Origin of the sequence: Nocardiopsis sp. NPDC006198, from assembly GCF_040613895.1 — a bacterium.
Lineage (GTDB): Bacteria > Actinomycetota > Actinomycetes > Streptosporangiales > Streptosporangiaceae > Nocardiopsis > Nocardiopsis tropica.
Genome location: NZ_JBEXSY010000034.1, coordinates 1 through 56,821, shown reverse-complemented (window position 1 = coordinate 56,821; position 56,821 = coordinate 1). Strand labels below are relative to the sequence as shown.

Genomic DNA, 56,821 nt, shown 5'->3' with positions numbered 1-56,821 from the left:
CGCACTCCTCCCAGAGCACGCGCGTGCGGCCGTCCACGCCGTCCAGGGCGGAGACGACGAACAGGGCGGCGTCCGCGCCGCGCAGCCCCGCGCGCATCGCCCCGATGAAGTCCGCGTACCCGGGGGTGTCCAGCAGGTTCACCTTGACCCCGTCGACCGTCACCGGGTTGAGCGTCAGGTGGACCGACCTCTTCTGCCGGACCTCGACGCCGTCGTGGTCGCTCGCCGTCGTCCCCTCCTCCACGCTGCCGGGGCGGCCGATCTCCCCCGCGGCGACGAGCAGCGCCTCGACCAGGCTCGTCTTCCCGGCGCCGGGCGGACCGACCAGCGCGATGTTGCGGATGTCCTGGGGCCTGTCGGCCTCCGGCGCGTGTACGGCTCGGTCTGCCATCCCTGCTGCCCAGCCCTTCGGGATCCGTGGGGCGGTGGTCACGGCGGGCCGGACGTCACCGTCCGCAAGGTGACCTGTGACACTTCTACCGTCACTCTTCCCGGGCTCAACGGCAAGGGGGCGGCGGCTTCGGAATCCGGCATGTGCACTATGACGTGTTTCGGACCCCTACTATTGCCCCGTGCCATGGTCGGAGACTCTTCCTCACTTCAGTTTCGCCGGGACCGTCCTCACGGTCCTGCTGCTCCTCTTCGCGGCGGTCGGCGAGCCCCTCCTCGGCAGGAAGGCCTTCACGTGGCTTTCCGGCAGGCGGGGCGGTGACGTACGCGCGCTGACACAGGTGCACGCCGTCACCATGGCGGTCCACGTCCTGTGGGGCCTGGTCGTCCTCCTCGTCCTGCTGCTCTCGCCGGACCTGCTCCCCTCGGACCTCGGGCTGAGGCTGCCCGACGCCTGGGGACCGGTCGTCGGCGGCGCGGTCGGGGGCCTGGTCGCCCTCGCCGCGATGTGGGTCCTGGTCAACGGGCTGCCCGTGAACCTGTCGGGGACGGCCGGACGCTCCTCGCGCAAGGGCGGGGGCCGACGGGCCGCGGGCGGCCGGCGGGGGCGCGGGAACGGACGCGCGGACCTGCCCGGAGCCCGGGAAGGGGCCTCTCCGGGAGACCCGGAGGGGCCTGAGGACGCGGAGCGGACCGGGCCCGGCGCGGACACCGGGAACCCGGCCGCGGGCCGACGGGCCACCGGGCACCGGGGGCGCAGGGCCGCCGCGGCCCCGATGACCCTCCCCGAGCCGGAGCGCGGGCGCGGGCTCCTCGTGCCGCGTACCACCGCGGAGCGGGCGATGGCGGGCGGAGTCGCCGTCACCGGGGGCGTGTTCGGGGAACTGCTGTACCGGGGCCTGTTCATCGCCCTCGTCGCGGGCCTGGGGGCGCCGCTGTGGATGGCGGCCGTGCTGTCGGTCGCCCTCTTCTCCGTCGCGCACCTCTACCAGGGCTGGTGGGGCCTGGTCAGCGCCGGCACGTCGGGAACCCTCTTCACGGTCCTGTACCTGGGCACGGGCAGCATCTGGGTGCCGGTCGTCGTGCACGTGGCGCTCGACCTGCGCTCGCTGGTCTTCCCGCCCCCCGCCGTCCGGGAGGAGGGCGAGCGCCTCCACGAGGACTACGGAGACGACTACGAGGACGACTACGGCGACGACTACGAGGACGGGTACGGGGACGCCGGCTACGAGGACGGGTACGACGAGTACGGGGACGGGCCCGCCTCCGGCGACACCGGGGCGGTGCCCCCGGTCGGCGACGAGCTCCCGGCCCCGTCGGAGCACCACCACCGGACCGCGCCCGGCGGGCACGGAGGCACCCCGCCGCACGGCGCCCGCGCCTTCGGGGCGCCCCCCGCGCAGGGCCACCGGGCGGACGGCTCCGCGCAGGGCTGGCCGGGCCCCGGCGTCCCGCCGCCCCCCGGAGCGGCGAAAGGCGCCGGTGGGACCGCACTGAACGGTGGGCCGTACGGTGACGCGTCGGGCGGGTGGGAGGGTCCGGCTGTCGGCGGGACCCCCGCGCACGGCGCCCCGTCCTGGGACGGTCCGGTCCGGGGCGGGCCGCGGCACGGCGGCGACCCGGCCGGACAGGGGTGGAGCGGGCCGTACGGCGGCGGGCCAGCGCACGGAACCCCCGCATGGGGCGGGCCCGCGCCGATCGGTGACGCCGCGCACGGCGCCCCGTCCTGGGGCGAGGCGTCCGGACACGGCGGACACGGTCCGTCCGCCGCGGACCCCTACCGCCGGGACCCCGGCCCCCACGGCGGGCCGGGCGGTGCGCCCGGCCGCGCCCCGGAGGCCCCGGAGCACGGCGGACGACACCTGTACCCCGACGAGTGGATCGAGCACAGGTACGGCGACGGGGGCCACAACCAGGGGCCGGACGCCGGCCCCCGGACGTGATCGGGCACGATGGAGGGGTGTCCGATGCCATTGACGCCCCCGTCGACCGTCCCCGCGAGAGCCGGTTCCGGCTGACCACGGCGGACGGGGTCGGGATCGACGCCGTGCTCCTGCACGGCACCGGGTCCCGCACCGCGGCGGTGGTCCTCGCCAACGGGTTCACCGGTACCCACCGGAGCCCGTACACGCGCGCCATCGCGGAGGCGTTCCTCCCCGTCGGCGACGTGATGACCTTCGACTTCCGCGGCCACCACGGCTCCGGCGGGCGCAGCACCGTCGGCAACGAGGAGATCCACGACCTGGAGGCGGTCGTCGCCCGCCTGCGGGAGCTCGGCTACACGTCCGTCGCGGCCGTCGGGTTCTCCATGGGCGCCGCCGTCGTGGTACGCCATGCCGCCATCTACGGCGGGATCGCCGCCGCGGTCTCGGTCAGCGGCCCCAGCCGCTGGTACTACCGGGGCACGCGCAGGATGCGCCTGCTCCACCTCGGGATCGGGCGCGCCGCGGGCCGCTTCTTCCTGCGCAGCTTCCGCAAGGTGAGGGTCATCGACCGGGACTGGGACCCCAAGCCCGCCGAACCCCGCCAGCTCGCCGGGGAGGTCTCCCCGACACCGCTCCTGGTCGTGCACGGCGAGGCCGACAGCTACTTCCCCGTCTCCCACGCCACCGCCATCCACGACGCGGCCCGCGAGCCCCGCGAGCTGTGGCTCGTCCCGGGGATGGGGCACGCCGAGCGCGCCGTCACCCCCGAACTGGCCGTACGCCTCAGGGACTGGATCGGCGAGCGGATCGCCCCCGGGGACTGACCCCGCGGCCCCGGCGCGGGCCGCGCCGACCGGTCGGCGGCGGCATCGACAGGCGTCTGCCCGTGCACTACAAAGGACGGATGATCCGATCTGTTTCGTCCTCCTCCGGGAACGGGTCGACACCCGCCGAGTTCACCACCGCCGACCTGCCCGGCCTCCGGGGCAGGGGTTTCGCGCTGCTCATCGCGGCCACGGCCTTCGCCCTCTGCGGGTTCGCGGCGGTCCTTCCCCTGGTGCCCCTGTGGGCCACGCGCGGGGGAGCGGGCGAGTTCGGGGCCGGGAGCACCACCGGCGCCTTCATGCTGACGACGGTGCTCACGCAGCTCGCCATGCCCTGGTTGCTGGAACGGGGCGGCTACCGCTGGGCGTTCCCCGTGGGGGCCCTGGTCATGGGCCTGCCGACCCCGCTGTTCGCGCTGACCGCGGACCTGGGCCCGCTCATCGCCGTCTCGGCGGTGCGCGGCATCGGCTTCGGCATGGTCAGCGTCGCGGGCACCGCGCTCGCCGCGCGGCTGGTCCCGCACAGCCAGGTCGGGCGGGCCACCGGCTACTACGGGCTCGCGGTCGGCCTGCCGCAGGTGCTCATCCTGCCGGGCGGTGTGGCCCTCGCCCTCAACGCCGGCTTCGCCGCCGCGTTCTGGATCACCGGCCTGTGCTCGGTGGTGGGGGCCCTGCTGGCCTGGGGCGTCTGGTTCGCCGACGGCGGCCGGAACCGGGCGGCGCTGCGGAGCCCCGCGCGGGCCGCCGCGGCCACGGCGGACGCGCCCTCGGGGCTGCCGCTTCTGCTGGCGCTCGCCGCCCCGCTGGTCCTGATGCTGCTGACCGCCTCCGCGGCCAGTGCGGTCATCACCTTCCTGGCGATCCCGTTCGAGCAGGCCGCGTGGCTGGTCGGCGGGGCCCTGGCCGCCTACGCCCTGGCGGTCGTCGCGGGCCGGTGGACCGCCGGGATGCTGCACGACCTTCACCGGCGCACCCTCCTGCTGCTGCCGGGCACCGCGGGCGCGGCCCTCGGCATGGCCCTGGTCACCGCGGCGCTGTGGTCGCACGGCGTCGGAGGGGGAGGGCTGGGCGCCGGGACGGTCCTGCTGGTGCTCCTGGGAGCCATGGTGTTCGGTCTCGGTTTCGGTGCCGTCCAGAACGAGACCGTCACCCTCATGCTGAACCGCGCCGGCCCCTCGGGCTACGGCCGGGCCAGCGCGGTGTGGAACATCGGCTACGACGCGGGCTCGGGAGCGGGGGCGATGCTCCTGGGGCTGCTGATCCAGCTGTTCGGCTACGTCCCCGCGTTCGCGCTGACGGCGGTGGCGCTCCTGGCGGCCGTCCCGTTCGCGTTCACGCGCCGCGGTCCGCGACCCGCCGCCCAACGGGACTCGCCGGGTCCGAGGGGCTCGGCGCCGTAGCCGACGGCGGGTGGGCGCTGTCGCCGCCGGAACCGCTGAGTTCCGGGTTCGGGCCGTGCCCCGCCGGTCGGCCGGGAGGCCGGCCCGCCACTAGTACGACGAGATGTGCACGTGGTCGTAGTGGTTCTGGGTGTTGTCGCCCCGGTCGCTCATCCAGGTCCACGAACCGGCCTGCCAGATCTGCTGCTCCCAGATGATGTACTTGACGCCCAGCCTGTCGGCGTTGTCGATCGCGTACTGGGAGATCTGGGTGCCGAGCGCCTGGTTCTCCGCCGAGGGGATCGCGCCCCCGGAGCTCATCATGAAGTCGCAGGCCTGGCCCACGCCGTGGTCGTCCGCGCTGGAGCGCAGGCAGCCCACCGGGTAGGGGGCTCCGAACCGCATGACGATCTCGTCGCGGATGGCGGCCATGCGCGGGGTCGCCCCGCTCCAGCCCCAGCCCATCGCACTGTCGGGGATGCTGCCGGTGCCCGGGGTCTCGGGAACCTGCTCCTCCTCGTACTCGGCGATGCGCTCCTCGACGTCCTCGCGCTGCGCCTCCAGGTCCTCGATGAGCTCCTCGGCGTCCGCCATCTCCGTCCGCAGGCCCTCGGCGACCTCCGCCGCCTCGTCGCGGGTGTCGATCAGCTCGGAGATCTGCTCCGACTGGCTCTGCCCCAGGTAGGACAGGGTCGCGGCGTCGCTGAACATCTCCTCCGGGTCGCTGGAGAACATGGCGTGGAGCGCGGGGTCGAGGCCGGTCTCGTTCTTGTACTGGGCGGAGGCGATGGTCGACACACCCGCCCGCGACGCGTCCAGGCGGGACTCGACCTCCTCCAGGTCCTCCTCGGCCTGCTCGACGCGCCCCTTGATCTCGGTGAACTGGATCAGTTCCCCGTCGTAGCTCTCCTCCAGCTCCTCGGCCCGCTGGGTCAGCTCGTCGATGTCCACCTCGTCGTCGCCGGGCTCGGCCTGCGCGGTGCCGGGCAGGCCGATGAGGAGCGCCGTCGTGACGGCGGCGAGGGACATGGCGGCACGGGTGCCGCGCGGGTTGCGGGGAGGAGTGGTCGTCATGTGTGCTCCGAGGGCGGTCCGGGTGCGTCCGGTGGGCCTGCGGCGCGGTGCGGGGGCGCCGCGGGGTGCCGGATGCTCAGCAGACCTTACGAGATCGTGGCGTGACGTGCCTAGTGCGTTGACTCACGTGACTGCGGGGGGTAGGGGGATGTGTCCGAAGATACCCGGAGCGGGGGACCGGACCGGCACCCCCTGCCGGTCCGGACCGCAGAGCAGGGCGGCGGCCTCAGCCCGCTCCGCCGAAGGCGCTGGGGAGCCGGAGGCCGACGGGCGCCGGGGGAGCGTCCGGGGAGGCGGGCATGAACCAGTCGGAGCGGCGGATGTCACGCATCGCGCGCTTGCGGGTGTCGGGGTCGAGGCGCTCGACGTAGACCATGCCGTCGAGGTGGTCGGTCTCGTGCTGGAGGCAGCGGGCCATCAGCCCGGTGCCCTCCACGGTGACCGGCTCGTTGCGCAGGTCCACCCCGGTGACGACGGCGCGCTCGGCCCGCCTGGTCGGGTACCAGAGCCGGGGGACGGACAGGCAGCCCTCCTCGCCGTCCTGGACCTCCTCCGAGAGCTCCGCGATCTCGGGGTTGATCACGTAGCCGATCCGGTCCTCCACGTTGTAGCTGAAGACGCGGAGCCCCACCCCGATCTGGGTGGCGGCCAGGCCGGCCCGGCCGGGGGCCTCGACCGTTTCGAGGAGGTCCCGGACCAGTGCCTCGGTGTGCTGGTCGAACCGGGTGACGGGGGTGGTCGGAGTGACGAGGACGGGGTCGCCGAAGCGGACGATGGGGCGCATGGTCATGAATCCCAGATTAGTCGGGCGAGCCGGAAACGGGCCCACCGTCCCCCGGGACCGGTGCGAGCGGGGGAGCGGAGCGCTCAGGCGGCCAGGCCGGGGCGCAGGGAGTCGTCCAGGACCATCTCGATGTAGTCCAGGGCGGCCCGCCGGCGGGCGAGCGCGCTCTCGTACAGCGAGGGCGCGCCGGCGTTGCGGCGCACGCGCAGGCACTCGTTGACGATGTGCTGCCACTTCTCCGGGAAGGCGTGCAGGGCGTAGGCGCCCGCGCCCGACTTGGAGGTGATCTCCCCGGTCTTCAGGGTGAAGTGCAGGCGGCTGACGCTCAGCACGCTCCAGGAGGGCGCCAGGGAACCGAGGACGGCCAGGCCGCGCGGGGTGACCAGGCGGCCGGCCTTCTCGCGCCAGCGGCGCCACTGCTCGTCCAGGGACCCCAGGGACCAGGCGCGCATGCTCTCGGGCTCGTCCCACACGTCCAGTTCGACCGGGTGGGGGCCCCGCATGGTCACGCCGTGCTCGGCGAGGATGTGCCAGGTCACGGGGTTGACGTCGGCGCTCGCGCGCGAACGGAACCGGCCGCCGATGACGGAGGGGACCGCTCCGCAGGCGGCGGGGTCGCGGGTCAGGTCGTCCCAGGTGACGTGGATGCCGTTGAACTGGGGGCGGGGGACGGCCGCGCGCGTGCGCGCGTGCGCGCCGCGCAGCAGCTCCAGCTCGTCGCCGTCCGGCGTGCTCCTCGTGACGATGACGAAGTCGACGTCGCTCGCGTGCGGGCGGAAGTCGCCGAGGGCGACCGAACCGGTCAGGTAGAGGCCTTCGACCAGGCCGGGGGCCTCCTGGTCCGCGTGGGCGAGGAAGGTCTGGGCCAGCGTCTGCACCCGAGGGTGGACGGCCATGCTCACTCCAGTCTGCACGGTGCGGTGTGGGTCGCGGGCCCGCTGCCGGTGGTGGATCCGGCGGGCGGTTGCCCGTGAACGGTCCCGGGGCGCGTGGGCCTGCCGGGATATGGTCCGCTCGGTTCCAAGTGTGGGCGGGCCCGTGGCCCATGGCAAGTGATCGCGCCGGACCGGCATCCTGTCCCCCCACGTCAGGTGGTGTGCGGCTATGACGCGGTAGGGGAGTGCGCACCCTTGACACGCGAGGGTCGCATGTGGCAGGAGTCGTCGTTTTCGCGATTTCCGGGGCCCCGGAACGCGGAACCGCGGAAACGACGGCGAAAACGGCCCCGCGTCAGGCTGCGCCCCTCGGGGCACATTCCTCGGCACGTGCATCCGCACCGGGCGAATGCATAGGAAATTTTTTGCCGGGTATATCTCTACAGAACTTCGGGGTGAAATCGGTTTTCCCCCGGAGTGGCTATGGGGGTGTGGTGTCGGACATGTCCGACAGGTCGGAGGGTTCCGGCCCTGTCATGGCTGTCCGGCCGTCGGTCCTGGTGGGGGATGTCCTACCCGCGGTTCCGCCCGCCGACCCCTCTGTCGGGTGGTCGCACTGAGGCGCACGCCACTCCCCGGAAAAGTGGACACATCACAGTTTTTCCGAGATTGTTATGGTTCACCAAGACTTGTTCAGGCGATAACCATCATAGCCATTGTCTGCTGTTCTCCTCCATGTAACACGAGAGCACTCCCCTGAAACGGTGCCCCTTTACTCTCGGCGGACAACGGTAGATCTCACCGCGATTCAAGGAGCCTTTCATGGTCCCGACGATGGTCCTCGTGGCCGACGACTCACGTGACGCCCACCGGCGTGAGGCCCTGTGCGGCCTGGCCGAGGCGGTGGCCGGACGGGGAGAGGCTCCGGTCGTCCCCGCCTTCGGCAGCCCGGCCGAGGTCACCGCCGCCATCCGCGCCGTCAGGGGCCCCAAGGTGGTGGTCCCCGCGTTCGTCGCTGGAGGTGACGTCGCCAGCGCCCACCTGCTCTCCAGGCTCGACCTCGGCCGTCTGGGGAACGCCTGGCACACACCGCCCCTCGGCGCCGTCCCGTCCATCGTCGCCGACCTCGCGGGCCGCCTCGTCGACTCGGGCCACAGGCCCGGCGACGGCGTGGTGCTGGCCGCCGACGGCACGACCGGGACGGAGGAGCGCCAGGTCGTCATGGACGTGGCCCGCATGCTCAGCCGCCGCCTCGGCTCCCCGGTCCAGGTCGGCTACCTTCGCACCTGGGCGCCCTCGGTGTTCGACGCCGTCGACCGGCTGCGCCGGGACGGCCGCGACAACGTCGCCGTCGCGGCGTGGAGGCTCGTCGACGGGCCCGACTTCGAGCTGCTGCGCGGGCTCGACGTCACGGCCCTCACCACCCCGCTGTGGCCCTCGGAGCTGGTCGTGGACACGCTCCTGGCCCAGCACCGGGCGGCCAAGGGGCGGCTGGCCTGACCCGGGCCGGGGTCTCCGGAAGCCGGGAAGCGTACCCACGGGGGGTGACATGGCGACACCGTTCGGTAACGAAGGGGGCTCGGGGTGCGGCTGTTCCGTTACCGGGGCCACCGGGACGGGTAGGGGTCGGAAGGGCGGGAACTCCCCGCACCCACAACGCGGTACCCGTACCCGACCGCACCGGAGCGGCGCGGAACGGCCCGGACCCGGCCCCTCAGGAGCCGCGCACTCCCCGCCCGCGAGGCGGACTCCCGCGACCGGCCCGGTCCCGACCGGCGCCCGCGCGGTGCGGAGCGGACGGCCGCCGAGCCGCGACGGGGCTCGACCCCGACAGGCATCGTCGTGAGCGAACCTAAGGTGGATCTATGAACCACGGCACAGCGCAGTTCGTCGACAGCCGACAGCGCCGCCGTCTGGAACGGCGCTTCGGCAGCCACGTGGGCGAGTGGCTGGCCGAGCTCCCCGGGATCGTCGAGAAGCTCGCCGCCGAGTGGCGGCTGACGGTCGAGGGCCCCGCACCGCGCGGCCGTACGTCCGTGGTGATCCACGTGCGCGGCGCCGACGGGTCCGCGGGGGTGCTCAAGCTGTCACCGGACAGCGGTCTCGCCGTCTCCGAGGCCCGGCTGCTGCGCATGTGGGGGGACTCCGGCCGCGTGCCGCTCGTGTGGGGTCTCGACGCCGAACGGGGGGCCGTCCTGATGGAGCGGGTCGACGGCATCACGGTCGCCGACAGCGGGACGGTGCCGCGGATGGAGACCGTGGGCGCGCTCATCGCCCAGCTCCACGCCACGGCCGTGCCCCGCGCGGAGCTCGACGAGCTCCGCCCGCTGACGTCGCGGGTGCAGTTCGTCTTCGACCTCTGGAACCGCGAGCGCGCCGACGGCCCCGCCGCCGAGGTGGTGCCCGTCTCCGCCATGCACCAGGGCTTCTGCCGGGCGCGGGACCTGGCCAACGGGAACGTCCACGTGGTGCCGGTGCACGGAGACCTGCACCCGGGCAACGTCATCGACGGGGGTGGGCGGGGCCTCGTCGCCCTCGACCCGCGCGCCTGCCTCGGCGACGGCGCGGTCGACGCCGTCGACTGGGCGCTGTGGAGGACCACCGGAGTGGCGGAGGTGGAGCGCCGTGTGGGCGTGCTCTCCGAGGCCATGGGCGTGGACGCCGACCGGCTGTTCGAGTGGGTGCGCGCCTTCGCCCCCTGCCGGGCGGTGGCCGAGGCCAACCGGGGACATGTCGGCACCGAGGAGTTCGACGCGCTCATGGAGCTGGCCGAGGGGGCCGCCGTCACCCGCTGACCCCGGCGGGGCGGGCGGCGGGGTCAGCCCGCCCCCTCGAAGCGGTAGCCCCGGCCCGCCTCCGTGATCAGGAACCGGGGACGGGCGGGGTCCGGCTCCAGCTTGCGGCGCAGCTGCGCCATGTACACCCGCAGGTAGTTCGTCTCGCTCTGGTAGGCGGGCCCCCACACGTCGTGGAGCAGCTGGCGCTGGCTCACCAGCTGTCCGGCGTGGCGTGCGAGGATCTCCAGGATGTGCCACTCCGTCGGGGTCAGCCGCACCTCCCCGCCGTCGCGCAGGACGCGTTTGGCGCCCAGGTCCACGGTGAAGCACTGCGTGCGCACGACCGGCGCCTCCTCCGCGCGAACCGACCGGCGCTCGGCGGCCCGCATCCGGGCGAGCAGCTCGTCCATGCCGAACGGCTTGGTGACGTAGTCGTCGGCGCCCGAGTCCAGGCAGCGCACCTTCTCCCCGGCCGAGTGCCGTGCGGACAGCACGATGATCGGCACCTGGGACCAGCCGCGCAGGCGCCGTATGACCTCCAGGCCCTCCATGTCGGGCAGCCCCAGGTCGAGGAGGACCACGTCCGGGTGGTTCCCGGCGGCCAGCCGCAGGGCCGTGGCCCCGTCGGCGGCCGTGTCCACGTCGTGCCCGCGCGCACGGAGGTTGATCCGCATGGCCCGGATGATCTGCATGTCGTCGTCAACGACCAGGACCCGCATGGGACCCCCTCTCGCCATCGATGTCCGTCATATCGGGTTCTGTCGCCCTCAGGGTGAAGACCATGGTCAGCCCGCCTCCAGGGGTGTCCTCGGGGTCGAGTCTGCCGTGCATCGCCTCAACGAAACCACGGGCGACGGCGAGCCCGAGCCCCACCCCCGTGCCCTGGGGGGCGTCGCCCAGGCGCTGGAAGGCCTCGAACATGCGCTGCTTGCCCTCGTCCGAGACACCCGGCCCCCGGTCCGCCACGCGCAGCTGCACGCTGTCGCCGTGCGCGCTCGCGGCGACCAGGACGGGCAGGCGCGGATCGGGGTTGTACCGCACCGCGTTGGCGACCACGTTCGCCACCGCCCGCTCCAGGAGTCCGGCGTCGGCCAGGACCCGGGGCAGGCCGTCGGGGACGTCGACGGTGACGGCCTCGTGGGGCAGGCCGAGGAGGGTGATCGGGACGACCTCCTCCAGGCCCACCGCGCGGAGTTTGGGGCGCACGTTGTCGGTGTGCACGCGGCTCATGTCCAACAGGTTGTCGATCAGGCGGTTGAGCCGGTCGGTGGACTCCTCCGCGGTCTCCAGGAGGTCCTCCCGGTCCTCCGGGGTGAGCGTGATGTCGGTGGCGCGCAGGCTGGCCAGGCTCGCCTTGATCGACGTCAGCGGGGTGCGCAGGTCGTGCGACACCGCGGCCAGCAGTGCGGTGCGGATGCGGTTGCCGGCCGCCTGGCTCCTCGCCTCGGCCGCGTCCCACTCCAGCCTCTGGTGCTCCAGGGCGATGCCGATGTGCGCCGCGAACGCGCGCAGCACGCCCCGGTCGGCGGCGGGCAGCACCCGGCCGCGCAGGGCCAGCGCCAGGTTGTCGGAGACCGACACCAGCACGTCCGACTCGTCGGGGGAGTCGCAGGCCGGGGCGCCGACGCTGTGGGCGGGCCGCCACCGGCCGTCGTCCAACCGCTCCAGGAGCGTCGCCGACCGCTGCCCGAACGTCTCCCTGATGCGCCGGAGCAGCGCCTGGAGGGGCTCTTTGCCCGACAGGATGCTTCCCGCCAGGAGGGTCACCGCGTCGGCCTCGGCGCGGGCCCGCGCGGCCTGCGCCGAGCGCCGGGCCGCCATCTCCACCACGATCGCGACCAGCGTTCCCACCAGCGTGAACGCGGTCAGCGCCACCACGTTGTCCAGCGACACCGACGGTCGCCCGTGCAGCGGTGACACCAGGACGGTGAGCAGGATCGCGCTCCACAGCGCCGACACCAGCGCGGGGCGCAGCCCGCCCACGGCCGCGGTGGCGACGGTGATCAGCAGGAGGAGCATGGTGTCCGAGGCCGGGCCCACGTCCGAGAACAGCGGCAGGGCCAGGAACAGCGAGACGAGGGTGGGCGCCAGCAGCGCCAGGGTCCACCCGGCCGCACGGCGGTGCTCGCCCAGCCCCCGGCCCGGGGGCGGCAGGGGCCACCGGCCGCTGCCCACCCTCTCGTGGGTGACGATGTGCACGTCGATGTCGCCGGAGTCGCGGGCCACGATCGCGCCGACCCCGGGACCGAACACGTACTGCCAGGTCCGGCGGCGTGACGAGCCCAGCACGATCTGGGTGGCGTGCACGCCCCGGGCGAACTCCAGCAGGCCTGTCGGGACGTCGTTGCCGACCACCTGGTGGTAGGTCCCGCCCAGCTCGGCGAGGAGGCGCCGCTGCCGCAGGAGGTCCTCCGGCGGCGTCTGCGAGATCCCCTGCGGCGGCACGACGTGCACGGCCAGGAGGTGGCTCGGCTGGGGGTGCCCGCCCCGCGACCGGGCGGCGACGCGGGCGGCCCGGCGGATCAGCGTCTCGCCCTCGGGGCCGCCGGTGAGCGCCACGACGACCCGCTCGCGGGCCTCCCAGGTGCGCTGGATCTCGTGCTCGCCCCGGTAGCGGGACAGGCCCTCCTCCACGCGGTCGGCGGTCCACAGCAGCGCCAGCTCGCGCAGCGCCGCCAGGTTGCCCTCCCTGTAGTAGTCGGCCAGGGCGGCGTCGACCCGCTCGGCGGGGTGGATGTCGCCGTGCGCCATGCGGCGGCGCAGCTCCTGCGGGGTGATGTCGACGAGTTCGACCTCGGCCGCGCGGCGCACCACGTGGTCGGGGACCGTCTGCTGGGGGCGTACCCCGGTGATCTGGTGGACGACGTCGTTGAGCGACTCCAGGTGGTGGATGCCCACGGTCGACAGGACGTCGATCCCCGCCTCCAGCAGCTCCTCCACGTCCTGCCAGCGGGTCGGATTGGGAGCCCCCGGCGGGTTGGACCGGGCGAGGTCGTCGACCAGGGCCGTGCCGGGCGCCCGGGAGATCACCGCCGCGGTGTCCACCGAGCCGGACGGGTGCGGCGGCACGCACTCCAACCCCTCCAGGAGGGCGGACGTGCGCTCCCTCCGGTGCGTGTGGACGGCGGCGACCACCACGTCGGTGCCGTGCGAGGCCCGTCGTCGGGCCTCGACCAGCACGTTGTGCGTGGTGCCGACCCCGGGGGCCGAACCCAGGTAGATGCGGAGCTTTCCTCGTGCCACGGCATCCATTGTCGGGGCACGCGGGGGCGCCCGGGGCGGTTTCGCGCCGTGGGAAGGGTCGCGTCCGGTTCCGGTCCCGGGTCTGGCGCGGAAGCCGCGGTTGGCGATACTTGGTGTGGCGTCCCGGCGCGCGCACGGTGCGCACGCCGGCCCGGGCCGTTCCGTGCGACACGAGACCACCTGTGAGGAGGCGCGGCGACCACCCGCCCCGGGCCGGGTGCGCCCCCAGCCGCGAGACCGATGACCCATCCCCCCGACGACGCTTCGTTCCCCGGTCCCCCCGGAGGTCGGCCGTTCCCCGGCGGACCCCACCGGGGGCGGCCGCCCCGCCCCCACCCCGGACGGCAGCCCCCGCCCGGGCCCCACGGACCGCCCGGAGCGCCCCACGGCGGGTCTCCGGGACAGCGGTACGTCCCGCCCGTCCGGCCGGGCCACGGCGCTCCCGGGGGAGTCCCGCCCGGACAGCCGCCCGTACCGGGCCGCCCCGGAGGCCCGGCACGGCGCGGACCGGCCGTGCTGGTCGGGGTGGCCGCCGCCTCCCTGGCGGTGGTCGCCTCCCTCGGCGTCGTGGTGTGGGAGGCGGCGGGAGGCCGCCCCTACGCCGACCTGCCCGGCTGCCGTCAGCTGCTGTCCGAGGACGTGGTCGCCGGCATCCCCGGGGCCGACAGCCCGCTGGCCGAGGGCGACTACTACTCGGCGGAGGAGGCGGGTTACGCGGAGGACGGCCAGATCGGCTACCTCGCCTGCTCCGTCAACGACTCCTACGTCTTCCTCCTCGACGTCTTCGTCTCCCTGTACGAGTTCGAGGACGGCGGTGAGACCCTCGCCGACCTGCGCGAGGACATGGCGGACGCCCGGGAGGACCTGGAGGGGGACAGGGCGCCAGAGGGCATGCAGGGGGAGGTCCTCGACTGGCGGTCCGTGCGGGCCGGGGACGGCGGTTTCGCGGTCCTGTACCGCGACGGGGAGTACTCCGACGCGGTCGTCGCGACGGCCTCCTTCACCAGCGTGAACGTGGCGGTCATGATCAGCCTGCCGGTGGAGGACGGCGGTATCGGGGAGGGCGAGGCTCTGGACCTTCTCGAGGACATGGCGGGGCAGGTCGAGCGCAGCCTCTCCCGCGAGGCGGAGAGGGCGTGAGGACGGGCACGCCCGGGCCCGCGGCGCCGCCGGAGCCGACCCGGCCGCGCCGCGGGCGGTCCGCTAGTCCGCGTCGGGGATGAGCTTGCCCGGGTTGAGCACGCCCTCGGGGTCCAGCGCCGCCTTGACCGCGCGCAGCACGTCGCCGCCCAGGGGACCGATCTCCGCAGCCATCCACGGCCGGTGGTCCGACCCGACCGCGTGGTGGTGGGTGATCGTCCCGCCGTTGGCGACGATCGCGTCCGACGCGGCGCGCTTGGCCCGGCCCCAGCGCGCCACCGGGTCCGGCCCGGCCGCCGTCGCCACCGTGAAGTACAGGGACGCGCCGGTCGGGTAGGTGTGCGACACGTGGCACATCACCACTGCGCCGCCCTCGTCGCCCTCCAGCGCCCCCGTGAGCGCCTCGGACACGGCCGTGTACAGCGGCAGCAGGCCGGTCCACGACGCGGCGGTCTCCAGCGTCTCGGCGAGGATCCCCGCCGACAGCAGGGTGTCGCGCAGGTAGGGCGAGGAGAACCGGTTCTCGCGCCAGTGCGCCACCGGCTCCGGGCCGAGCGGGGTGCCGCCGGCCTCCGCCATGGCCTCCCGCACCGCGGCGGCGCGGGCCTCCACCTCCGCGGGGGCCCCCTCGAAGCCCAGCACGGCCTGGCACCCGGGGACGGCTTCGCGCCCGCCCATCGCCGCGCCCACGAACGTCTCCGACTCGTCGAGCACGCGCGCCATGGTCGGCCGGGCGTCCGACTGCGCCAGGACGCGCAGGGCGTCCGCGCCCGAGGCGAAGTCGGGGAACGACCACGCCTCGTCCAGCACGCGCTCGGGCGCCCTCCGCACGCGCACGCCCACCTCGGTGATGACGCCCAGCGTGCCCTCCGAGCCCAGCAGCAGGCGCCGCAGGTCCGGGCCGGCGGCCGACGCGGGCGGACCGCCCGCCTCCAGGGTGCCGCGCGGGGTCGCCACCCGCAGCGACACGACCATGTCCTCGAACCGGCCGTACCCGGAGGAGGCCTGTCCGCTGGAACGGGTGGCCGCGTAGCCGCCGATCGTCGCGTACTCGTGGCTCTGGGGGAGGTGCCCCAGGGTGAGCCCGTGCTCCGCCAGCATCGCCTCCGCGTGCGGACCGCGCACGCCCGCGCCCAGGACGGCCGTCGACGACAGGGGGTCCACGGACACCAGGCGGTCCAGGCGGCGCAGGTCCAGGGAGACCACGGCGTGGAAGCCCCCGCGCAGCGGGGTGACGCCGCCGACCACGCTGGTGCCCCCGCCGAAGGGCACGACGGCGACCCGCTCCTCCGAGCACACCGCGAGGAGCCGCTCCACCTCGCCGTGGTCGGCCGGGTAGAGGACGGCGTCCGGAGCCGGGTCCGCCCGGCCCGCGCGGCGCAGCAGCAGGTCGGGCGTGCTCTTGCCGCCGCAGTGGCGCAGGCGGACGGGGTCCTCCGTGCTCACGTGCCCGGGGCCGACCACCCCGGCGAACAACTCGCGCAGCCGGGGGCCGAGCCTGCTGGGCGGCAGTTCCACCAGCTCCTCCGGGACCGGGGGCATGTCCTGGAGGCGGGCCCGGAGCACCTGCGCGACGAGGTCGCGCAGACCGGGGTCCAGCTCCCGCCTCCTGGCGGGGTCGCCCCAGGCGAACCAGCTCATGTCGGGTGCGGTGTCCGTGCCCGGGGTGGGGCCTGTGCCCGCACCGGGGCCGTTCCCGTCGCCGGGCGGTGTCTTCTCGTGAGCCATGCCCTACAGTTTTACATATGGCGTCAAAACGTAACGTAGAGGATCGGATCCTGGACGCGGCCCGCGCCTGCGTCGAGGCCTTCGGGGTGCGCCGCACCACGCTGACCGACGTCGCGCGCCGCGCCGGGGTCAGCAGGCCCACCGTGTACCGCCGCTGGCCCGACGCGACCGCGCTCGTCGCGGACCTGCTCACGCGCGAGCTGCGGCAGATCCTCGCCGAGGCCGGCGCGGCCTCCGCCGACGACCCGGAGGGGGAGGGCGTGCGCCCGCGCCTGGTCCGCCACGCCGCCCGGGTCGCCCGCGCGATGCTGGCCCACCCGCTGTTCACCCGGATCGTGGACACCGAGCCCGAACTCCTGGCGACCTACACCTTCCACCGGCTGGGGACCAGCCACCGGGCCGCCCTCGACCTGGTGGAGCCCGTCGTCGCCGAGGGGCAGCGCGACGGCTCCGTGCGCAAGGGCGACCCCGAGGCCCTGGCCCGCCTCGTCCTGGTGACCGTGCAGGGCACGGTCACCTCGCGCCGCCTGTTCGCCGACGTCCTCGACGAGGACCGGCTCGTCGGGGAACTCGCCGTCCTCCTCGACGGCTACCTCGCACCCTGAAGCGCCGCGGCCCCGACGGGCCGGGCGGGGCCGCGCGCCGGCCCATCCGCCGCACCGTCCCCCGGAAAGGACCGCTCACATGAGCACTGCCAGTCCCGCGTCCCCCTCGCTGAACGCCGCCCGGAGAGCCGCCGACCTGGCCGGGCTGGAGGCCCGGCCCGAGGTGGACGTCCTGGTCGTCGGGGGCGGCGTGACGGGGGCGGGAGCCGCGCTCGACGCCGCTTCGCGCGGACTCTCCACCGTGCTGGTCGAACGCCACGACCTGGCCTTCGGCACCAGCCGGTGGAGCTCCAAGCTCGTCCACGGGGGCCTGCGCTACCTGGCCCGGGGGCAGTTCGGCATCGCCTACGAGAGCGCCCGCGAACGCGACCTCCTCATGCGGGTGACCGCGCCCCACCTGGTCCGCCCCATGCCGATGGTCGTGCCCGTGTACAGGGGGAGCGGCCTGGCCAGGGCGCTGTCCGTGCGCGCGGGCATGGGCATGGGCGACCTCCTGCGCGTGATGGCGGGGACCCCGGGGAGCGTGCTGCCCCGCCCGCGGCTGCTCGACGCCCGCCAGACCCTGCGCCTGCTGCCCGGCGCCGCCAGGCGGGACCTGCTCGGCGGCATCCTGTCCTTCGACGGGCAGCTCGTGGACGACGCCCGGCTCGTCGTCGCTCTGGCGCGCACCGCCGCGCGCGAGGGGGCCAGGGTCATCACCCGCTGCTCGGCCGAGAGCGTGACCGCCGACGGCGCGGTGCTGAGGGACGCGGCCACCGGCAGGATCGTCCCCGTGCGCCCGCGCGCCGTCGTCAACGCCACCGGTGTGCACGCGGGGCTCCTGGACCCCCGCGTGCGGCTCCGGCCCAGCAGGGGCAGCCACCTCGTGCTCGACGGCGCGGCCCTAGGACACCCCCGGGCCGCGCTCACCGTGCCCGTCGGCGGGAGTGTCAGCCGCTTCGTCTTCGCCCTGCCCCAGACGGACGGGCGCGTGTTCGCCGGGCTCACCGACGAACCCGTGGACGGCCCCGCGCCGCACGTCCCCGACGTGCCCGAGGGCGACGTGGACTTCCTGCTCGACCGGTTCAACGGGGCGCTGGAGAACCGGATCGGGCGCGATGACGTCATCGGCGCGTTCGCCGGACTGCGCCCGCTGCTGGAGGGCGTCGGCGACAGCGCCGACCTGCCGCGCGAGCACTCCGTCTCCGTCGCGCCCAACGGGACGGTCACCGTGGTCGGCGGGAAGCTCACCACCTACCGGGCGATGGCGGAGGAGGCCGTGGACGCCGCCGTGCGCGCCCGCCGGCTGCCCGCCGGACCGTGCCGGACGCGCTCCCTGGCCCTGGTGGGCGCCGCCTCCCGCGAGGAGCTGGACGCGGTGGAGGCCCCACGCCGCCTGGTCGAGCGGTACGGGACCGAGGCCGTCGACGTCCTGGACGGGGCCGGCGGCGCCCCCGCCCTGCTGGAGCCGGTCGTGCGCGGTGTCACGGGCGCCGAGTTCCGGTTCGGCGTGCGCCACGAGGGGGCCATGGACGCGGACGACCTGCTGGACCGCCGGACCCGGATCGGGCTGGTCCCGGCGGAGCGGGCCGAGGCGCTGGCCGCGGCGGAGGACGCGGTCGCCGCGGCGGTCTGAGGCGCGGAGGGGAGGCGGACCGGGGGAGGGGGCGGGGCAAGGGCGATCGGGACGGGCATCCGGGTTCTCGCCACACCCGCGTCCCCTGTCCCGCAGGGGCCTGATCGCGTAAGGTCGTAGCCGTTCCGCGCCGGACCTCCCCCGAACGGCCGCCGGACGCTCCCGCAGCCGCCCCCTCCCGCGGTCCGCCCGTCCACGAACCGCCCCGCCGAAGGAGTCACCCATGCCCACGCTCGTTTCCGTGCCCGCCCTGGCCAAGGAGGAGGACTCCTTCCTCGCGGGTGTCCCGGACGAGTACCGGCACTACTTCAACGGCCGGCCTCCGGTCCCCTTCGCCAAGCGCCACTGGGAGTTCGCCGGGGAGCCCGCCAGCATCCCCCTGGCCCGCGCCTTCCTGGACACCTGCGCGGCGACCAGGGACTCCGAGTTCCGGTACGTGTTCGCGCTGCTGGGGACCGAGCTGGCGACCAACGCCATCCGGCACAGCCGTTCGGGGGAGGACGGCCAGACGTTCGTGCTCAAGGTGACCCGGGGGCCCAACGGCCTGACCCTGGCCTGCCGCGACAACGGCAGGCCGACCAGCTCCCCCTCGGGGGAGGACGGCCCGCTCAGCGCCGGACCGCTGGCGGGCGACCGGCTCACCGCCGAGAACGGCCGCGGGCTGGCCCTGGTCGACAGCTTCGCCACCGCGTGGGGCGACAACGGGCACCCGAGCATCCGCAAGGTGTGGTTCCACCTGGCCTACGACCTCACCGGCAGTTCCTGGCCCGCGGCCTGACCACGGCCCGGGGGCGGGGCCGCGCCGGGCCCCGCCCCCGGAACCCGTGTCCGGGCCCCGCCCGGGGGCCTTGCCAGGGCCGCCGCGGGCGTGCCAACATACCGACGAGTAGCGATGGTGGCGCAGATCACGGGACGGCGCGATCCCGGTCCGCCCGGGCCTTCCCGCCCGGAACACCCCAGGCGAGCTCACGTCGGCACCGACACCGAACGCGGTCCACGACGGCCGGCGTCCCGCGCCGGCCGGTGCCCCCCGACCGCCGAGCCGCCTCCCCCGCGCGGCCCGATCCCGAGGTGTCCCCATGGATTCCGCCATCGCCACGATCGCGCTCCCGGCCGCGCTCGCCGTCATCATGCTGGGCCTCGGACTGAGCCTGACCGTCGCAGACTTCGTCCGCCTCGCCGCACTGCCCGGCACGGTCGCGCTCGTCCTGGGCTGCCAGATCCTCCTCCTGCCCCTGTTCGCCCTCGGCCTGGTCCTGCTCTTCCAGCCGCCCCCGGCCCTGGCGGTCGGCATGATGCTGTTGGCGGCCTCCCCCGGAGGCACCACGGCCAGCCTGTACAGCTACCTGTTCCGCGGCAACGTCGCGCTCAACATCTCCCTCACGGCGCTCAACTCCGTCACGGCGATGGTGAGCCTCCCGCTGATCACCAACCTGTCGATCGCCCACTTCATGGGCGACGGGGACACGCTCGGGCTCCAGGCCGACAAGGTTCTCCAGGTCTTCGCGATCATCCTGGTCCCGGTCGCCGCGGGCATGCTCGTCCGGGCCCGCGCCGCGTCCTTCGCCCGGCGCATGGAGCGGCCGGTCAAGGCGGCGTCGGTCCTGGTGCTGTTCGGCGTCATCGCCGTCGCGGTCTTCCAGGAGCGCGCCGACCTCGTCGACTACCTGGTCGCCGTGGGCCCGATGGTGCTGCTGTTCAACGTCGCCGGCCTCGTCGTCGGCTACTGGGCGCCGCGCGCCATCGGGACGGGACGGCCCGAGGCGATCGCCTCGTGCATGGAGATCGGCCTGCACAACACCACGCTCTCCCTGGCCATCGCGCTCAGCCCCGCGCTGCTCGACAGCACGGAGATGGCGATCCCCTCGGCCGTGTACGGCGTGCTCATGTTCTTCACCGCCGCCGCCACCGGCATCCTGCTCAACCGGCGGGGCGTCCGCCAGGACGCACGGGCCGCCGGGGGCTGAGGCGCGGTCCCGCCGGGCGCGCGGCCCTCACCTGCCGTCGAGGTAGGCGAGCACCGCGCGCACCCGGCGGTGCCCGCTGTCGGACGGCGACAGTCCCAGCTTCGCGAAGATGTTGCCGACGTGCTTGTGCACCGCGTTCTCGGTCACGACGATCCGCTCGGCGATCTCCCCGTTGCCCAGGCCCTCCGCCATCAGCCCCAGCACCTCGCTCTCGCGCCGGGTGAGGGACTCCAGGGGATCCCGGGACCGCCGTGCCAGGAGCTGCTGGACCACGGCCGGATCCATCACCGTGCCCCCCTCCGCGACCCGGTGCAGGGCGTCCACGAACTCGCTCACCCGGCCCACCCGGTCCTTGAGCAGGTAGCCCACCCCGCCCCGGCCGTCGGCCAGCAGTTCACCGGCGTAGTCGCGCTCCACGTACTGCGACAGCACCAGCACCGGCAGCGCCTCGTGGCGCCGCCGGGCCGCGATCGCCGCGTGGATGCCCTCGTCCCGGAAGTTCGGCGGCAGCCGCACGTCGACGATCGCCAGGTCGGGCCCGTGTCGATCCACGGCGTCGGCGAAGGCCGGCGCGTCCACGGCGATTTCCACCACCTCGAACCCGCGCGTGGACAGCAGCAGTTCCAGGCCCGCGGACAGCAGCACGTTGTCCTCGGCTATCACGATCCGCACGGCAGCTCCACCTCGACCACGGTCGGCCCGCCCGCCGGGCTCTCCACGCGCACGGTACCGTCCAGGGCGGCCACCCGGCGCCGGATGCCGGTCACCCCGGTGCCGCGGGACTCGTCCACCCCGCCCGCGCCGTCGTCGCGCACCGACACGCGCAGGACGCCGCCGACACGGTCCAGGCGCACGACGATCTCCTCGGCGGCGCCGTGCCGCACCGCGTTGGTGACCGCCTCGGTGACCACGAAGTACGCGGCGGTCTCCGCCGCCACCGGCAGCGTGCCCAGGTCGCCCACGTCCAGCCGGGTGGTGACCGTGGTGCGGGCGACCAGCGCGCTCAGCGCCCCGGCCAGCCCCCGGTCGGCGAGGATGGGCGGATAGATGCCGCGGATCACCTCGCGCAGCTCCGTCATCGCCTCCTCGGCGCCCTCGTGGGCGTTCTTCAGCAGTGCGGCGAGCCGCGGGTCCTCGGCGAGGGCCTCGCGAGCCACGCCCAGCTGCATCGCGATCGAGACGAGCCGCGCCTGGGTGCCGTCGTGCAGGTCGCGCTCGATCCTGCGCAGCTCCGCACCGTGGGCGTCCACCACCTCCGCGCGGGTCCGGCTCAGCTCGTCCACCCGGGCGGCCAGCAGCTCGGCCTCGGTGGGGGCGAGCAGCCGCAGGTTGAGGCGGGCGTGCGCCTTGGCCGCCGGGACCACGGCCCACCGGAGCAGGACGACCCCGAGCGCCAGCTGCGCGGCCATGAGGAGCAGGGCCGAACCCCAGCCGTCGGCCGGGATCCCGAGGAACTGGAACTCCATGCCCTCCGGGAGCGCCCACCAGAACGGGAACTGCACCGAAGTGACGGGCAGGGAGACCGCGGCCACGCCCAGGAGGCCGGCGAGCATGCTCACCGCCGTGAACACGGGCATCCACAGCAGCACCCTGCGGGTGGACGGTTCGCGCCACAGCGCGCGGAAACCGGGGGTCCCGGAGCCCGGGAGCTCCGGCACCGGGACCCGGAGCAGGTCCGAGGCCCGCCCCTGGTGCCACGCGGCGAACCTCCCCACGGCGCCCAGCCAGGGCGGCAGCAGCACGAACCCGAGGCCGCCGATCGGCACGGTGAGCACCACGGCCAGGGTCAGCGGCAGAGCCACCAGCACGGCCAGGCCGGAGGCGAAGGCCACCAGGAGGTAGCCGCCCGCCCGCAACGCCCGAGCCCAGACCTCGTTCATCCTCGTTACTCCCCGTTCACGTAGCAACCCCTCGGCAACGATCAGTCTGGGGCATTCCGGAGGTGCCCGGCACTACAGCCAGCCACCCTGTTCCCCCTCCACGCGTCGGCGGGCGGGCAGGACGCGGCCGGCGTCCGGACGGCCCGGCCCGGACAACCGATCGACAACACATGGGCATCTTCGGGGCGAAGACCGGGAAGGACTCCTGAACCGCCGCACACACGCAGGAAGGAGAGGCCGGTGCCCTTCCCGAACCGCACGTCACTGCCCCGCCCCGTCCACGGGATCTATGTCCGCAACGTCCTCCAGAGCTGCGGCGGCCACTTCGCCGCGGCGTGGGCCGAGGCGGAGCCCCTGCCCGCCGGGCACCCCGACGGCTTCGAGTTCGTCAACGCGGTCCAGCCCGTCGGACCCCGGGGGGAGCGCCTCCCCGAGGAGCTGGCTGCGGCCTTCGCCCAGGGCCTGCGGCTGGCATGGCACGCCGGGGACGGCGCCCGACCGGGTATCGTCGCCCTGGTGCGCCTGGTCGACGCCCGCTGGCACCGGGAGGACTCCACACCCCGGGCCTTCCGGATGACCGGGGAGCTCGCGGCCCTGGAGATCTCCCGCTGCGTGTCCGAGGACCGGGATCCGCGTCCGGTGCTGCGCAGCAGCAGACAGCCCTACCTCCCCTGGGAGCGGAGCATGCTCGGTGTCCTCAGCGACTGACGTCCCCCCGGCCGGTCCGGCCGCCCCCCTCACCGCGCCCGACGCCCCCGTGCCCCCGGCCCCCCGGCGGCCCTGGCCCGCCCTCCGGGCGGAGGGAGGCCCCACCCCCCGGAGGTTCGCGGCCGACGCCGCGGCCTCGCTGGTCCACCTGGCCCTCGCCGGCGGACTGCCCGACCCCCGCGACCTGGGCGCCGACGACCCGCTCCCCTGGGCCCGCCTCGCCCTGTCCGCCCTGATCACGGCCGGGATCCTGCTGCGCTGGCGGCTGCCCGCGGCGTCCTTCTGCACGGTGCTCGCCGCCACGCTCGCCGCCCTGGCCGCCGGATGGACCGCGGAGCCGTTCACCGCGGCCGCGTGGACGCTGTACCCGCTGGCGCTGACCTCGCGGCACGGCTCCTTCCGGCCCCGGCACTGGGCCTACCTCCTGGGCGCGCTCCTCGTGCTGGTGGCCGCGGGCGTGGACCCGGTGCCGCTGGAGGAGCCCGTCCGGGCCCTCGTCGTCGGAGCGGTCCTCCTCTCGCTCTCGTGGTTGCTGGGACGCTCCGTCCGGGAGCTCCGCGAGCAGGAGGAGCGCGCGGTGGCGGCCGTCGAACGCGAGGCCCGCACCCGGGAGAGGCTGCGGGTGGCCAGGGAGGTGCACGACGTCGTCTCCCACACCCTGGGCGCCATCGGCATGCGCGCGGGGGTGGCCCGGTACGCGGGCGGGGACGCCGAGGAGCTGCGGTCGGCCCTGGCCGACATCGAGGAGGCCGGCCGGGAGGCGTCGAACGAACTCCGCCGGGTCCTGGGCGCACTGCGCGCCGACGCCGACGCACCGCTGGACCCGCAACCGGGGCTGGACGGGCTGGCCGCCCTGGCGGACACGGCACGCCGCACCGGGATCGACTGCCGGCTGGAGGTCTCGGGCGTGGAGGGGGTGCCGCCCGCCGTGGCCGTCAGCGTGTACGGGATCGTCCGGGAAGCGGTCACGAACGTCATCAGGCACGCTCCCGGCGGCTCCTGCTCGGTGGTCGTCACCGGGGGAGGGGACGCCGTGGAGGCCGAGGTGACCGACACCGGCCCGGCCCGGGGACGCGTCGGCTCACCGGGAGGGGGCGTCGGCATGGTCGGCATGCGCGAGCGCGTGGCGGTCCACGGCGGAACCCTCACGGCCGGCCCTCTGCCCGGCGGCGGCTTCCGGGTCCGCGCCCGCGTCCCCTCCGGCCCCGGCGGCTGAGGGCGCGGCCGGCGGGAGGAGGGGCGCGGAGGGGCGGCGCCGTTCCGCGGCCGCCCGGCGTCCGGGACACTGGAGGCGGTGCTCCGGGCCGGAGCCGTGCTCCGGGCCGGACCCCGGTCGGGACGTCCCCGCCGCCCCGGAGAGCCCGCGGGGCGCGCACGGGCCCCGACCGCGTTCGCGACACGACGGCCGGAGGACTCATGGGGGAGACCGCACCCGTGCGGATCGTGGTGGCCGACGACCAGGACCTCCTGCGCGGCTCCTTGCGCATGCTCATGGACGGAGACCCCCGGCTCACCGTCGTCGGCGAGGCCCGTACCGGGCGGGAGGCGGTGGACCTGGCGGCCCGCCTCCGGCCCGACCTCGTCCTCATGGACGTCCGCATGCCCGAGATGGACGGACTGGCCGCCACCCGGGAGATCTGCGCGGCCGCCCCGCACACCAGGGTGGTCGTGCTGACCGTGTTCGACCTGGACGACTACGTGTACGGCGCCCTGCGGGCCGGGGCCAGCGGATTCCTGCTCAAGAACACCGCCCCCGAGGAACTGCTCCGCGCCGTCCACGTGGTCGCCGACGGGCAGTCCCTGCTCGCCCCCGAGGTCACGGGCCGCCTGATCGCCCACGTCGTGCGCGAGAGGGCCGGAACGGCGCCCGCCGCCTGGGCGCGGACGCCGCTCGCCCCGCGGGAGAGGGAGGTCGTCACCCTCATCGCGCGCGGGCTGTCCAACGCCGAGATCGCCGACCGCCTCACCCTCAGCCGCGCCACCGTCAAGACGTACGTGAGCCGCCTGCTCGCCAAGCTCGGCGCCCGCGACCGCGCCCAGCTGGTGGTGTTCGCCTACGAGAGCGGGCTCGTCAGGGCCGCCGGCGCGGGGGGCGACGTCCTCCCGGGGTGACGTCGGGACTGTCCTCCCCGGGCGGACGCGCCCGGGACCCTTCCGGCCCGACGATGGGTCCCATGATCGAGATACGCGGACTCACCAGGCGCTTCGGCGCCCGGACGGCGGTGGACGGGCTCACCTTCACCGCCCGTCCCGGCCAGGTCACGGGCTTCCTCGGACCCAACGGCGCCGGAAAGAGCACCACCCTGCGGGTGCTGCTCGGACTCGACCGCGCCGACGGGGGGACGGCCCTGATCGGCGGGAGGCCCTACACGGAGCTGCGCCGGCCCGCCACCGCCGTCGGCGCCCAGCTCGACGGGGGAGGAGCGCACCCCGCGCGGACGGCCCGGGCCCACCTCGGGTGGATCGCCAGGGCGAACGGCCTGCCCGCCTCCCGGGTGGGGGAGGTGCTGGAGGGCGTCGGCCTGGGCGGGGCCGCCCGGGCCCGGGTGCGCACCTTCTCGCTGGGGATGGGACGGCGGCTCGACCTGGCCGCCGCCCTCCTCGGCGACCCGGGGGTACTGGTCATGGACGAGCCCGTCAACGGCCTCGACCCGGAGGGCATCCGCTGGGTGCGGTCGTTCACGCGGGCCCTGGCCGACGAGGGGCGCACCGTCCTCCTGTCCAGCCACTTCATGGGCGAGATCGCGAGGATCGCCGACCACCTGGTGGTGATCGACGGCGGGCGCCTGGTCGCCGAGGGCCGCCCCGACGAGGTGGCCGCGGGCCACGCCTCCCTGGAGGACGCCTTCTTCGCCCTCACCGGGCGCCCCGGCGGCGCGGACACGGGGTTCGGGCCGTGGCCCGGCGGCAGCGGCGCCGCCCGGGGCGGGGGAGAACGATGATCGACACCGTGCGCGCCGAGGCGTTCAAGCTCCGCACGCTCACCTCGGTCCTGTTCACCTGCCTGGCGACGGCCGCGCTGACGGTCGGGCTGGCGTGGCTGTCGGGATGGTCGGTGGGGAGGGCCCTCACGGACAACCCCGGTCTCCTCGTCGGGGAGGTCGTGCCGGAGCAGTCCGGCTTCGACGCGATCTCCTACGGGCAGGCGGGCATGGTGGTCCTGGGCGTGCTCGCGGTCGGCACCGAGTACACGGGAGGGCAGATCCGCGCCTCCCTGCTGGCCGTGCCGCACCGCCCCCGGCTCCTGCTGGCCAAGGCCGCCGCGGTCGCGGCGGCGGCACTGGCGGTCGCCCTGGCCACCGTGCCCGCGGCCTTCGCGGCCACCCAGGTCGGACTGGGGGAGCACGGGTACCCGCTGACCGGCATGCTCGACCGCCCCGTCCTGGGAGCGCTGGCGGGCGCGGTCGCGTACTGGGTGCTCCTCGCCCTGCTGGCGGCCGGGATCACCGTCGTCCTGCGCAACACGGTGGTGCCGCTGGTCCTCCTGATCAGTCTGGTGCTGGCCCTGTCCTTCTACCTCTCGATGCTGACCGGCCTGGCGGACCTCCTGCCCGACCGGGCGGGGGCGCAGATGTTCCTGAGGGGCGGCCCCAACAGGACGGACCTTTCCGCGATCGGGGGCGGCGCCGTGATGGCGGCCTGGGTGGCGGGTGTGTGGGCGGTCGCCGTGCCGCTCTTCGCGCGCAGGGCCGCCTGACGGGACGCGGCGCCGGAGCGGGCCGGGCGGGTCTGCCCCCGGTCCGCGGAGCGGTGCTCCGGCGCAGCCCTTCCGGGGCCGCCCCGGCGGGCGGCGGCGCGGTCCCCGCGGACGCCGCCCGCGCCGAACCACACCCCGGGGAAGGCGGGTCCGGCCCGGGGCAGGGGGCGGACGCCGCGGGACGCGGTGCTCAGTCCTGCTCCCCGCCCTCCTCCTCGTCGTCGTCCCGGGTGAGGGAGTCCACGGCGACCGCGACGCTGATCACGAGGGCGGCGTCGCCGCCGATGTCGCTCCGGTGGGTGTTGACGTCCACCGCGTAGGTGTCCCTGACGCGGAACCACTTGCGGGACACGTGCGCGACGGTGCCGTGCTCGTCGGCGATGACGTACTCCTTGCCGAGGAAGTCGCCGGTGACCTCCCAGTCCGGCGCGCCCTCCATGTCCACCACGAGCTTGTCGCGCAGGGGGTTGACCAGGCGTTTGCGCACGGTGGCGACGGTGTCGCCGTCGCGCTCGACGCGCATCTGGTCACGGACCTTGAACAGCTTCTTGCGGATGACGGTGAGGACGTTGCCGTCGGTGTCCTTGAGCTCGAAGGTCGTGCGGATCCGCAGGGCCTTGCCGTCGACGAGGAAGACCTTGCGGTCGTCCTCGTCGGTCACCCAGTAGTCGTCACCGATGTCGAAAACGCGTTCGCGTACCAGGAATTTCATGCCTCGAAGCTAGGGCACGGGGATTCCGCGCACCACCCCGGGCCACGGCCTGTGGACGGCCCGGGGTCCGCGGCGCCGGAGGGGAGCGCGGGTCGCGGGGGCCGTGTGCGGCGCGCACACCCGCCGGCCTGCGGCTCCGGGACGGGGCAGGCGCATCCGGTTCCCCGTCATCCCAGCGCGGCGCGGTCGCGGACGACGGCGGCCCGGTACGCGGCCACCTCCCGTTCCACGTCCGCGTCGTCCCACCCCAGCGGCGGCGCCACCAGCGCCGCCGCCCCGGGCGCCAGGGCCGCGCCGCCGTCGGGCGCTTCGAGCGCCACCCGGGTGCGCCGGGCGAGCACGTCCTCCAGGGTCCGGGCCCCCTCGTGGGTCACCGCGTACCGGAGTTCCGCCGCCAGGTAGCCCGCCACGGTCGCCCCCAGGGCCGGGTCGCGCCGCACGGTCTCCAGCACCCGCGGCGTCTCGTCGCCGTACCGCAGGAGCATGCGCCGTACGTGGTGCTCCGCGACCCCGTGCCCGGAGGCCGGTGGGGCGGGCCGCCCGGCGGCGCCCTGCCGGTCGCGGGCGCCGACCAGCGGGATCCGCGCGGTCGGGGTCGGCGGCAGCCTCCGGCCCAGCACCCGGCCGACCGCGTCCACCGCGTCCCGTGCCATCAGGCGGTAGGTGGTGTACTTGCCGCCCACGACCGTCACCACGCCGTGGCCGCTCAGCACCGCGTGGTCGCGCGAGAGCGCCGACGTGGCCGAGGTGTCCCTGGAAGCGAGCAACGGCCGCAGCCCGGCGTGGGCGCCCAGCACGTCCGCCCTGGTCAGCGGGCGGGCGAGGTAGCGGTTGACGTTGCGCAGCAGGTAGTCCACGTCCTCGGCGCCCACCCCCGGGGCGGCCCGGTCGCCCTCGTACGCGGTGTCGGTGGTGCCCAGCAGCCACCGCCCGTACCACCGCCGCAGGATGATCACCGAGTCCTCCGCCCGCGCGATGAGCCCCGTCCGTGAGTCGAAGGCCCCGCCCTCCACCAGCAGGTGCACGCCCTTGGCCGGGCGCACGGCGAAGGCCGGCTCACCCGCCATGGCCTGGACGTCCGCGGCCCACACGCCGGCGGCGTTGACCACCGAGCCCGCCGACACCTCCAGTTCGCCCCCCTCGGCCGTGCGGACGGCCACCGCGCGCACCCGGCCCCCCTCCACGCGCATCCCCGTGACCCGGGCGTGGCTGAGGACGAGCGCGCCGTGGCCGGCGGCGGTCCTCGCCACGGCCAGGGTGTGCCGGGCGTCGTCCATGCGCCCGTCGTGGTACCGGATGCCGCCGGTGACCACGGAGGCGTCCAGCCCCGGGGCGAGCGCGAGCGTGCCGCGCCGGGACAGGTGCCGGTGCGCGGGGACCCCGGCCCCCCGCCGCCGAGCCAGCGCCATGGCGTCGTAGGCGAGCACCCCCGCACCGAAGTACGGGCGCTCCCACCAGCGGGTGGTCGGGAGCAGGAAGGGCTCGGCGGCCACCAGGTGGGGGGCGGTCACGCCGATCATCAGGTCCCGTTCGCGCAGGGCCTCCGCGACCAGGGAGAAGTTGAGCTGTTCGAGGTAGCGCAGCCCGCCGTGCGCCGTCTTGCCCGAGCGCGACGACGTCCCGCCCGCCAGGTCCCCGGCCTCGACCAGCAGGACCGACAGGCCCCTGGCCGCGGCGTCGAGCGCGCACCCCGACCCGGTGATGCCGCCGCCGACCACGACCACGTCGAAGTGCCCGCTCCCGGCCCGCGACAGCACCCGGTCACGGTCGGCGGGGGAGAGCCGGTGCGGTTCAGAGCCCACGGGTGACCTCCGCGTCGTCACCGGCGGGAGAGGGCCGCGGGACCCGCCCGGGGGCGGGACCCGCAGCGAGGGGCCGCCACAGCGGGCGGGCCGCCTCCAGGTGTGCGAGGTAGCGCCCGTAGCCGTCGTCGTAGTGGGCGCGCAGGGCCGGATCCGGTTCCACGGTCGCGGACGGGGCGGTCCACCCGGCCCGGTCCACCGAGTCGCCCACCGCCGAGAGGACGGCGCCGCGGGCGCCGACCTCGGGGGCGCGCGCCGTCTCCAGCGGTATCCCGAGCACGTCGGCGAAGACCTGGAGCCACGGAAGGGACCGGGAACCCCCGCCGCAGACCAGCAGGCGGTCCGGAGACCCCGCCGTGTCGAAGCAGTGCCGGGCCGCGTAGGCCAGCCCCTCGCACACCGCGCGCACGAGGTCGCCCCGCGAGGTCGTCAGCCTGACCCCCGTGAACTGGCCCGCCGCCCGCGGGTCGACGAACGGTGCGCGCTCGCCCGACGTGGCCAGGTACGGCAGCACCTCCACCCCTCCCGCGCCCGGGGCGCTCTCGGCCAGGGAGCGGCCGACGCCCTCCACGTCCATCCCGAGCACGGACAGCAGCCAGTCCACGGACGCCGTGCCCACCATCGCCGGCATCGCCCGCAGCCACCGTCCCCGCTCGCCCGTGGAGACGTGGAACCCCGCCGGGGTCCCCGCGGTCTCCAGGCGGTCGACGAGCACCATGCACCCGAGGGTGGTGCCGACGATCATCAGGGCGTCGCCCGGGTCGCGCACGCCCGCCCCCACCGCGCAGGCGGGGAAGTCGAACGGGCCCGAGCTGACCGGGGTCCCCTCCGGCAGCCCCAGCAGGCGCGCGCCGTCGGCGTGCAGCCCGGCGCGGGGCGCGGCCGAGACGGGCGCCAGGAGGCCGCGCCGGCCGGAGAGCCCCGTCAGCTCCAGCACGGTGTCGCTGTACCCCTTCCCGGAGCCGTCGCCGAACGGCATCGAGCTGTCGCTCGCGTCGGTGGCCCGCCTGCCGGTCAGCCGGGCGAACACCGCGTCCTTGCAGTACCCGGCCGTCGCCGCCCGGTCCAGGGACCCGGGTTCGTGCTCGTCGAGCCAGGCCAGCAGGGGCGCTGCGGTGCCGGGGAACATGGTCGTGCCGTTCTCGCGGTAGACCCGCTCGGTCACCCCCGTGCTGTTCCACCGCCGGAGGATCTCCGAGGCGCGCCCGTCCAGCCACGACATGGCGGGGCGCACCTGCCTGTGGTCGGCGTCGGTGAGCCAGCACCCGTCGCCCTGCCCGGTCACCGCCACCAGGTCCGGCGGGGCGCCCACCTCGGCGGCCACGGCGCGGACCACCTCCGACACCCCCGCCAGGACGTGCTCCAGGTCCTGTTCGACCGCGCCCCCCGGCCCGTGGGCCACCGCGAGGCCGCGTCCGCGCACGGCCAGCGCCGCGCCCGTCTCGTCGAACACGACGGCCTTGACCACGGACGTGCCCGCGTCCACCCCGAGGAGGGTCCGCCCGCCGCTCACGGAGCGGCCTCCCCCGGGGAGGCCGGCGCCCCGGGGGCGGGCGGGGGGACGGCCGTGTCCGGGGGCCGCGCGTCCGGCGGGGGTTCCGCCGCCGCGCAACCCCCGCCGTCCACCTGTTCGGGGAGCCGTCGGCGGACCCGGGCCGGGCAGGCGGGCGCACCCTCGCGCAAAGCGGTGGCTTCGTCGAGCGGTCGGGACATGGGACGGGTCTCCTCACGCCGTCGGGGGCTGCGGGAAGTGCCGGTGCTCCGGTGGTTGCGGGAAACTGCGGGGCGGCCGCCGAGGGGCCCGTGTCCGGTGGGCCCCGGCGGAGTCAGGGTGCGGCATCCAGGGCCGACCGCAGGTAGGCGCGGGCGTCGTCGTGGTCGGCCGCGACGTGCTCGGCGAGGGCGAGCGCGTCCTCGCCGGGCGGGTAGTCGCGGTTGGGAAGGGCGACGACGCGCATGTGCGCCGCGTCGGCCGCGCGGATGCCGTTGGCCGAGTCCTCCACGGCCAGCGGCACGGCGGTGGACGGGGGGACGCCGAGCCGGCGCAGGGCCTCGGTGTAGACGTCGGGCGAGGGCTTGCCGCGCGCGACCTCCTCGCTGGAGACCGTGGCGGCGAACAGGCCCGCCAGTCCCTCGCGCTCCAGGACGGTGTCGATGACGGGTCGGGCCGCGGAGGAGGCCAGGCCGATCACGGTCGCCGCGGCGGTGTCGGTGAGGAGGTCGCGGGCGCCGGGGAGGAGGGGGCCTCGGCCGGCCAGGAGGGCGTCGCGCATGTGCGCGACGCAGGACTCGTACACGTGCTCCGGGTCGACCCGGGCGCCGGTGCGGCTTCGGATCCGCCCGGCCACGTCCCGCGACCACTCGGGGCTGCTCATGCCCTGCACCCGGAGTGTGTCGTCGCGGGACCAGGGCGCGCCGTGGCGCCGGCAGTACACCTCCCAGGACTCCTCCCACAGGTGCTCGGTCCACACGACGACCCCGTCGAGGTCGAAGACGACCACGGGGCGGCCCACCGGGGTCCCGTGCCCGTCCGGGGAGGGGGACCCGGTCCGGCCGGAGGGGCCCCGCCGGGCGGGTTCAGCCGTCATCGCCCGCCACCTCCACCGGCACGTCGTGTTCGCGGAGTCGGGCGAGGTGTTCGCGGGGGGTCGCGGAGTCGACGATCACGGACGTGAACCCTTCCAGCGGCAGGAGGCGGTGGAGCGCGCTACGGGTGAGCTTGGAGTGGTCGATGAGCAGGTGGCACCTCTCGGCGGCGGCGACCATCTCGCGTTTGACCGCCACGATCCTGTCCTCCTGGTGGAAGGCGTGACCCGCCGTCACCGCGGAGGTGCTGACGAAGGCGACGTCGAAGCGCATCGAGCGGATGGCCTCCACGCAGGTCGTTCCGAGGAACGAGTCGTGCTGCACGTCGTAGGTGCCGCCGAGCGCGACGACCTGCACGTCCCGCAGCCGGGACAGCTCCGTGAGGGCGCGCAGGTAGTTGGTGGCCACGGTGAGCGGGGCCAGTTCCGCCAGGTGGGGGATGAGGTGCGCGGCGGTGGTGGAGTCGTCGACGAGCACCGACATGCCGGGCTCGACCAGCCCGGCCGCCCGCGCCGCGATGGCGCGCTTGGCGTCGGCGTTGACCCGTCTCCGGTACTCGACGTTGGACTCGAAGGTGCCGCTGGGCTGGGCGGTGGCCACCCCCCGCGCCTTGCGGAGCACCCCCTGGCGCTGGAGCTCGTCCAGGTCGCGGTGGATGGTCATGACCGAGACCCCGAAGCGTTCGGCCAGCTCCTGGGCGGACACCGACCCGCTGTCCAGGACGAGGCCTGTGATCAGGGAACGCCGGTCCCCCGGCCCCGGGGGCCGTTCGTCCTCGACCCGGTCGTGCTCGCTCGGGTCCGCCTTGGCCGCCACGGTGCGTGTCCCCCGTCGTTCGTCGTCTCTGTTGCCGAACATCTCAACCGGGCGGCCCGCGTGTGTCAACCCTCGGTGTGAAGATCACTCGTCGCGACGCGGCGGGTGTAGAGGGCAACGCCCTGCTGAACTGGGGAACCACCGGAAACCGGCGAGGCCGTCCGTGAACATCACCGGAAAAGGTGTGACGAACACACCTTGACATGAGAAGAGACCGGTTCTACGTTGGCCGTCACCACGTCCGAAGGTGAAGCAGGTCACATCCCTGTGCGCCTCCGAGCAGAGGATCCGCGGTGCGCGCTGCCGGTTCACCACGCGAAGCTCCCCCCGACCCCGCCGACCGGCGCGACGCCCTCTGGCTCGGCGTCGACCTGGGGACCCAGGGCGTCCGCGCCGTCCTCGTCGACGACCACGGCGCCGTCGTCGGCTCCGGAGAGGCCGCCCTGCTCCGCGACCACCGCGACGGGCCCCGCCACGAACAGGACCCCGAGGAGTGGTGGAGCGCCACCTGCCGGGCCACCGGCGCCGCCCTCGCCGCGCGGGACCCCGGGGACGGGCGCCCGGTCGGCGCCGTCAGCGTCGACGGCACCTCCGGCACCCTCCTGCTCCAGACCGCCGACGCGCTGCCCGTCGGACCGGCCCAGATGTACGACGACGCCAGGGCGGCCTCCCGGACCGCGGCGATCCACGCCCTGGGCGCCGACCACGTCCAGCCCACCTGGGCCCTTCCCCGCCTGGTCGGGCTCGCCCGCGAGGGCCGCCTCGCCCCGGGACTGCTCGTCGCCCACCAGGGCGACCACGTCTCCGGGCGCCTCGCCGGAGCGGCCGTGCCCACCGACACCAGCCAGGCCCTCAAGACCGGCTACGACCCGCGGAGCCTGAGCTGGCCGCACACCCTCGTGGACCGCCTCGGGATCGATCCGGCGGTCCTGCCCCCCGTGGTCGCCCCCGGCGCCACGGTCGGCCACGTCACCGCGGCGGCCTCCCGCGCCTCCGGCATCCCCGAGGGCACCCCCGTCCGGGCCGGCATGACCGACGGCTGCGCGGCCCAGGTCGCCACCGCCGCCCTCGCACCGGGGCTCTGGTGCTCGTCCCTCGGCACCACGCTCGTCCTCAAGGGCGCCAGTCCCCACCCGCTCCGCGACCCCTCCGGTGTGGTCTACAACCACCGCAACCCGGACGGCGGCTGGCTGCCCGGGGGCGCGTCCAGCACCGGTACCGGACGGCTCGACACCGACCTCGGCGGCCACGACCTCGACCTGCTCACCGCGCGAGCGCTCCGCCTGGGCGTCCCCGGCGGAGCCACGTACCCGCTCGCGGGCACCGGCGAACGGTTCCCCTTCGCGGCCCCCGGCGCACGGGGGTTCGACATCGGCCCCGGGAGCGGCCCGGCGGACCCCGCCGCGCGCCTCAACCGGATCGCCCACGGGCTGGCCTACGTCGAACGCCTCTCCCTGGACGCCCTCGCCGCGCTCGGCGCCGACACCGCGGGACCGGTCACCGCCGTCGGCGGCGCGGTCCGCAACCACTGGCTCACCGCCCTGCGGGCCGACGTCCTCGGCCGCACCGTGCTGGTCCCCGCGCACACCGGGTCGGCGTTCGGCTCCGCCGTGATCGCCCGCGCCCCGGCGGGCCGCCTGGCCGAGACCGCGCGCGCCATGGTCCGCGTCGCCCACCGCTACGAACCCGATCCGTCCCGCGCGGACGAACTCGCACACGGGTACCGGCGCCTCGTCGAGGCCCTCCGCGACCGCGGGTGGCTCGGCGGCCCCCGGACCCCGGAGGGGGCCACGGCATGATCCCCGCGCACTCCGAGCTGTCCCTGGTCCGCCACGGCCGCACCGTCTGGCACGCCGAGAACCGGTACGCGGGCAGTTCCGACATCCCCCTCGACCGCACCGGCCGCGACCAGGCCCGCGCCCTCGCCCTCTGGGTCGGCGACCACCCCCACGACGCGGTCGCCTGCTCCCCGCTCGGCCGCGCCAGGGCCACGGCCCTCCCCGCCGCCGCGGCGCTCGGCGTGGAGCCCGTCGTCCTGCGGGACCTCTCCGAGGCCGGCTTCGGGCTGGCGGAGGGACTGACCCTCGCCGAGACCGACGCGCGCCACCCCGGCGCGGCGCACGCCTTCCGCGCCGACCCCGCGGCCCACCCGCTCCCCGGGGCGGAGGACCCCGCCGCGGTCGCGGACCGCGTGCGCGCGGCCCTGCGGAGCCTCGCCGACGAGTACCCCGGGCGGCGCGTCCTCGTCGTCGCCCACAACACGGCGCTGCGCCTGGCCCTGTGCTCCTGGCTCGGCATCCCCCTGGCCCACTACCGGCGCGTGCTCCCCCGGCTGGACAACGGCGCCGTCACCCGGCTGCGCGTCCCCGCCGACCCCGCCGAGCCGCCCGCCCTGCTGGCGCTCAACCTCCCGACGCGCCGGGAAACCCGCACGGACCCGCGGACACACGCCTCCCCGGTGAGCCCCCGGTGCCCCTCCGACCCGGCGCGTCCGCGGACCTCCGCGCCCCCGGCGAGTCCCGGTCCGGACACGCGGCGGGACCCCGGCCCCTCCGACTGACCCCCGGCGCGGCCGACCGGCGGCCCCGCCGGACGGCGCCACCCCCCACCACCGACCGGAGAGCACCATGAACCCCAGAAGGAACCGCCGCCCCCCGCGTACCCCCGGATCCCCCCTCGTCCCCGGCCCGCCCGGAGCGCCGGACCTGTCCCGGCGCCGTGCCATGGGCCTCCTGGGCGCGGGCGGCGCGGCCGCGGCGGGAGCGGTCCTGCTGCCCGGGTGCGGACTGGGCACCGGCAGCATCGCCGGCGGCGAGAACGGGGCCGGCGAGGTCACCGGGGCGTTCGACTGGCGCAAGGCCGAGGGCGCCGAGATCTCCGTGCTCCAGACCCCGCACCCCTACCAGGTGGCCTTCCAGCCCCTCCTCGCGCAGTTCACGGAGCTGACCGGCATCACCGTCAACGCCGACCTCGTCGCGGAGGCCGACTACTACACGCGCCTCAACACCGAGCTGGCCAGCGGCGCGGGCAACTACGACGCGTTCATGACCGGCGCCTACTTCATCTGGACCTACGGCCCGCCCGGCTGGATGGAGGACCTGCGCCCCTGGATCGACAACGAGTCCGCCACGAGCGACGAGTACGACTTCGACGACATCTACGAGGGCCTGCGCACCTCCACCTCGTGGGACTTCACCACCGGGAGCCCGCTGGGCACCGGAGGGCAGTGGGCCGTCCCGTGGGGCTTCGAGACCAACGTGATCTGCTACAACAAGGCCGAGTTCGACCGGCGCGGCATCCGGCCGGCGGAGACCTTCGACGAACTCCGCGAACTGGCCGTCGACCTCACGGACCGCTCGGAGAACACCTACGGCCTCGCCTTCCGGGGATCGCGCTCCTGGGCGACCATCCACCCCGGGTTCATGACCCAGTTCACGAGGGAGGGCTGCGTCGACTACACGCTGGAGGGCGACCGGCTCGTGGCCGCCATGAACTCGGAGGCCGCCGTCGACTTCACCCGGAAGTGGGTCGACCTCGCGCGCGACGCCGGCCCCACCTCCTGGACCACCTACGACTACCCCGACTGCACCGCCGACCTCGGGTCGGGCACGGCCATGATGGTCTACGACGCGGACTCGGCCACCTACCCCCAGAACATCGCGGGCAACAGCGCCGAGGCGGGCAACCTCGCCTGGCACCCGGGACCGGCCGGACCCGACGGCAACTACGACACCAACCTGTGGACGTGGTCGCTGGCCATGAGCTCCGCGTCCCGCAACAAGCTCGCCGCCTGGCTGTTCATCCAGTGGGCCACGGGCAGGGACGCCCAGAGCCAGGCCGTCCAGACCGGCGAGCTGGGGTTCGCCGACCCCACCCGCGAGTCCGTGTTCGAGGACGCGTTCAAGGCGGGCCTCGGCGAGTTCTCCGGCTACCAGGAGACCTTCGAGAGGGTCATCGACTCCACGAGGATCCACTTCACGCCGCAGACGCAGTTCTTCGAGAACACCGAGAACTGGGCGGTGGCGCTCCAGGACATCTACGCGGGCGACGACGCCGGGGAACGGCTCGACGCGCTGGCGCGGGCGAGCACCGACGCGCTCGACACCGAGTGAGGGGGACGAGCACGTGAGCACGACCACCGCACCCCCGGAGGCGGAGGGGCCCGGGGGCGGCGCCCCCGTCCGCCGGGTCCCCGCCTGGCGGCGCGGGCTCCGGCCCTACCTGCTGTCCGTCCCCGCCGTCCTCGTCATCGCGGGCATCCTGTACCCGTTCGCCCTGGGCGCCTACTACGCCTTCCTCGACTACGCGGCCGTCGTCCCCGAGCCCGTGTTCGTCGGCCTCCGGAACATCACCGGGACCCTCGGCGACCCGGTGTTCTGGTCCAGCGTGCGCGTGACCGCCACCTACGCCCTCGCCGCCACGGCCGTCGAGACGGTCCTCGGCGTCGGCATCGCGCTGCTGCTCTTCCGCGCCGGCCTCGTGGGCAGGCTCCTGGAACGCCTGCTGATCCTGCCGCTGATGATCGCCCCGGTGATCGCCGGCGTCATCTGGGGGCTGATGTTCAACCCCCAGTTCGGCGTGCTCAACCACATGCTCGGACTCGGCTCCACCTTCGACTGGCTGAGCGAGGACCGCGCCCTGTGGTCGGTGATGCTGGTCGACGTCTGGATCTTCACCCCCTTCGTCGCGGTCCTCGTCCTGGCGGGGCTCCGCTCGCTGCCCCGGGAGCCCTTCGAGGCGTCCGACGTGGACGGCGCGGGCTGGTTCTACATGTTCCGGCGCCTCATGCTGCCGATGATGTGGCCCTACATCCTCGTCGCCGTGATCTTCCGGTTCATGGACTCGCTGAAGGTCTTCGACCACGTGTACGTGCTCACCGCCGGAGGGCCGGGAGGGGCCACCCGCACCCTCCAGATCGGCGCCTTCCAGAACTCGATCACCAACCTGAACTTCTCCCTCGGCAGCACCTACATGCTGCTGCTGTGGGTGATCGTGTTCATCACCGCCCGCTACCTGGTCGCCGTCCTGGGCCGGGCCCAGCGCCGCGCGGCCGGATCGGAGGACTGAACCGTGACCGCCACCCGCCGACCGGGACGGCGCCGGTTCTCCCCGGCCTCCGCCGGGGCCGACCTCCTGCTGGTCCTGTGGTTCGCCTTCTCGCTGTTCCCGATCCTGTGGATGGTCCTGCTGTCCCTCAAGTCCAGGGCGGACCAGACCTCCACCTACTTCGTGTTCACCCCGACCCCGGACAACTTCGCCACCGTCCTGAGCGAGGAGGGGGTCCGCCTCACCGGCGTCGACTTCACCGGGGCGCTGCTCACCAGCCTGGTCACCTCGCTGGGCGCGGTCCTGCTGTCCCTCGCCATCGGCGTCCCGGCGGCCTACGCGGCCGGACGCTGGGCCTACCGGGGGTCCGGGGACATCATGTTCACCATCCTGTCGTTCCGGTTCGCACCGGAGCTGATGGTGATCGTGCCGCTGTTCGTCATCTACAACCAGCTCGGGCTGTTCGACTCCGACGCCGGCACGATCTGGGTGCTCCAGCTGGTCACCCTGCCGCTGATCGTGTGGATCCTGCGGTCCTACTTCCAGGACATGCCGGAGGAGCTCGAACAGGCGGCCCTCCTGGACGGCTACACCCGCACCCGCGCCTTCCTCATGGTGGCGCTCCCGCTGGTGCGGCCCGGCATCGCGGCGTCGGCGCTGCTGGCGTTCGTCTTCGCGTGGAACAACTACGTGTTCCCGCTGATCCTCACCGGCGGCCAGAACCCCACGGTGACCGTGGCCGTGACCCGGTTCCTCGGCGGCGGCGGGCAGGCGTTCTACAACCTCACCGCCGCGGCCGCGCTCATCGCGGCCCTGCCACCGCTCCTGGTGGCCCTGTCCATCCAGCGCTATCTCGTGCGCGGCCTGTCGTTCGGGGCGGTGAAGTCGTGAGTTCCCTGGAACTGCGCGGGCTCGGCGCCCGCTACGGAAGGAAGACCGCCCTCCACGGCCTGGACGCGGAGATCGCCGACGGCGAGTTCTTCGTCGTCCTCGGCCCCTCGGGGGCGGGCAAGACCACCACCCTCAAGTGCGTCGCCGGACTCGTGGAGGGGGCCACCGGCGCCGTCCTCATCGGCGGTCGCGACATGACCGGGGTGGAGCCCTACGAGCGCAACGTGGCGATGGCCTTCGAGAGCTACGCCCTCTACCCCCAGAAGACCGTGGCGGAGAACCTCGCCTCGCCCCTGCGCTCCGGGCGCCTGGGGACCTGGACGCCCGAGCAGCGCGGCGCACGCATCGGCGAGGTCACCCGGACCCTGGGCATCGACCACCTGCTCGGCCGCTATCCGCGCGAGCTGTCCAACGGCCAGCGCCAGCGCACGGCCCTGGGCCGCGTGCTGGTCAGGCCGGCCGACGTCTACCTGCTGGACGAACCCCTCTCCCACCTGGACGCCAAACTGCGCGCCGCCATGCGGGCGGAGCTCAAGCAGCTCAGCGGGATGGCGCGCACCACGACCGTCTACGTCACCCACGACTACCAGGAGGCCCTCGCCCTGGGCGACCGCATCGGGGTGCTGCGCGAGGGGCGGCTCGTCCAGGTCGGCACCCCGGCCCAGGTGTGGGAGACCCCGGCGGACGCCTTCGTCGCCCGTTCCCTGGGACAGCCCGAGACGAACCTGCTGGAGGCCCGCGTGCACCGAGGACTGGCCACCACCCACGGAGGGGGAGCCACCGTCGCCCTCCCGGAGGAGGCGCACGGCGCCGACGGCGTCCTGCTCGGGCTGCGCCCCCGGGACCTGCGGATCGCAGGACCGTCCGCGCCTCCGGACGGCGCGGGGCGGGAGCTCACCATGCGCGGCCGGGTCGTCCTGGTCGAACGCCTCGGCCGCTCCCGCGAGCTGAGCGTGGACGTGGCCGGACGGACCGTCATCACGGTCACCGACGACCCGCGCGTCCGGGAGGGGGACGACGTCACCCTCGCGGTCGCGTGGGGACGCGTCCACGTCTTCGCGGGGCAGGCGGGGGACGGGTCCCCGCACCCGCCCCGGGTGGGCAGCGCGCTGCCGGTCGGGGGGACGCGATGACGGCCGCGCCGGACACCGCGCCCCGGGCCGCCCGGAGCCTCACCCTGCGCAACCTGCACAAGACCTACACCGCGCGCGGGCGCGAGCCGTTCGCGGCCGTGCGCGGCATCGACCTCGCCGTCGAACCGGGGGAGATGGTCGCCCTCCTCGGCCCCTCCGGCTGCGGCAAGACCACCACCCTGCGCATGATCGCCGGCCTGGAGACCGTGACCTCCGGGGAGGTCCTCATCGGCGACCGCGCGGTCACCGACCTGCCCCCGGGCAGGCGCGACGTCGGCGTCGGCTTCGAGGGCTACGCCCTCTACCCGCCCCTGTCGGTGCGGGAGAACCTGGCGTACGGGCTGCGCGCGCGGAGGGCCCGCGACGTCGGGCCGCGCGTGGCCGCGATCGCCGAGCGCCTGGAGATCACCGACCTGCTGGACCTGCGCCCCGCCGGCCTCTCCAGCGGCCAGAAGCAGCGCGTGGCCCTGGCGCGGGCCCTGGTCCGCAACCCGCCGGTCCTGCTGCTGGACGAGCCCCTGTCCCACCTGGACGCCGGGCAGCGCCAGCGGGTGCGGCGCGAACTGAAGGTGCTCCAGCGCGAGTTCGGCTACACGACCATCGTGGTCACCCACGACCAGCTGGAGGCGCTCAGCCTCGCGGACCGGATGGCGGTCATGGACGGCGGTGTGATCCGGCAGTTCGGCACCCCCGACGAGGTCTTCGACGACCCCGCCGACCGGTTCGTCGCCGACTTCGTGGGCGAACCCTCGATCAACCTGGTCGGGGGGACGGTCGCGGACGGCGGCGGGGCCGTCCGCATCGGCGGGGCCGGGACCCTGCCCACGGCCTCCCGCGCCCGCGCGGGCACCCGGGTCCAGGTGGGGTTGCGCCCGCAGGACTGCGAGCTCGTCGGGCGGGGGTCGGCGCGTCCCGCGCTGAGCGCGACCGTCGGCGTGTTCGAGTACCTCATGGAGTTCGGACTGGCCACGGTCGACCTCGCCGGGCAGGACCCGCCGGAGGCGGGAGGAGGGGGCCCGGGCCGGTTCGTCGTCCAGACGCCCGGCGGGGCCTCCCTCGACCCGGGCGCCCCCGTCCTGATCGGGGCACGGCCCGAACACGTCCACCTCTTCGACCCCGGAACGGGGGAGCGACTGCGATGACCGACACCCTTCGCCTGGTCTGCGCCGGGGACAGGTTCATCTCCGCCGACCTGCTCGCCGGGGCGCTGGAGGCCGAACTGGCGGGCGGCGCCCGTCGGCACGCCCTCCCCGCCACGATCGACCGCGTCGACTCCGACTGGCCCACCGCGCCCTTCGCCGACGTGGACGGGGTCAGGGAGGCCTCCGGGGACCCCGCCGCGCTGGCCGCCCTGACCCGGGGCGCGCACGCCCTGGTCACCCACCTGGCGCCGGTCACACGCGAGGTGGTCGAGGCGGGGCGCGGCACCCTGCGGGTCATCGGCGTGACCCGGGGCGGCCCCGTCAACGTGGACGTCGCGGCGGCGGCCGAGGCGTCGGTGCCCGTGGTCCACCTGCCAGGGCGCAACCTGGGCGCGGTCGCCGAGTACTGCGTCGGAACGATGATCTGCGCCATGCGAGGCCTGCCCGACGCCGCGGCCGGGCTGGCGCGCGGCCGGTGGGACGCGGAGGGGTTCCGGTACGAGCGCACCGGCACGGAGCTGCGGGCGGCCACGGTGGGTCTGGTCGGGCTGGGGGCGGTGGGGGCGCGGGTGGCCGAACTGCTGGGAGCCTTCGGCGCGACGGTGCTCGCCCACGACCCCTACGCCGACCCCGCGACGGCGCGCCGCGCGGGCGCCCGCCTGGTGGGGCTGGACGAGCTGCTGGCCGGGTCGGACGTGGTGAGCCTGCACGCCCGCCTGACGGAGGAGACCCGCCACATCGTGGACGCGGCGGCGCTCGCGGCGATGCGGCCGGGATCACTGCTGGTCAACACCGCGCGCGGTGAACTGGTGGACGCGGCCGCGCTGGACCGGGCCCTGGAGTCGGGGCACCTGCGCGGAGCGGTGCTGGACGTGTTCGACCCCGAGCCCCCGGCGGCGGGCGACCCGCTGCTGCGGCGCCCGGGGGTCTTCGCCACCCCGCACCTGGCGGGCGCGTCCACCCAGGTCGCGGAGGAGTCCGCGGTCCGGATCGCGCGCGAGGTCGCGGCGGTGCTCACGGGGGGAGGGGCCGGCCGGGACACGTGAGCGCGCGGACAACGGTCGTCCACAGGCCGCGTCCGGCTCTGGCGCCCCAGCGCCCGCCCCGGTTGACTGGAAGACGGGGGGTCCCCAGGGGCCCGCCCGCTCCGGCCTGCCCTCGCACGGCCGGCCCGGTCGCGCGCCCCTGGCCCCGCCCGCGCTCCACACCCTGCGGCCCCACCCCAGCTCCCGGCCGTCACCCCCGCCCGTCCGGGGGTGACGTTCCCCGCGTCGGCAGTGCGCGGCGGCGAGTTCTCCCGGCGGCCCCGGGACCCCCGCGTCCCCGGTGTGGGACGCCAGGTGCGGGAAGGTAGGAACCAGCCGACCCGAAGGACGTCATGACCTGGCACATGCAACCGATGGCCGCCCTGGACTTCGAGTCCACCGGACTGGACCTGGCCGCCGACCGGATCGTCACCGCCGCCCTGTGGCGGATCGACCCCGGCGCCCGCACCAAGGACGCCACCACCTGGCTGGCCGACCCGGGCATCGAGATCCCCGAGGAGGCCGCGGCCATCCACGGGATCACCACCGGGCACGCCCGCGAGCACGGCCGCCCGGCCGCGGAGGTGGTGGCCGAGATCGGCGCCTCCCTGGAGCGGGCCGTCGTGGAGGGGCTGCCCGTGGTGATCTACAACGCCCCCTACGACCTCGGCCTGCTCTCCGCCGAACTGGAACGGCACGGCTCGGGGGTGAGCTTCTTCGGGCAGCTGCGCGTCGTGGACCCCCTGGTGCTGGACAAGCAGATGGACCCCTACCGCAGGGGCGGGCGCAAGCTGGTGGACGTGTGCGCGCACCACGGCGTGCCGCTGGACGAGCAGCAGGCCCACGGGGCCTCCGCCGACGCGCTCGCCGCGGCCCGCCTGGCCTGGAAGCTCGCCGCCGCCCACCCCGAGCTGGCCGAGATGGGCGTGGACGACCTGCACGCCGCCCAGGTCGGCTGGAAGGCCGACCAGGCGGCGTCCTTCCAGGCCTACCTGCGGAGGGGGCGGGACCCCGAGGCGGTCGTCGACGGCTCGTGGCCGATCGCCAAGGCCTGAACCCGGACAGCGCGCACAACGGGGGCCGTGCCCGCGCGGGCGGTCGGCCCGCCCCTCCCGGCCGGAGCCCCGGCCCGGTACGCCGGCCGCGGTCGGCGTACCGGCCGACCGCCGCCGGCGTCCGGGGCGTGTTCCGCGGACGCTCCGGGAGGGCCCGTCGGGCGCGGGCCCGGAACGGTCCGCGGAGCGCGGACTAGCCCCGGGGCGGGACGAAGTCCCAGCCGGTCCGCGCCAGGGACAGCGCCCGCGCCTCCACCACGGCCATGCGCGCCGCACGCTCCCCGCGGTCGGTGTGCGCCGCCGCGGCGGTCACCTGGCCCGGCCACTTCCGGTACAGCAGGCCGTGCTCCGCCGTGAACCACCCGCGGCTCACGGCGTCCAGCGCCAGCAGCAGCCCGGTGTCCTCCGACGCCGGGAGCGCCATCCACCCGCCCAGGGCCAGGAGCAGGTCGCGGCGCACACAGAGCGTCGCCGGGTGCACCGGCGCCAGGAAGTCGTGCGCCCGCCAGCTCGACAGGACCGACCCGCGCTCGACGGGCCCCTCGGCGGGATCCCCCGGGAAACCCTCGGTGGAGCCGTCGGGCAGCAGGTCCAGGACCGCCGACGCCGCCCATGCGGCCCCCGAGCCGCCCGTCAGCGCGGCGAGGTCCCGGGCCAGGGCCCCTGGCGTCAGCTGGTCGTCGGCGTCCAGGACCTTGACGAACTCGCCCTCCGCCCGGGACAGCGCCAGCGTGCGGGCCATGCCCGCCCGGCCGGGCCGCCCCTGCCCGAAGCTCACCCGGGGGTCGTCGGGGAGGAGGGGACGGACCCCGTCGGTCTCACCGTCCTCCTGGACGACCCACTGCCAGTCCCACCCCCCGGGCAGCCTCTGCTCCGCGAGGGAGCGGTAGGCCTCGGGCAGGAACCGGGCGCCCGGCGCGTGGACCGCCGTGACGACGGAGACGATCCCGGGCACGGCTACCACCGCTCCAGCCGCGTCGTGAAGACCGCCTCGGCGCGGTCGCCCGGGAGGACGACCTCGGACCAGTCCACGACCCTGCCCCGCGTGTCGGTGGAGGCCTTCCTGAGCACCATCACGGCGACGCCCTCACCCAGCCCGAGCTCCTCCGCCTCGTCGGGGGTGGGCGGCCTCGCCGTCACCCTCTCCTCCACGCGGTCCACCTCGACGCCGACGGTGCACAGCTGGCTCTGCGTGCCTCCCGGCCACGGTTCCGCGGACTCGTCGAGCAGCGCGGGCTCGGACTCCAGCAGGTCGATCGGGATGTAGGACGAGGTGAGGCCGAACGGCGCGTCCTCGTCGCGGTGGCGGGTCCGGTAGACGCGCTCCAGCAGCGCGGTCCCCTCCGGCACCCCCAGCGCCTCCGCCAGGCCGGCATCGGCCACCACCCGCGTGTAGCGGGCACTGAACACCAGGTCGTCCACCACGGATCCCGTGTCGTTCTCGGTCGCGCCGGTGGAGCGCCGCTCCCGGAGGTCCGTACGCGCCCGGTCCTTCTCCCACTGGTGGCGCTCGTCGTTCCGCAGCACCCCGCGCCGCGGTGCGAGCACCACGGGACCCCGGCCGGGACGGTCCCCGACCAGGCCCTCGGCGCGGAGGATCACCAGTGCCCCGCGCACGGCCGCCGGGTCCGCGCCGTGGCGCCGGGCCAGCTCGGCCCCGGAGGGCAGCGGTTCCCCGGGGGCGGGGTCCCCGGCCCGGATCCGCCGCCGGAGCTCGCCCGCGAGCCGCTCGTTCGCCCTGTGCCCGACCATGTGTCGCTCACCGCTCCCACCGGCCTCGTGAGGACCGTCACCAGGATTCGGGGACCCCGTCCCCCTGCCAGGCGGGTCCGTTCCCCTCGGAATCCGTCGCCTCCGTGCGCGGCCCCGGCCCTGCGGAGGGCGGCGCACCGGGTCGGACGACCTCCCGGAAAAGAAAAAGACCAGCTGGGAACAGTGTTCCCGCTGGTCGTCTCCACTACGGCGCTGACGCGCCCGCGTGCCCCCTGCAGGATTCGAACCTGCGCACCCGGCTCCGGAGGCCGATGCTCTATCCCCTGAGCTAAGGGGGCTGGCTTGCGTGAACAACTGTAGCAGGGGACCGGGGCCCTTCGTCCACCGCTTCGGGACGCGCCGGGGAGGGGCGCGCCGATCGGCGGATTCCGGTGGTGCCGTGTCGCCGCGCGGGGGTAGTGTCACGCCCGTGAACGCCCTACCCACACGGGTTCTCGTCGTCGAGGACGACGACGTGATCCGGGAACTGATCCGCCTCAACCTCGAACTGGAGGGGTTCGAGGTGTTCACCGCCGTGGACGGACGCGACTGCCTCGACCGGGCCGCCCACATCGCCCCCCACGTCATCACGATGGACGTGATGATGCCCCGTATGGACGGCTGGACCGCCGCCGAGCGGCTGCGCGCCGACGCGCGCACCCGGCACTGCCCCATCATCCTGGTCACCGCCCGCACCCAGGCCGACGACCAGCGGCGCGGCGAGCGGATCGGCGTCGACGCCTACGTCACCAAGCCGTTCGACCCCGACGCGCTGATCGACGTCATCCGCGGCCTCGTCGACGGGGCCGGGGGCCCCGAATGAACCCCGGGCGCCTGGAGGCCGTGCTCCGCGAGGCCGCCGCCCGCGCGTTCGACCTCCCGCCGGACGAGGTGCCGTTCGTGTGGCCGCGCCACGACCAGGCGGACGGGGGCGCCGACGCCGCCACCGCGCTGGCGCCGCGCCTGGTCGGGAAGGTCGCCGCGCGGCTCCCCCCGGGCGGGGGGCGCGGGCGGCGCCACCACGTGCTGGTCTCCGGCCTTGTGGCCGCGCAGCTGGAGAGCATGCGCGAAGAGGGCCTGGCCGACTTCGCCCGGATCCGCGGCGACGGGCGCGGTTTCCTCAACATCACGTTCACCGGCGGCCAGAGGGACGCCCTGGTCGCCGAGGCCGCCGACGGCCCCCGCTTCCTCACCGGCCGCGACTGGGACGGCGAGGGGGAGTGGCCGCGGACCGCCCTGCACGAGGCGGGGCCGGTGGCCCAGGCCCGCAGGCTCGCCCGGGCCGACGCACGGGGGCGCATCGCCCTGGCCACCGGGCCGCGCACCCCGCCGCCGGGCCCCGGTACCGCCGAGGTGTCCTGGCGCGACCCCTACCTGGACGGCGACCGCAGCGAACTCCTCACCCCCGCGGCGCGCGTCCTCGGCGCCGTCGGGGAGGACAGCGCGCGCGTCGCCTTCTGCCGGTCGGTCCCCGAACGTCCCCGCGACACCGAGACCACCGGCCGCGACCTGCCCGTCCTGCCCTCCGCCGAGTACCCGGGGGCCTGGGTCCGCCTCACCGACGCCAACCCCGCCTTCCGGCTGCGCCACGCCCACGCCCACGCCGTCACACGCGGGCGCTGGACGGCGGAGGGGGCGCCGCCCCCCGCCGCGTGCCCCGAGCACGCGGCGGCCGTGCGCGGACTCCTCTTCGACGGGCCCGGCGTGCTGGACACGGCCGCGCGCCGAGAGGAACCCCATATCCTGGTGAGATACCTGGAAGCGCTGGCCAGTGCCTACGATGAGTGGCGGGCGTGTCCCCACGCGGCCGCCGGACCGGCGGAGCGGGGCGCCCAGGACCCGGACACGGGCACGGCACTGCCCGCCGCCGTCGCCGGGGTCCTCCGCACCGGGCTCTTCCTGCTCGGGGTGTCAGCGCCCACAAGGCTGTAGACGCCCCGTCGTCCCTCCCGGGGCCACCCGTCCCCATCGTTCCGATCGGGTCGGTGGACAATGGGCCCGGGCCCCGCCGCCGGGGCCCGCCGACCCGCACAGACGTACAGTTCCAGCCGAAAGCCCATCATGAGCCGCTACGCCCACCCCGCCGGATCCCGCCACGCGGAGGTCCTGCCGGAGGACAACCCGCCCCTGCCGCCGGAGAACCTCAACGACCTCGACCCCCGGGTCTGGCCGGCGACCGCCCGCCGCTCCGGCGGGGAGGTCGTGGTCGGCGGCGTCGGCGTCCGCGAACTCGCCGCCACGTACGGCACGCCCCTCTTCGTCATGGACGAGGAGGACTTCCGCGGCCGTGCGCGCGACTACCGCACGGCGTTCTCCGACGCCGACGTCTACTACGCGGGCAAGGCGCTGCTCACCAAGGCCGTCGCCCGCTGGGTCGTCGAGGAGGGCCTCAAGCTGGACGTGTGCTCGGGCGGCGAGCTCGCCGTGGCCCTGGCCGCGGGCGTCCCCGCCGAGCGCATCGGCATGCACGGCAACAACAAGTCCGTCCACGAGCTGCGCCGCGCCGCCGAGGCCGGCGTGGGACGGATCATCGTCGACTCCTTCGACGAGATCGAGCGGCTGGAGTCCGTCGCCGCCGGTCTCGGCGTCCGCCCGAAGGTGCTCATCCGCGTGACCACGGGCGTCGAGGCGCACACCCACGAGTTCGTGGCCACCGCGCACGACGACCAGAAGTTCGGCTTCGCGCTGAGCACCGGGGCCGCGGGCGAGGCCGTCCGCCGCGTCCTCGACGCGTCCCACATCGAGCTCGTGGGCCTGCACTCCCACATCGGCTCGCAGATCTTCGACACCTCCGGGTTCGAGGTGGCCGCCCGCCGCGTCGCGCGCTTCCTCACCGGCGTCCACGAGGACCTGGGCGTCACCCTCGCCGAGCTCGACCTGGGCGGCGGTCTGGGCATCGCCTACACCTCCGGCGACGACCCCCTCGACCCGTCGGCCATCGCCGCGGGCCTGACCGCCATCGTGCGCAGGGAGTGCGAGGACGCGGGCCTGCCGATGCCGCGCATCGCCGTCGAGCCGGGGCGCGCACTGGCGGGCCCGGCCGGGATCACCGTCTACGAGGTCGGTACCGTCAAGGACGTCGAGGGGATCCGCACCTACGTGAGCGTCGACGGGGGGATGAGCGACAACATCCGCACCGCCCTGTACGGCTCGGAGTACACCAGCCAGCTGGTGTCCCGGGAGAGCGACGCGGCTCCCATGCTGTCCCGCCTGGTCGGCAAGCACTGCGAGAGCGGCGACATCATCGTGCACGACCTCTACCTCCCGGCGGACCTGCGGCCGGGGGACCTGGTGGCGGTGGCCGCGACGGGCGCCTACTGCTACTCCATGGCGAGCAACTACAACCATCTGCCCAGGCCGGCCATGGTGGCGGTCAGGGACGGGAGCGCACGCGTCATCGTGCGCAGGGAGAGCGAGGAGGACCTGCTCCGCCTCGACGTCGGCTGAACAGTCCACTCCGGGGCGGCGCCGCCGCCCGAGGCAGGGACACGAGAGAAGTGGGAGTCACGCCCAAATGGCGATGAAGGTGGCGCTGCTCGGATGCGGCGTTGTGGGTTCGGAAGTCGTCCGCCTGGTCAACGAGCAGTCCGAGGAGCTGGCCGCGCGGGTGGGCACGCCGATCGAGATCGGCGGGATCGCGGTGCGTCGTATCGACCGCGACCGCGGGGTCGACCCGGCGCTGCTGACCACCGACGCCACGGCCCTGGTGACGCGTCCCGACATCGACCTCGTGGTCGAGGTGATCGGCGGGATCGAACCGGCCCGCTCCCTGATCCTCGCCGCGGTCAAGTCGGGCAAGTCCGTGGTGACGGCCAACAAGGCACTGCTCGCCGAGGACGGCCAGACCCTGCACAGGGCCGCCCGCGAGGCCGGGGTCGACCTGTACTACGAGGCGTCCGTGGCGGGGGCGATCCCGCTGCTGCGCCCGCTGCGGGACTCGCTCGCCGGCGACCGGGTCCACCGCGTGCTGGGCATCGTCAACGGCACCACCAACTACATCCTCGACCGGATGGACTCCCTCGGCGCGGGCTTCACGGAGTCCCTGGAGGAGGCCCAGTCCCTCGGGTACGCGGAGGCCGACCCCACCGCCGACGTGGAGGGCTTCGACGCCGCGGCCAAGGCCGCGATCCTGGCGCGGCTGGCCTTCCACACCCAGCAGGTGACCGCCGCCGACGTGCATCGCGAGGGCATCACGGGCGTCTCCGCCGGCGACATCGCCAGCGCGAGGGCGATGGGCTGCGTGGTCAAGCTCCTGGCGATCTGCCAGCGCTCGGAGGACGGTGAGTCGGTGGGCGTGCGCGTCCACCCGGTGATGCTGCCGGTCGAGCACCCGCTGGCCAGCGTCAAGGAGGCCTACAACGCGGTCTTCGTCGAGGCCGAGTCGGCGGGCCGCCTCATGTTCTACGGGGCGGGCGCGGGCGGCACCCCCACCGCGAGCGCGGTCCTGGGCGACCTGGTCGCGGTGGCGCGCAACCGGCTCGCGCGCACCTCGGTGGCCGAGGGCGCGCACGACACGGGGCTGCCGGTGCACGACATGGGCCACACCATCACCAGCTACCACGTGGCGCTGGACGTGGCCGACCGTCCCGGTGTGCTGTCCAAGGTCGCGGAGATCTTCGCCGACCACGGGGTGTCCATCAAGAACGTCCGGCAGGAGGGGACGGGGGACGACGCGCAGCTGGTGCTCGTCAGCCACCCCGCCCCCGACGCCGCGCTCAGCTCCACCGTCGAGGTGCTGCGCGGGCACGAGATGGTCCGCGAGGTGGCCAGCGTGATGCGCGTGGAGACCTTCTCGGACTGACCCCCGGCCCGGGGCCGCGACCGTGCGGCCCCGGGCGCGGGACCAGGCCGCGCGGAGCGTCCGCGCGGCCTCCGTGCCGCGCCCGCGGATTTCACATGATGAGACGCCAACGACCGCGATTCGAGATAGTATGTGGGGGGTCGTAGACTCGTAGCTGGTCGGGGCCCCGGGGCTCGACAGCGTCCCCGTGGCGACCCCACCGCATCCACCGCGCGTCAAGCGAAGCCGCATCCACCCGAAAGGGACTCAGTCGTGAGCATGGCACGGGCGTGGCGAGGCATCGTCGAGGAGTACCGCGACCGCCTCCCCGTCAACGAGAACACCCCCGTCGTCACCCTCCAGGAGGGCGGCACGCCCCTGCTGCCGGCCACGCGCGTCTCCGAGCTCACGGGCTGCGAGGTCTTCCTCAAGGTCGAGGGGCTCAACCCCACGGGCTCCTTCAAGGACCGCGGCATGACGATGGCCATCTCCAAGGCGGCCGAGGACGGCGCCAAGGCCGTCATCTGCGCCTCCACCGGCAACACGAGCGCGAGTGCCGCGGCCTACGCCATCCGCGCGGGCATGACCTGCGCCGTGCTGGTGCCCCAGGGCAAGATCGCCATGGGCAAGCTCGCCCAGGCGCTCGTCCACGGGGCGCGCCTGCTCCAGGTCGACGGCAACTTCGACGACTGCCTCGAACTGGCCCGCAAGCTCAGCGTCGACTACCCCGTCGCCCTCGTGAACTCGGTCAACCCGTACCGGCTCCAGGGCCAGAAGACCGCCGCGTTCGAGATCGTGGACGCCCTCGGCGACGCCCCCGACGTCCACTGCATCCCGGTGGGCAACGCGGGCAACATCAGCGCCTACTGGATGGGCTACACGGAGTACGCCCGCGACGGGATCTCGTCGCGCAGCCCGCGCATGCTCGGGTTCCAGGCCAGCGGCTCCGCGCCCATCGTCAACGGCGCCCCCGTCACCAGCCCGAGCACCATCGCCACGGCGATCCGCATCGGCAACCCGGCCTCCTGGAAGCTCGCCGAGCAGGCGCGCGACGAGTCCGGCGGCCTGATCGACAAGGTCACCGACCGCCAGATCATGGCCGCCTACAAGCTCCTCGCCGCGGAGGAGGGCGTGTTCGTCGAGCTGGCCTCCGCCGCCAGTGTCGCCGGGCTCCTGCAGGCCGTCGAGGCCGGTCGGGTCGAGCGCGGCAGCCGCGTGGTCTGCACCGTCACCGGCAACGGCCTCAAGGACCCCGACTGGGCGCTGGCCGGAGCCTCCTCCGCCACCACCGTCCCCGTCGACGCACTCGCCGCGGCCCAGGCGCTCGACCTCGCCTGAGGCCGACCGCCGTCCACGGCCCCGAGCGCGGCGGGCCGGAACCCGCCGCGCGTCCTGTCAGGAGAAAGACCGCAGTGACCCCACCACGCCCCACCGCGGTGTCCGTCCGCGCGCCCGCCACGAGCGCCAACCTCGGCCCGGGCTTCGACGCCCTCGGCCTGGCCGTGCGCCTGTACAACGAGTTCGAGGCGGCCCTCAGGGACGACGGGGAGCTCCGCGTCCGCGTCAGCGGGGAGGGAGCCGGGGAGGTTCCGCTCGACGGGCGGCACCTCGTCGTCCGCGCCATGCGCGAGACCTACGAACGCGCCGGGGAGAAGCTGCCCGGGCTCGACCTGACGTGCGTCAACAACGTGCCGCACGCCCGGGGGCTCGGCTCCTCCTCGTCGGCGATCGTTGGCGGCGTCGCCGCCGCGAGCGCCCTGCTGGGACGGACCGGCCCCGACGGCGGGCCGGACCGGGACGCGATCTACCAGATCGCCGCCGACATCGAGGGCCACCCCGACAACGTGGCACCCTGCGTCTACGGCGGGTACACGGTCGCCTACCGTGACGGCGGCCGGTGGGGCGCGGTGCGCCTCTCCCCGGACGAGCGGATCCTCCCGGTGCTGTGCGTCCCGGGCGAGCGGCTGTCCACCGAGCGGGCGAGGGGCCTCCTGCCGGAGACGGTGCCGCACGCCGACGCCGCCTTCAACGCCGGGCGCTCCGCGCTGATGACGGCGGCCGTTTGTGGCCACCCCGAAACCCTGTACGCGGCGACCGAGGATCGGCTACACGAGGCCTACCGGGCCCCGGCGATGCCGCGCACCCTCGCCCTCATCCGTGACCTGCGCCGACACGAGGGACTGCCCGCGGTGGTCTCCGGCGCGGGTCCCACGGTGCTGGTGCTGTGCTCGGTCGGTGCGGGTGCTGCCGGGCCTGATTCGCCGGAAATCATCCGACAGGTTGATTCGATCCGTCGGAGGGCGGGTAATGATTGGGACATACGCCCCCTACACGTTGAGCCGGAGGGGTGCGGTCCCCATCTCCCCATCCGTAGCACCTGTGTCGAGGAATAGCCGTGGCCTCTGGTGATGTTAGGCTAGGTGAAGCACCGGATGCCCCGTTGCGGGGCGAGTGCTCATCCGCCACAGCGGCTTCCGCATCCCATACTCCGATGGTTCGATCTCACGACCACTCGGAAGCGGCGGCCAACGTGTCGAGTCAGCGGTTCTCCCGCGACTGTGCCAACGTCATCGAAGTCCACTCCTCCTCGGATGAGTGTGTCACCACGGTTGACGGGCATCACCACCGAGCCATCCGCCCCGACGTCTGGCTGTACCCAGAGCCCGCCGCGATTGGGTAGGGGACCGTCTTCACACCGGTTTCCGACATCCACGTGGGGCAAGCCCTACCCGGCCCCTGCCGGTTCGCACCACCGGGCCGGCCGATCAAGCAATCCGCTGACGGCCGAAGCCCGCTCCTTGGGAAGGACCCTTAGTGAGCGACACCACCGAACTCCACACGGACGCGGCGGTCGACAGCAAAGCCTCCACCGGCGCCTCCGCAGCGGAGGCTGGCGATGGCGCGCCCACAGGTGCGTCGTCCAGGTCCCGCACGGCGTCGCGCGGTACCGGGCTCGCGGCTCTGAAGCTCCCCGAGCTCCAGAAGCTCGCCTCCAGCCTGGGCATCACCGGTACGGGGCGCATGCGCAAGAGCGACGTCATCGCCGCGATCGAGACCAAGCAGGGCGGCCCCGTGGGCGGCCCGACGAAGGTCAAAACCGCAAAGAAAGCCGACACGGCTCCCAAGGCCGGTAAGGTCGAGGCAACCGACGGCTCGATCGAGGCCCAGGCCCCCGACACGGCGAGCACGGACGAAGCCCCGCGTCAGCGCGCGGCCGACCGGCCGTCGGACCAGGCCGTGACCGACCCCCAGGGTGGACGGGGCGACAAGTCGTCCCGCAACCGGCGTTCGTCCCGCAGGCGCGGCGACGAGACCGGCGACCAGGCCAGGTCGGTGGACGGCGCCGACTCCTCTACCTCCGCGAGCAGCGTGACCAAGACATCCAGTACCCCCCAGAAGAACGGCCCCGACTCCGCCGAGGACCGTGACAACAGGTCCGGGCAGGGTCGCGAGCGCCAGCGCAACCGCCGCAACCGCAACCGCGGTGGCGACGACCAGAACGCCAACGGCAGTGCCCCGCAGCAGGGCGGAGGCGGTCAGAACCAGGGCCAGAGCCAGAGCCAGGGGCGTGACCGGGACCGCGACAGGGACCGCGACCGCGACCGTGGCCCCGGAGGCGACGACGACGACTTCGGCGGACGCCGCCGGGGACGCCGCCGGGACCGCCGGGACCGCCGCGGACGAGGCACGGGCCAGGAGCCGGAGCCGGTGATCGGCGAGGACGACGTCCTGCTGCCCGTCGCGGGCATCCTGGACATCCTGGACAACTACGCCTTCGTCCGCACCACCGGCTACCTGCCCGGCCAGAGCGACGTGTACGTCTCCCTGGCCCAGGTGCGCAAGCACGGCCTGCGCAAGGGCGACCACATCATCGGCGCCGTCCGCCAGCCCAAGGACGGGGAGCGCAGGGAGAAGTTCAACGCCCTGGTGCGCCTGGACTCGGTCAACGGCATGTCGCCGGACCAGGCCCGGGGCCGCCAGGAGTTCTCCAAGCTCGTCCCGCTGTACCCCCAGGAGCGCCTGCGCCTGGAGACCGAGCCGCACATCCTCACCACGCGGATCATCGACCTCGTGGCGCCCATCGGCAAGGGCCAGCGCGGGCTCATCGTCTCCCCGCCCAAGGCGGGCAAGACGATGGTGGTTCAGGCGATCGCCAACGCGATCACCGAGAACAACCCCGAGTGCTACCTGATGGTGATCCTGGTCGACGAGCGGCCCGAGGAAGTCACCGACATGCAGCGCACGGTCAAGGGCGAGGTCATCCACTCGACCTTCGACCGCCCCGCGGAGGACCACACGGTCGTCGCCGACCTGGCCATCGAGCGTGCCAAGCGGCTCGTCGAGATGGGCATGGACGTCGTCGTCCTGCTGGACTCCATCACCCGCCTGGGCCGCGCCTACAACCTGGCCGCCCCGGCGAGCGGGCGCATCATGTCCGGTGGTGTGGACTCCACCGCCCTCTACCCGCCCAAGCGCTTCTTCGGCGCGGCCCGCAACATCGAGGGCGGCGGCTCGCTGACCATCCTGGCGACCGCGCTGGTCGAGACCGGATCGCGCGCCGACGAGGTGATCTTCGAGGAGTTCAAGGGCACCGGCAACATGGAGCTCAAGCTCAACCGGAGCCTCGCGGACAAGCGGATCTTCCCGGCCGTGGACGTCGACGCCTCCAGCACCCGCAAGGAGGAGATCCTGATGTCCTCGGAGGAGCTGGGCGTCGTCTGGAAGCTCCGCCGGGTGCTGCACGCGCTCGACACCACCCAGGCGATCGAGCTGCTCCTGGACAAGATGAGGGAGTCCAAGAGCAACGCGGAGTTCCTGCTCCAGATCCAGAAGACCACCGTGGGCCCGGAGCGCTGACCCCGGCCCGCCCGTGACGCCGACGGCCCCCTCCCGCCTGGGAGGGGGCCGTCGTGTGTGCCGGGGGTACTCCGGGGAGGGCGGGGACGGAGGGGCCCACGTGTTCCGCATGGCGGGATCCTGAGGCCGAGGAACGAAAAAGATCACCGGTGTGTCTCGGATCACAGAGGGGGGATGGTCCGACCGCCGACACCGGCCTATCGTCGCGGGGTCGAGTGCACCACCCCCGTTCCAGGGAGCAGTCCGCATGGACAACCTCGCCCTGCTCAGCCTTCTGGCGCTCACCCCCATCCTGCTGGTCGGAGTCCTCCTCGTCGGCTTCCGCGTCCCCGCCATGTACGCGATGCCCGCCGGGTACGCCGTCGTCGTGGCCGTCGCCGTCCTCGCGTGGGAGACCGACTGGCGGTCGATCGCCGCGTCCACGATCCAGGGGCTCATCCTCGCCGCCGGACTCCTGTACATCGTCTTCGGCGCGCTCCTCCTGCTCAGCACCCTCACCAAGAGCGGCGCCATCGCCACCATCCGCTCCACGTTCACCGACATCACCCCCGACCGGCGGGTCCAGGCGATCATCATCGGCTGGCTGTTCGGCAGCTTCATCGAGGGGGCCTCCGGGTTCGGCACACCCGCCGCCGTCGTGGCGCCCCTCCTGCTGGCCCTGGGCTTCCCCGCCATGGCCGCCGTCATGGTCGGCCTGGTCATCCAGAGCACGCCTGTCAGCTTCGGCGCCGTCGGCACCCCCATCCTGGTGGGCGTCGCCGGGGGCCTGGAGGGGTCGCCCGAGGTCGCCGAGCGGGCCTCCGCGCTCGGCCTGGCCGTGCCGGAGTTCATCGGCCACATCGGGTTCCAGACCGTCCTCCTGCACGCCGTCGCGGGCACCCTCGTGCCCCTGATCATCTGCTGCATGCTCTGCGGCTTCTACGGCGGCGGGCGGCGCTTCTCCGACGGCCTCGGGGTGTGGAGGTTCGCGCTCTTCTCCGCCTTCGCCATGACCGTCCCCTCCGTCCTGTACAACCACTTCCTCGGTGTGGAGTTCACGAGCCTCCTCGGCGGGCTGACCGGCCTGGTCGTCGTCGTGCTCGCCGCGCGCAAGGGCTTCCTCATGCCGGAGCGGGCCTGGGACTTCCCGCCGCGCGAGGACTGGCTGGCCCGCTGGAGCGGCAGCATCGCCCCGGGCGAGGGCGACACCGTCCTCGCCGACGACCGGCGCATCGGCCTCCTGCGCGCCTGGACCCCCTACCTCCTCGTCGCCGCGCTGCTGGTGGCCACCCGCACCGTCGAACCCCTCAAGGCGTGGCTGTCCGGCATCACCGTCGGCGCGACCGACATCCTCGGCACCCCCGTCGCCCAGGCGGTCGAGCCCCTCTACTCGCCCGGGGCGACCTTCGTCCTCGTCTGCCTGGTGACCTGCGTCCTGCACCGCATGAGCGCGCGCCAGGTGGCCGACTCCTGGAAGGCGGCCGGATCGCAGCTGGCCGGCGCCGCCGTCGCGCTGCTCTTCGCCGTCCCCCTCGTCCGCGTGTTCATCAACACCGGCGCCGAGTTCGGCGAAACCGCGATGGAGAGCATGCCCCTGACCCTGGCCGCCGGCGCAGCCGAGCTGGGCGGCGCCACGTGGCCGCTCTACGCGCCGTGGATCGGCGCCCTGGGCGCGTTCGTGGCGGGCTCCAACACCGTCTCGAACCTGATGTTCTCCCTGTTCCAGTTCTCGACGGGGGAGCGCATCGGCATCCCGCCGGAGACCGTCGTCGCCACGCAGGCCGTCGGAGGGGCCGCGGGCAACATGATCACCGTCCACAACGTGGTCGCCGCCTCCGCGGTGGTCGGCCTGGCCGGCAGGGAGGGCGACCTCATCCGGCAGACGATCCTGCCGATGGCCTACTACGTGCTCCTGGCCGGGTCGGTCAGCTACGTGTTCGTCTACGGGTTCGGCGCCAACGCCGGAACCGCCGTGCTCGCCCTCCTCCTCGCGACCCTGGCCGCGCTGGTGCTCCTGATGCGCCGGGCGGACTCCGCGGGGGCGCCCCGGACCCCGCGGGACGCCGCCCCCGGGCCAGGGGGGAGGGGGACGGAATAGACACTGGTCCCGGCATCGTTGTCGGTCTGGCAAACTGGTACCGGGGTAACGGCCCGCCTTCTTCCGGCAGGGCCCGCCGCCCCTGACTACCTGGATCGCCGCGACACCGGTTCGCGCATGACCCACCACGCCGACCACCCGCCGGGTGGTGCGGCTTGGCATGCGTCCGGCGGTCGCGCCCCTGATGAGGAGAACACCATGAAGGCCGACATCCACCCCGAGTACGTCACCACCGAGGTGACCTGCACCTGTGGCGCCCACTTCGTCACCCGCAGCACCGTGGGCGGGGGCAAGATCCGTGCCGAGGTGTGCTCCGAGTGCCACCCGTTCTACACCGGCAAGCAGAAGATCCTCGACACCGGCGGCCGCGTCGCCCGCTTCGAGAAGCGCTTCGGCAAGCGCAAGTAGCGCCGCCCCTGTCCCGTGGCGCCGCCGCCGCCGGACTGTGAGGTGAGGGCGGTGCCGCCGGCGACGTCGTAGGGGGTGCAGAACGTGGCCGACAGCTTCTCGGGCGTGTAGTAGTAGCCGTAGATGTT

48 protein-coding genes, 1 tRNA gene and 1 pseudogene (1 of these 50 cut by a window edge) are annotated in these 56,821 nt (G+C 74.6%); 33 read left to right on the top strand and 17 right to left on the bottom strand.

Features of this window, described 5'->3' with window-relative positions; all coding sequences use genetic code 11:
* Positions 1 to 391: the start of an elongation factor G-like protein EF-G2 gene (locus tag ABZ234_RS21730; protein WP_355013253.1), read on the bottom strand. Its footprint begins 1,799 nt before the window's first position; only the first 391 of its 2,190 coding nucleotides appear in the window; it begins with the start codon at positions 389 to 391; its stop codon lies off the left edge, out of view.
* Positions 392 to 572: 181 nt separating this feature from the next.
* On the opposite strand from ABZ234_RS21730, the gene ABZ234_RS21725 reads away from it, so the two are divergent.
* From ABZ234_RS21725 to ABZ234_RS21715, 3 genes are all read left to right on the top strand, one after another.
* Positions 573 to 2,333: a CPBP family glutamic-type intramembrane protease gene (locus ABZ234_RS21725; protein ID WP_355013252.1), complete on the top strand. Its 1,761-nt coding sequence runs from the start codon at positions 573 to 575 to the stop codon at positions 2,331 to 2,333.
* Positions 2,334 to 2,350: 17 nt separating this feature from the next.
* The gene (locus ABZ234_RS21720; RefSeq protein ID WP_267946389.1) at positions 2,351 to 3,139 is read left to right on the top strand and encodes an alpha/beta fold hydrolase; all 789 of its coding nucleotides are present in this window, start codon (positions 2,351 to 2,353) and stop codon (positions 3,137 to 3,139) included.
* 80 nt (positions 3,140 to 3,219) lie between these two features.
* The gene (locus ABZ234_RS21715) at positions 3,220 to 4,539 is read left to right on the top strand and encodes an MFS transporter (RefSeq protein WP_355013251.1); all 1,320 of its coding nucleotides are present in this window, start codon (positions 3,220 to 3,222) and stop codon (positions 4,537 to 4,539) included.
* A gap of 90 nt (positions 4,540 to 4,629) precedes the next feature.
* Here the strand turns inward: ABZ234_RS21715 and ABZ234_RS21710 are convergent, their stop codons facing one another.
* The 3 genes from ABZ234_RS21710 to ABZ234_RS21700 form a co-directional block, all read right to left on the bottom strand.
* On the bottom strand, positions 4,630 to 5,592 hold the full coding sequence (locus ABZ234_RS21710; RefSeq protein WP_267946387.1) for a hypothetical protein: 963 nt from the start codon (positions 5,590 to 5,592) through the stop codon (positions 4,630 to 4,632).
* A 226-nt stretch (positions 5,593 to 5,818) separates the two neighbouring features.
* Positions 5,819 to 6,382: a peptide deformylase gene (gene def, locus ABZ234_RS21705; protein ID WP_267946386.1), complete on the bottom strand. Its 564-nt coding sequence runs from the start codon at positions 6,380 to 6,382 to the stop codon at positions 5,819 to 5,821.
* A 77-nt stretch (positions 6,383 to 6,459) separates the two neighbouring features.
* Positions 6,460 to 7,272 carry a nucleotidyltransferase domain-containing protein gene (locus ABZ234_RS21700; RefSeq protein WP_267946385.1) on the bottom strand — a complete coding sequence of 271 codons (813 nt, stop codon included), beginning with the start codon at positions 7,270 to 7,272 and terminating at the stop codon, positions 6,460 to 6,462.
* 801 nt (positions 7,273 to 8,073) lie between these two features.
* Here ABZ234_RS21700 and ABZ234_RS21695 point away from each other — a divergent pair.
* Both ABZ234_RS21695 and ABZ234_RS21690 read left to right on the top strand, forming a co-directional pair.
* On the top strand, positions 8,074 to 8,751 hold the full coding sequence (locus tag ABZ234_RS21695; RefSeq protein ID WP_355013250.1) for a CbiX/SirB N-terminal domain-containing protein: 678 nt from the start codon (positions 8,074 to 8,076) through the stop codon (positions 8,749 to 8,751).
* 365 nt (positions 8,752 to 9,116) lie between these two features.
* On the top strand, positions 9,117 to 10,046 hold the full coding sequence (locus ABZ234_RS21690) for an aminoglycoside phosphotransferase family protein (RefSeq protein WP_267946383.1): 930 nt from the start codon (positions 9,117 to 9,119) through the stop codon (positions 10,044 to 10,046).
* A 23-nt stretch (positions 10,047 to 10,069) separates the two neighbouring features.
* On the opposite strand, the gene ABZ234_RS21685 is transcribed toward ABZ234_RS21690, so the two are convergent.
* On the bottom strand, positions 10,070 to 10,747 hold the full coding sequence (locus ABZ234_RS21685) for a response regulator (protein ID WP_330161417.1): 678 nt from the start codon (positions 10,745 to 10,747) through the stop codon (positions 10,070 to 10,072).
* Entirely contained in the window at positions 10,728 to 13,280 is a 2,553-nt protein-coding gene (locus ABZ234_RS21680; RefSeq protein ID WP_344182715.1) for an ATP-binding protein, read from the bottom strand. Before ABZ234_RS21680 ends, ABZ234_RS21685 begins: the two co-directional genes overlap by 20 nt.
* Before the next feature lie 504 nt (positions 13,281 to 13,784).
* Here ABZ234_RS21680 and ABZ234_RS21675 point away from each other — a divergent pair.
* The gene (locus tag ABZ234_RS21675; protein WP_267946380.1) at positions 13,785 to 14,411 is read left to right on the top strand and encodes a hypothetical protein; all 627 of its coding nucleotides are present in this window, start codon (positions 13,785 to 13,787) and stop codon (positions 14,409 to 14,411) included.
* A 63-nt stretch (positions 14,412 to 14,474) separates the two neighbouring features.
* On the opposite strand, the gene ABZ234_RS21670 is transcribed toward ABZ234_RS21675, so the two are convergent.
* A complete protein-coding gene (locus ABZ234_RS21670; RefSeq protein ID WP_355013259.1) occupies positions 14,475 to 16,052 on the bottom strand; it encodes an FAD-binding oxidoreductase in 1,578 nt (525 codons plus the stop codon).
* A gap of 104 nt (positions 16,053 to 16,156) precedes the next feature.
* On the opposite strand from ABZ234_RS21670, the gene ABZ234_RS21665 reads away from it, so the two are divergent.
* The 4 genes from ABZ234_RS21665 (at position 16,157) to ABZ234_RS21650 (ending at position 20,326) form a co-directional block, all read left to right on the top strand.
* Complete coding sequence (locus tag ABZ234_RS21665) at positions 16,157 to 16,744, top strand: helix-turn-helix domain-containing protein (RefSeq protein WP_344182718.1); 588 nt, start codon at positions 16,157 to 16,159, stop codon at positions 16,742 to 16,744.
* Positions 16,745 to 16,823: 79 nt separating this feature from the next.
* A complete protein-coding gene (locus ABZ234_RS21660) occupies positions 16,824 to 18,359 on the top strand; it encodes a glycerol-3-phosphate dehydrogenase/oxidase (RefSeq protein WP_355013249.1) in 1,536 nt (511 codons plus the stop codon).
* A gap of 223 nt (positions 18,360 to 18,582) precedes the next feature.
* Positions 18,583 to 19,137, top strand: a complete 555-nt coding sequence (locus ABZ234_RS21655; RefSeq protein WP_267946377.1) for an ATP-binding protein — start codon at positions 18,583 to 18,585, stop codon at positions 19,135 to 19,137.
* A 301-nt stretch (positions 19,138 to 19,438) separates the two neighbouring features.
* A complete protein-coding gene (locus tag ABZ234_RS21650; RefSeq protein WP_267946376.1) occupies positions 19,439 to 20,326 on the top strand; it encodes a bile acid:sodium symporter family protein in 888 nt (295 codons plus the stop codon).
* A gap of 27 nt (positions 20,327 to 20,353) precedes the next feature.
* Here ABZ234_RS21650 and ABZ234_RS21645 read toward each other — a convergent pair whose 3' ends face one another.
* Both ABZ234_RS21645 and ABZ234_RS21640 read right to left on the bottom strand, forming a co-directional pair.
* Positions 20,354 to 20,998, bottom strand: coding sequence for a response regulator transcription factor (locus tag ABZ234_RS21645; RefSeq protein WP_355013248.1), 645 nt, complete (start codon positions 20,996 to 20,998; stop codon positions 20,354 to 20,356).
* Positions 20,986 to 22,206 carry a sensor histidine kinase gene (locus tag ABZ234_RS21640; protein WP_355013247.1) on the bottom strand — a complete coding sequence of 407 codons (1,221 nt, stop codon included), beginning with the start codon at positions 22,204 to 22,206 and terminating at the stop codon, positions 20,986 to 20,988. Before ABZ234_RS21640 ends, ABZ234_RS21645 begins: the two co-directional genes overlap by 13 nt.
* Before the next feature lie 240 nt (positions 22,207 to 22,446).
* On the opposite strand from ABZ234_RS21640, the gene ABZ234_RS21635 reads away from it, so the two are divergent.
* The 5 genes from ABZ234_RS21635 (at position 22,447) to ABZ234_RS21615 (ending at position 26,611) form a co-directional block, all read left to right on the top strand.
* Positions 22,447 to 22,914, top strand: a complete 468-nt coding sequence (locus ABZ234_RS21635) for a hypothetical protein (protein ID WP_267946373.1) — start codon at positions 22,447 to 22,449, stop codon at positions 22,912 to 22,914.
* Positions 22,898 to 24,130: a histidine kinase gene (locus tag ABZ234_RS21630; protein WP_355013246.1), complete on the top strand. Its 1,233-nt coding sequence runs from the start codon at positions 22,898 to 22,900 to the stop codon at positions 24,128 to 24,130. Before ABZ234_RS21635 ends, ABZ234_RS21630 begins: the two co-directional genes overlap by 17 nt.
* A gap of 200 nt (positions 24,131 to 24,330) precedes the next feature.
* A complete protein-coding gene (locus tag ABZ234_RS21625) occupies positions 24,331 to 25,026 on the top strand; it encodes a response regulator transcription factor (protein ID WP_355013245.1) in 696 nt (231 codons plus the stop codon).
* 62 nt (positions 25,027 to 25,088) lie between these two features.
* Entirely contained in the window at positions 25,089 to 25,856 is a 768-nt protein-coding gene (locus ABZ234_RS21620) for an ATP-binding cassette domain-containing protein (RefSeq protein WP_355013244.1), read from the top strand.
* Positions 25,853 to 26,611 carry an ABC transporter permease gene (locus ABZ234_RS21615; protein ID WP_267946369.1) on the top strand — a complete coding sequence of 253 codons (759 nt, stop codon included), beginning with the start codon at positions 25,853 to 25,855 and terminating at the stop codon, positions 26,609 to 26,611. The genes ABZ234_RS21620 and ABZ234_RS21615 overlap by 4 nt, the downstream gene beginning before the upstream one ends.
* Before the next feature lie 190 nt (positions 26,612 to 26,801).
* Here the strand turns inward: ABZ234_RS21615 and ABZ234_RS21610 are convergent, their stop codons facing one another.
* The 5 genes from ABZ234_RS21610 to ABZ234_RS21590 form a co-directional block, all read right to left on the bottom strand.
* A complete protein-coding gene (locus ABZ234_RS21610) occupies positions 26,802 to 27,323 on the bottom strand; it encodes an LURP-one-related family protein (RefSeq protein WP_330158692.1) in 522 nt (173 codons plus the stop codon).
* Positions 27,324 to 27,490: 167 nt separating this feature from the next.
* Positions 27,491 to 29,125, bottom strand: coding sequence for a glycerol-3-phosphate dehydrogenase/oxidase (locus ABZ234_RS21605; protein WP_355013243.1), 1,635 nt, complete (start codon positions 29,123 to 29,125; stop codon positions 27,491 to 27,493).
* On the bottom strand, positions 29,115 to 30,638 hold the full coding sequence (locus ABZ234_RS21600; RefSeq protein WP_355013242.1) for an FGGY-family carbohydrate kinase: 1,524 nt from the start codon (positions 30,636 to 30,638) through the stop codon (positions 29,115 to 29,117). The genes ABZ234_RS21605 and ABZ234_RS21600 overlap by 11 nt, the downstream gene beginning before the upstream one ends.
* Positions 30,639 to 30,951: 313 nt before the next feature.
* Entirely contained in the window at positions 30,952 to 31,713 is a 762-nt protein-coding gene (locus ABZ234_RS21595; protein ID WP_267946365.1) for an HAD family phosphatase, read from the bottom strand.
* A complete protein-coding gene (locus ABZ234_RS21590) occupies positions 31,703 to 32,569 on the bottom strand; it encodes a DeoR/GlpR family DNA-binding transcription regulator (RefSeq protein ID WP_355013241.1) in 867 nt (288 codons plus the stop codon). Before ABZ234_RS21590 ends, ABZ234_RS21595 begins: the two co-directional genes overlap by 11 nt.
* A 251-nt stretch (positions 32,570 to 32,820) precedes the next feature.
* Here ABZ234_RS21590 and ABZ234_RS21585 point away from each other — a divergent pair, with 251 nt between their 5' ends.
* The 9 genes from ABZ234_RS21585 (at position 32,821) to ABZ234_RS21545 (ending at position 42,819) form a co-directional block, all read left to right on the top strand.
* Complete coding sequence (locus tag ABZ234_RS21585) at positions 32,821 to 34,326, top strand: FGGY-family carbohydrate kinase (RefSeq protein ID WP_355013240.1); 1,506 nt, start codon at positions 32,821 to 32,823, stop codon at positions 34,324 to 34,326.
* On the top strand, positions 34,323 to 35,087 hold the full coding sequence (locus ABZ234_RS21580) for a histidine phosphatase family protein (protein WP_355013239.1): 765 nt from the start codon (positions 34,323 to 34,325) through the stop codon (positions 35,085 to 35,087). Before ABZ234_RS21585 ends, ABZ234_RS21580 begins: the two co-directional genes overlap by 4 nt.
* Positions 35,088 to 35,154: 67 nt before the next feature.
* The gene (locus ABZ234_RS21575) at positions 35,155 to 36,639 is read left to right on the top strand and encodes an extracellular solute-binding protein (RefSeq protein ID WP_355013238.1); all 1,485 of its coding nucleotides are present in this window, start codon (positions 35,155 to 35,157) and stop codon (positions 36,637 to 36,639) included.
* A gap of 13 nt (positions 36,640 to 36,652) precedes the next feature.
* The gene (locus ABZ234_RS21570) at positions 36,653 to 37,594 is read left to right on the top strand and encodes a sugar ABC transporter permease (protein WP_355013237.1); all 942 of its coding nucleotides are present in this window, start codon (positions 36,653 to 36,655) and stop codon (positions 37,592 to 37,594) included.
* 3 nt (positions 37,595 to 37,597) lie between these two features.
* Positions 37,598 to 38,464 carry a carbohydrate ABC transporter permease gene (locus ABZ234_RS21565; RefSeq protein WP_267946359.1) on the top strand — a complete coding sequence of 289 codons (867 nt, stop codon included), beginning with the start codon at positions 37,598 to 37,600 and terminating at the stop codon, positions 38,462 to 38,464.
* Positions 38,461 to 39,597, top strand: coding sequence for an ABC transporter ATP-binding protein (locus tag ABZ234_RS21560; protein ID WP_355013236.1), 1,137 nt, complete (start codon positions 38,461 to 38,463; stop codon positions 39,595 to 39,597). Before ABZ234_RS21565 ends, ABZ234_RS21560 begins: the two co-directional genes overlap by 4 nt.
* On the top strand, positions 39,594 to 40,739 hold the full coding sequence (locus tag ABZ234_RS21555) for an ABC transporter ATP-binding protein (RefSeq protein WP_267946357.1): 1,146 nt from the start codon (positions 39,594 to 39,596) through the stop codon (positions 40,737 to 40,739). The genes ABZ234_RS21560 and ABZ234_RS21555 overlap by 4 nt, the downstream gene beginning before the upstream one ends.
* On the top strand, positions 40,736 to 41,785 hold the full coding sequence (locus tag ABZ234_RS21550; RefSeq protein WP_267946356.1) for an NAD(P)-dependent oxidoreductase: 1,050 nt from the start codon (positions 40,736 to 40,738) through the stop codon (positions 41,783 to 41,785). The genes ABZ234_RS21555 and ABZ234_RS21550 overlap by 4 nt, the downstream gene beginning before the upstream one ends.
* A 332-nt stretch (positions 41,786 to 42,117) precedes the next feature.
* Positions 42,118 to 42,819, top strand: a complete 702-nt coding sequence (locus ABZ234_RS21545; protein ID WP_355013235.1) for an exonuclease domain-containing protein — start codon at positions 42,118 to 42,120, stop codon at positions 42,817 to 42,819.
* 193 nt (positions 42,820 to 43,012) lie between these two features.
* On the opposite strand, the gene ABZ234_RS21540 is transcribed toward ABZ234_RS21545, so the two are convergent.
* The 3 genes from ABZ234_RS21540 to ABZ234_RS21530 all read right to left on the bottom strand — a co-directional run bounded on the left by ABZ234_RS21540 (position 43,013) and on the right by ABZ234_RS21530 (position 44,870).
* The gene (locus ABZ234_RS21540; protein WP_355013234.1) at positions 43,013 to 43,774 is read right to left on the bottom strand and encodes a glycosyltransferase family A protein; all 762 of its coding nucleotides are present in this window, start codon (positions 43,772 to 43,774) and stop codon (positions 43,013 to 43,015) included.
* A gap of 2 nt (positions 43,775 to 43,776) precedes the next feature.
* Positions 43,777 to 44,571, bottom strand: coding sequence for a GntR family transcriptional regulator (locus tag ABZ234_RS21535; protein ID WP_355013233.1), 795 nt, complete (start codon positions 44,569 to 44,571; stop codon positions 43,777 to 43,779).
* A 227-nt stretch (positions 44,572 to 44,798) separates the two neighbouring features.
* Positions 44,799 to 44,870, bottom strand: a tRNA-Arg gene (locus tag ABZ234_RS21530).
* Between the two features lie 131 nt (positions 44,871 to 45,001).
* Here ABZ234_RS21530 and ABZ234_RS21525 point away from each other — a divergent pair.
* The 9 genes and pseudogenes from ABZ234_RS21525 to rpmE all read left to right on the top strand — a co-directional run bounded on the left by ABZ234_RS21525 (position 45,002) and on the right by rpmE (position 56,693).
* Positions 45,002 to 45,394: a response regulator gene (locus ABZ234_RS21525; protein WP_267946352.1), complete on the top strand. Its 393-nt coding sequence runs from the start codon at positions 45,002 to 45,004 to the stop codon at positions 45,392 to 45,394.
* Positions 45,391 to 46,503 (top strand): DALR anticodon-binding domain-containing protein, encoded by a 1,113-nt coding sequence (locus tag ABZ234_RS21520; RefSeq protein WP_355013232.1) that lies wholly within the window; start codon positions 45,391 to 45,393, stop codon positions 46,501 to 46,503. The genes ABZ234_RS21525 and ABZ234_RS21520 overlap by 4 nt, the downstream gene beginning before the upstream one ends.
* Positions 46,504 to 46,632: 129 nt before the next feature.
* A complete protein-coding gene (lysA, locus tag ABZ234_RS21515) occupies positions 46,633 to 48,018 on the top strand; it encodes a diaminopimelate decarboxylase (RefSeq protein WP_267946350.1) in 1,386 nt (461 codons plus the stop codon).
* 67 nt (positions 48,019 to 48,085) lie between these two features.
* Complete coding sequence (locus ABZ234_RS21510) at positions 48,086 to 49,372, top strand: homoserine dehydrogenase (RefSeq protein WP_267946349.1); 1,287 nt, start codon at positions 48,086 to 48,088, stop codon at positions 49,370 to 49,372.
* 258 nt (positions 49,373 to 49,630) lie between these two features.
* Entirely contained in the window at positions 49,631 to 50,689 is a 1,059-nt protein-coding gene (thrC, locus tag ABZ234_RS21505) for a threonine synthase (RefSeq protein ID WP_267950499.1), read from the top strand.
* Positions 50,690 to 50,787: 98 nt separating this feature from the next.
* Positions 50,788 to 51,725, top strand: a pseudogene (thrB, locus tag ABZ234_RS21500) (homoserine kinase).
* A 440-nt stretch (positions 51,726 to 52,165) separates the two neighbouring features.
* On the top strand, positions 52,166 to 54,208 hold the full coding sequence (rho, locus tag ABZ234_RS21495; RefSeq protein WP_267946348.1) for a transcription termination factor Rho: 2,043 nt from the start codon (positions 52,166 to 52,168) through the stop codon (positions 54,206 to 54,208).
* A gap of 247 nt (positions 54,209 to 54,455) precedes the next feature.
* Positions 54,456 to 56,285 (top strand): L-lactate permease, encoded by a 1,830-nt coding sequence (locus tag ABZ234_RS21490; RefSeq protein WP_355013231.1) that lies wholly within the window; start codon positions 54,456 to 54,458, stop codon positions 56,283 to 56,285.
* A 198-nt stretch (positions 56,286 to 56,483) separates the two neighbouring features.
* The gene (gene rpmE / locus ABZ234_RS21485; protein WP_267946346.1) at positions 56,484 to 56,693 is read left to right on the top strand and encodes a 50S ribosomal protein L31; all 210 of its coding nucleotides are present in this window, start codon (positions 56,484 to 56,486) and stop codon (positions 56,691 to 56,693) included.
* Positions 56,694 to 56,821: the final 128 nt, after the last annotated feature.

What these genes read in the sequence shown, in the direction of transcription:
- ABZ234_RS21590 (WP_355013241.1), bottom strand. Translation starts at nt 32,569, where the DNA reads ATGTTCGGCAACAGAGACGACGAACGACGGGGGACACGCACCGTGGCG.
- ABZ234_RS21690 (WP_267946383.1), top strand. Translation starts at nt 9,117, where the DNA reads ATGAACCACGGCACAGCGCAGTTCGTCGACAGCCGACAGCGCCGCCGT.
- ABZ234_RS21595 (WP_267946365.1), bottom strand. Translation starts at nt 31,713, where the DNA reads ATGACGGCTGAACCCGCCCGGCGGGGCCCCTCCGGCCGGACCGGGTCC.
- thrC (WP_267950499.1), top strand. Translation starts at nt 49,631, where the DNA reads ATGGCACGGGCGTGGCGAGGCATCGTCGAGGAGTACCGCGACCGCCTC.
- ABZ234_RS21640 (WP_355013247.1), bottom strand. Translation starts at nt 22,206, where the DNA reads ATGAACGAGGTCTGGGCTCGGGCGTTGCGGGCGGGCGGCTACCTCCTG.
- ABZ234_RS21700 (WP_267946385.1), bottom strand. Translation starts at nt 7,272, where the DNA reads ATGGCCGTCCACCCTCGGGTGCAGACGCTGGCCCAGACCTTCCTCGCC.
- ABZ234_RS21575 (WP_355013238.1), top strand. Translation starts at nt 35,155, where the DNA reads ATGAACCCCAGAAGGAACCGCCGCCCCCCGCGTACCCCCGGATCCCCC.
- ABZ234_RS21510 (WP_267946349.1), top strand. Translation starts at nt 48,086, where the DNA reads ATGGCGATGAAGGTGGCGCTGCTCGGATGCGGCGTTGTGGGTTCGGAA.
- ABZ234_RS21610 (WP_330158692.1), bottom strand. Translation starts at nt 27,323, where the DNA reads ATGAAATTCCTGGTACGCGAACGCGTTTTCGACATCGGTGACGACTAC.
- ABZ234_RS21670 (WP_355013259.1), bottom strand. Translation starts at nt 16,052, where the DNA reads ATGAGCTGGTTCGCCTGGGGCGACCCCGCCAGGAGGCGGGAGCTGGAC.
- ABZ234_RS21555 (WP_267946357.1), top strand. Translation starts at nt 39,594, where the DNA reads ATGACGGCCGCGCCGGACACCGCGCCCCGGGCCGCCCGGAGCCTCACC.
- ABZ234_RS21490 (WP_355013231.1), top strand. Translation starts at nt 54,456, where the DNA reads ATGGACAACCTCGCCCTGCTCAGCCTTCTGGCGCTCACCCCCATCCTG.
- ABZ234_RS21615 (WP_267946369.1), top strand. Translation starts at nt 25,853, where the DNA reads ATGATCGACACCGTGCGCGCCGAGGCGTTCAAGCTCCGCACGCTCACC.
- ABZ234_RS21715 (WP_355013251.1), top strand. Translation starts at nt 3,220, where the DNA reads ATGATCCGATCTGTTTCGTCCTCCTCCGGGAACGGGTCGACACCCGCC.
- lysA (WP_267946350.1), top strand. Translation starts at nt 46,633, where the DNA reads ATGAGCCGCTACGCCCACCCCGCCGGATCCCGCCACGCGGAGGTCCTG.
- ABZ234_RS21625 (WP_355013245.1), top strand. Translation starts at nt 24,331, where the DNA reads ATGGGGGAGACCGCACCCGTGCGGATCGTGGTGGCCGACGACCAGGAC.
- ABZ234_RS21685 (WP_330161417.1), bottom strand. Translation starts at nt 10,747, where the DNA reads ATGCGGGTCCTGGTCGTTGACGACGACATGCAGATCATCCGGGCCATG.
- ABZ234_RS21710 (WP_267946387.1), bottom strand. Translation starts at nt 5,592, where the DNA reads ATGACGACCACTCCTCCCCGCAACCCGCGCGGCACCCGTGCCGCCATG.
- ABZ234_RS21650 (WP_267946376.1), top strand. Translation starts at nt 19,439, where the DNA reads ATGGATTCCGCCATCGCCACGATCGCGCTCCCGGCCGCGCTCGCCGTC.
- ABZ234_RS21535 (WP_355013233.1), bottom strand. Translation starts at nt 44,571, where the DNA reads ATGGTCGGGCACAGGGCGAACGAGCGGCTCGCGGGCGAGCTCCGGCGG.
- ABZ234_RS21655 (WP_267946377.1), top strand. Translation starts at nt 18,583, where the DNA reads ATGCCCACGCTCGTTTCCGTGCCCGCCCTGGCCAAGGAGGAGGACTCC.
- ABZ234_RS21660 (WP_355013249.1), top strand. Translation starts at nt 16,824, where the DNA reads ATGAGCACTGCCAGTCCCGCGTCCCCCTCGCTGAACGCCGCCCGGAGA.
- ABZ234_RS21695 (WP_355013250.1), top strand. Translation starts at nt 8,074, where the DNA reads ATGGTCCCGACGATGGTCCTCGTGGCCGACGACTCACGTGACGCCCAC.
- ABZ234_RS21520 (WP_355013232.1), top strand. Translation starts at nt 45,391, where the DNA reads ATGAACCCCGGGCGCCTGGAGGCCGTGCTCCGCGAGGCCGCCGCCCGC.
- def (WP_267946386.1), bottom strand. Translation starts at nt 6,382, where the DNA reads ATGACCATGCGCCCCATCGTCCGCTTCGGCGACCCCGTCCTCGTCACT.
- ABZ234_RS21550 (WP_267946356.1), top strand. Translation starts at nt 40,736, where the DNA reads ATGACCGACACCCTTCGCCTGGTCTGCGCCGGGGACAGGTTCATCTCC.
- ABZ234_RS21545 (WP_355013235.1), top strand. Translation starts at nt 42,118, where the DNA reads ATGACCTGGCACATGCAACCGATGGCCGCCCTGGACTTCGAGTCCACC.
- ABZ234_RS21665 (WP_344182718.1), top strand. Translation starts at nt 16,157, where the DNA reads ATGGCGTCAAAACGTAACGTAGAGGATCGGATCCTGGACGCGGCCCGC.
- ABZ234_RS21680 (WP_344182715.1), bottom strand. Translation starts at nt 13,280, where the DNA reads ATGGATGCCGTGGCACGAGGAAAGCTCCGCATCTACCTGGGTTCGGCC.
- rpmE (WP_267946346.1), top strand. Translation starts at nt 56,484, where the DNA reads ATGAAGGCCGACATCCACCCCGAGTACGTCACCACCGAGGTGACCTGC.
- ABZ234_RS21620 (WP_355013244.1), top strand. Translation starts at nt 25,089, where the DNA reads ATGATCGAGATACGCGGACTCACCAGGCGCTTCGGCGCCCGGACGGCG.
- ABZ234_RS21580 (WP_355013239.1), top strand. Translation starts at nt 34,323, where the DNA reads ATGATCCCCGCGCACTCCGAGCTGTCCCTGGTCCGCCACGGCCGCACC.